The following is a 56958-nucleotide window of genomic DNA, read 5'->3' as shown; positions in this document are numbered from 1 at the left end:
TCCGCTTTTGTCGACGGTGAGCTGTTCGGCGAAGAGCATCTGAACAAGTTTATTTCCGAGCTGGATCACGAAGATCGTGCATCCTGGTCGCATTACCACCTGATCGGCGACGCCCTGCGTTCGGACGAGCTGGCGGTGAACCCGGCGGCCAGCAGTGCGTTCCTCGCCGGCTTTGCTGCGCGTTTCGAGCAGGAGCCGCACGTGCTGGCTCCCGCTGCGATGCCGGTTGCGCGCCGTTTGCTGGCGCTGCGCCGCCGCGTCGTGCCGGCGTTTGCGGTTGCCGCTGCGGCCGCCACGCTGACGTGGATCGTCGTGCCGCAATTGCAGGGCGTGCCGGGTGTGGCCCAGGTCGCGTCCGTCCAGTCGCACGCTGATTCCGTGCAACGGGTGGCCATGGCCTCCGTGCCGACGGCGTCGGCCCAGCCTGTCCAGGACGGTAACATCATCCGCGACGCCAGCCTCGACCAGTATCTGGAAGCTCATCAGCAGTTCGCGCAACAACCGGTCATGCCCGGTTCGATGCCGCTGATTCGTACCTCCGCCATGACCACGCAAGGCCAATAGTCTGATGCAGACACTGCGGTTGAATAAAACGACTATCTGGGGGCGGCTGCCGGCATTCCTGTTCTGCGCAGCCGTATTGTTGTCCGCCACGCCGCGTGTCTTTGCGCAATCTGACGATCCGCTCGTCGTCCGCCGCACTGCGGCGGACTTGCTCAACCGGATTCACCAGGCTGCTCAACAGCAGAATTACGAGGGTGCGTTCGTCTATCAGCGGGGCAATTTCGTCCAGACGTCACGGATCGTGCATTACGCCACCCGTAACGACGGCGAGTTCGAGCAGCTCGAAAGCCTGGACGGCAAGCCGCGCAAGATGTTGCGCCATAACGACGAAATGTACACGTTCATCCCCGAACGGCATCTGTGCGTCGTCGAGAAGCGCCAAAACAAAGATTCCTTCCCGGCATTGCTAGCGGCGACCAGCGACCAGGTGTTGTCGGTGTACGAGCCGAAGCTGCTGGGTGCCGACCGCGTCGCGGGTATCGACAGCCAGGTCGTCGAACTCGATCCGAAAGACGCGTATCGCTTTGCCTACAAGCTGTGGGCAGACAAAAAGACCGGTTTGCTGCTGCGTGCCCAGACGCTCGACCCGAGCGGCCAGGTGCTCGAGCAGTTGTCGTTCTCGCAGATCAGCATTGGCGTTCCGGCGGACAAGACCGCGATCGTCAACGGCATCCATAACACGGCGGGCTGGACGGTCGTGCGGCCGCCGGTCGAGGCGGTGGACATGGAAGCGCAAGGCTGGCAGATCGAGCCCACCGTGCCGGGTTTCCACAAGATTCGCGAGCTGCGTCGTCCAATGGCGGCGCGCGACCCCGGCGAGCCGGCCATCCCGGTCGATCAGGCCGTGTTTTCGGATGGTCTGGCGGCGATTTCGGTGTTCGTCGAGCCGGTTGAAAACAACACGCGCAAGGAAGGCGCGGGCAGTAGCGGGGCGACGCACGTGCTGGTTAAGCGTCAAGGTGACTTCTGGATTACTCTGCTAGGGGAAGTGCCCCAAGCCACATTGCAGCAATTTGCGTCTGCCATAGAATATAAGGCTCCCAAGTAATCCCTCGAATCCCTCGGCTGGCTACGATATGACGATTTTCACGGTGCGCAAATTCCTCGCAGCCGCGGTGGTGGCAGTTTGTCTGCCGCTGGTGTCGCATGCGGCGTCGGCGGCTCCTGCAGCCAATCTTCCCGACTTCACCGATCTCGTCGACAAAGTCGGCCCGGCGGTCGTCAATATCCGCACGACCACCCGCGTATCGAGCGGCGGCAGCACCCATGGCATGCCGCCGGGGCTCGACGACGGCGATATGTCCGAGTTTTTCCGGCGCTTTTTCGGCATTCCCTTGCCGCAGCAGCCCGGCTCGCCGCGTGGCGGTGGCGGTGGCGGCAGTGACAACGGCGATAACGGCAGCAGCGGTGGTGGCAGCGGTAGCGGCGGCAGCCAGGACGCGCCGGACAACTCCGATTCCGAGCAGAGCAGCGGCGTGGGCTCGGGCTTCATCCTGTCGCAGGATGGCTACGTGATGACCAACGCCCACGTGGTCGACGACGCCGACAATATCTACGTTACGCTCACCGACAAGCGCGAATTCAAGGCCAAGCTGATTGGCGTGGACGATCGCACCGACGTCGCGGTCGTGAAGATCAACGCGTCGAATCTGCCGGCGGTCACGATTGGCGATTCGACCAAGGTGCGCGTGGGCGAATGGGTGGTCGCAATCGGCTCGCCGTTCGGCCTGGAAAACACGGTCACTGCTGGCATCGTCAGCGCCAAGGGGCGTGATACCGGCGACTACTTACCGTTCATCCAGACCGACGTGCCGGTCAACCCGGGCAATTCCGGCGGTCCGCTGATCAACATGCAAGGCGAGGTGATCGGCATCAACTCGCAGATCTATAGCCGCACCGGCGGTTTCATGGGCATTTCGTTCGCGATCCCAATCGACGAAGCAATGCGCGTGGCCGACCAGTTGAAGAGCACAGGTAAAGTCACGCGCGGCCGGATTGCGGTGGCGATCGGCGAAGTGACCAAGGACGTGGCCGATTCGCTCGGTCTGCCGACGGCGCAAGGCGCGCTCGTCAGCAGCGTCGAGCCGGGCGGTCCGGCCGACAAGGCAGGCGTGCAGCCGGGCGACATCATCCTGAAGTTCAACGGTCATTCCGTCGACACGGCAACCGATTTGCCGCGCATGGTGGGCGATACGAAGCCGGGCACCAAGGCGACCATCACCGTCTGGCGCAAGGGGCAAACGCGCGAGCTGCCGGTCACGATTGCCGAGATGCAGCCGGACAAGTCCGCCAAGACCGACGAGAAGCAGGCGCCGGCGCCCAAGCAGCGTGCCACCAACTCGCTGGGCATTGCGGTCAGCGACATCCCGTCCGACCAGCAGAAGACGCTCAAGGTGAAGGGCGGCGTGCAGGTCGATCAGGTGGACGGACCCGCCGCCCGTGTCGGTCTGCAAAAGGGTGACATCATTCTGCGCGTGGGCGACACGGATATCGCCAACGCCAAGCAGTTCGACGAAGTGACTGCGCATCTCGATCCGCAGAAGATGGTCGCGCTGCTCGTGCGTCGTGGCGAGAACACGCAGTTCGTGCCGCTGCGTCCGCGTTCCAGCTCGGCGCAGAAGTGACGATGGCCGCGGCACCGCTCACGCTCTATGGGCGCGCGTGGTGCCACCTCTGCGAAGACATGCGCGCCGCACTCGGGCCGTTGCTGGCCGAGTTCGGTGCTCAGGTCGAAGTTGTCGATATCGACGCCGATCCCGCACTCGAAGCACGTTATAACGAGTTAGTGCCGGTTTTGGTGTGCGAGGGCGTCGAGTTGTGCCACTATCATCTCGACGAAGGGCGGGTTCGCGCGGCGCTGAGCGCACGTGCTGTGCAGACCCGCTAGCGCATCGAAAGTCTCAGGGCCCGACACATGTCTGAGCCCCGGTATAAGTCCCGGTCTCAGCCCACTTTCCATGCTCTCCTGCAAGATATGCCGGGCGGAAGCCTTTTTCGGCTAAAATAGACAGGTTTTTCACCTACTTACAAGGCGTGCTCCGCAATCGTCCGAGCGCGCCTTTTTCGCTTGATCGGTACTGAATGGATCATATTCGTAATTTCTCGATCATTGCGCACATCGACCATGGCAAGTCGACGCTCGCCGATCGCATCATCCAGATTTGCGGCGGCCTGTCCGACCGCGAAATGGAAGCCCAGGTGCTCGACTCGATGGATCTCGAGCGCGAGCGCGGCATCACCATCAAGGCACAGACGGCTGCGTTGACCTATCGCGCGCGCGATGGGCAGATCTATAACCTCAACATGATCGACACGCCGGGGCACGTCGACTTCTCGTACGAAGTCAGCCGTTCGCTGTCGGCGTGCGAAGGCGCGCTGCTGGTGGTCGACGCGAGTCAGGGCGTCGAAGCCCAGACCGTGGCGAACTGCTATACGGCTATCGAGCTCGGCGTCGACGTGATTCCGGTGCTCAACAAGATCGATTTGCCGGCGGCAAACCCCGAAAACGCGATTTCCGAAATCGAAGACGTGATCGGCATCGACGCAACCGACGCGACGCATTGCAGCGCGAAGACCGGCCTTGGCGTCGAAGACGTGCTGGAAGCGCTGATCGCAAAAGTGCCGCCGCCCAAGGGCGATCCGCAAGCGCCGCTGCAGGCGCTGATCATCGATTCGTGGTTCGACAACTACGTCGGCGTGGTGATGCTGGTGCGTATCGTCAACGGCACGCTGCGTCCGAAAGACAAGATCCGCATGATGGCGACCGACGCGCAATACCCGGTCGAGCACATCGGCGTGTTCACGCCGAAGTCGAAGAATCTGGAAGTGTTGTCGGCCGGGCAGGTGGGCTTCATCATCGCCGGCATCAAGGAGTTGGCCGCTGCGAAGGTGGGCGACACCGTCACGCTGGTGAACCGTCCGGCCGCCGAGCCGCTGCCTGGTTTCAAGGAAGTGAAGCCGCAGGTGTTCGCCGGTCTCTATCCGGTCGAAGCGAACCAGTACGATGCGCTGCGTGACTCGCTGGAAAAGCTGAAGCTCAACGACGCTTCGCTGCACTACGAACCGGAAGTCTCGCAGGCGCTTGGCTTCGGCTTCCGCTGCGGCTTCCTCGGCCTCCTGCACATGGAGATCGTGCAGGAGCGTCTGGAGCGCGAGTTCGACATGGACCTGATCACCACGGCGCCGACCGTGGTGTACGAAGTCCTGCAACGCGACGGCACGACCATCATGGTCGAGAACCCGGCCAAGATGCCCGATCCGTCGAAGATCGAGGAAGTGCGCGAGCCGATCGTCACCGTGAACCTGTACATGCCGCAAGACTATGTGGGTGCGGTGATCACGCTGTGTACGCAAAAGCGCGGCAACCAGATCAACATGCAGTACCACGGCCGCCAGGTCCAGCTCACCTATGAAATTCCGATGGGCGAAGTCGTGCTCGACTTCTTCGACCGTCTGAAGTCCATGTCGCGCGGCTATGCGTCGATGGACTACGAGTTCAAGGAATACCGCGCGGCGGACGTCGTCAAGGTCGACATGCTGATCAACGGCGACAAGGTCGATGCGCTGTCGGTGATCGTCCACCGCTCGCAGAGCCAGTACCGCGGCCGTGAAGTGGCGGCGAAGATGCGCGAACTGATTCCGCGTCAGATGTACGACGTGGCGATTCAGGCGACCATCGGCGCGAATATTATCGCCCGCGAAAACATCAAGGCTTTGCGTAAGAATGTGCTGGCAAAATGCTACGGCGGCGACATTTCGCGTAAGAAGAAGCTGTTGGAAAAGCAGAAGGCAGGCAAGAAGCGAATGAAGCAGGTCGGGTCTGTCGAGATTCCGCAAGAGGCTTTCCTCGCGATTCTGCGTGTCGAAGACAAATAAGACGAAGAACGGAACCCTATGAATTTTGCGCTGATTCTTTTTGTGCTCGTGATCATTACGGGCGTCGCATGGGTCGCAGATAAACTGGTTTTCATGCCGCAACGGCGGCGCGCGGCGGACGAGGCGGTAGCCGAGTTCGACCGCCAGCAGGAACGCGTCGGCGAGCGCTTCGCCGACGAAAACGCCCCGCAGACGCGGGCACGCCTGCGTGACGAAAAGCTGCGCCAACCGTGGTGGCTCGAGTACTCGGCGAGCTTTTTCCCGGTGATTCTGGTGGTCTTCGTGGTGCGCTCGTTCGTGGTCGAGCCGTTCAAGATTCCGTCGGGTTCGATGGTGCCGACGCTGCTGGTGGGCGACTTCATCCTCGTCAACAAGTACGAATACGGCATCCGTCTGCCGATCACCAACACCAAGATTACCGAAGGTCGTCCGCTTCAGCGTGGCGACGTGGTGGTGTTCCGTTACCCGAAAGACGAATCGGTCGACTACATCAAGCGTGTGATCGGCCTGCCGGGCGACGTGGTCGCTTATCAGGACAAGCAACTGACGATCAACGGCAAGCCTGTGCCTGAAACGCCGCTGCCTGACTACTTCGACGAAGAGCGCATTGGTTATGCGAAGCAGTTCGAAGAAGACCTCGACGGCCGCAAGAACGCGATTCTGAACAACCCGGCGGTGCCGCCGTTCATCGTCGGCGCGGAAGATTATCCGTACCGCGATAACTGCACGTACAACGCACGCGGTGTGATCTGCAAGGTGCCGCCCGGCAATTATTTCATGATGGGCGACAACCGCGATAACAGCGCAGACAGCCGTTACTGGGGTTTTGCGCCGGACCAGAATATCGTCGGCCGCGCGTTCTTTATCTGGATGAATTTCAGCAATCTGAAACGCATTGGGGCGTTCCACTGATCGTCACTGCACTTACCGCACAACGCGCCGCGCCGATCTCGCTGATCGAGCACGGCGTGTTACTACGCTACTTTAAGAACGTGCGGTAAGGTCGCTTCACTACGCTTTTTCCGTTGGCCGCCCCGCGTTTTCGCCGGGGCAGGCGCCCGCGTTATACTCTGCACATGCCCCTATCTCCGTTGGAAAGCCGTCTGCGCTACGAATTTCGCAATGCGGAATTGTTGCGCCAGGCTTTAACTCACCGCAGTCACAGTGCCACGCATAACGAACGGCTGGAATTTCTCGGCGACTCCGTTCTGAACTGCGCGGTGGCTGCGCTATTGTTCCAACGTTTCGGCAAGCTGGACGAGGGCGACCTGTCGCGCGTCCGCGCCAATCTGGTCAAACAGCAGTCGCTGTACGAAATTGCTCAGGCCCTGAATATTTCGGACGGCCTGCGGCTGGGCGAGGGCGAACTGCGCAGCGGCGGTTTCCGCCGCCCGTCGATCCTCGCTGATACGCTCGAAGCGATTCTGGGCGCCATCTTCCTGGACGGCGGCTTCGAAGCCGCCCAGACGGTCATCAAGCGGCTCTACGTGCCGATTCTGGACCATATCGATCCCCGCACGCTGGGCAAGGACTCGAAGACGCTGCTGCAGGAGTACCTGCAGGGTCACAAGATCGCGCTGCCGACCTACACCGTGGTGGCGACTCATGGTGCGGCGCACAATCAACAGTTTGAAGTCGAGTGCACGGTTCCGAAGCTGGAAGTGAAGGTGTCCGGTTCGGGCGCCAGCCGCCGTGCGGCCGAGCAGGCAGCGGCCAAGAAGGCGCTCGACGAGGTGATGGCCGCGGCGCCCGCCGTGGTGGCCAAGCCGAAGCGCTCGAAGGGCGCGCGGGCGGCGAAAAACGCCGAGCTGGAGATCGTTCCAGGCGTGACCGGCGTGCAAACCGCGCTGGATCTGCGTGCGCCCGACCGCAAAACCGAACGCCATGCGCGTGGCGAGCCCAAGGTGGCCACGGTTGCCGAAGCCGTTGCCGAGCGCGCGGCGTCCAGCGCGACGCCAGCTCCCGCGGCCGCACCGCTCGCGGTGATTCGTGCTGCCCACGTGGAATACAGCAACCCAGCCGGGCCGGACAAAGGGGACAAGGCGGCGGACAAAGCGGCGGACAAAGAAAAAGCGGAACGGGCGGAGAAGGCCGAGCGCGCCGACAAGCACGACAAAGCCGATGCCCCCTCACGCAGCACCGACAAACCCGCTGCACCCCGTAGCCGCGAACTCGCGCCCGGCGTAGCGGCGCCTGCCGAACTCGAACCCGGTGTTGCCGACGCGGTACAAACGCGCGTCGCCGATGCGGGCCATTGATTGACTGGATGCGCGTTTCGTCGCGCGTCCATACGAACTTGCCGTAGCCTGAATATGAACGCTTCCACTCCCACTGGTTTTCGCTGCGGCATGGTCGCGATCGTCGGCCGCCCTAACGTCGGCAAGTCCACGCTGATGAATGCGCTGGTCGGCCAGAAAGTCAGCATCACGTCGCGCAAGGCGCAGACCACGCGCCATCGCATCACCGGCATTCACACGCTGGAAGACGCGCAGTACATCTTCGTCGACACGCCCGGTTTCCAGACCAAGCACAGCGGCGCACTGAACCGCTCGCTCAATCGCGCGGTCACCTCGACGCTGACCTCGGTCGACGCGATCCTGTTCGTGATCGAAGCGGGCCGTTTCGGGCCGGACGACCAGAAGGTGCTCGACCTGATCCCGCCGTCGGTCCCCACGCTGCTGATCGCCAACAAGCTCGACCGCGTCTCGGATAAGGACTCGCTGTTTCCGTTCATGCAGCAGGTGAGCGCGCTGCGCCAGTTCGACGAGATCGTGCCCTTGTCCGCCAAGAACGTGGATGACATCAAGCGTCTGATGGCAACGGTCAAGCCGTTCCTGCCGGAAGGCGCGCCGATCTACGGCGAAGACGACCTGACCGATCGCAGCGAGCGCTTCCTCGCCGCCGAAATCCTGCGCGAGAAAGTCTTCCGCTGGACTGGCGACGAACTGCCGTACACCAGTACCGTGCTGATCGACAAGTTCGAAACGGAAGGGCGCCTGCGCCGCATTTTCGCGACCATCATGGTGGAGCGCGACACGCACAAGGCGATGATCATCGGCCAGAAGGGCGCCAAGCTGAAGCAGATCAGCACCGAAGCGCGTCTCGACATGGAAAAGCTGTTCGACGGCCCGGTGTATCTGGAAACCTTCATCAAGGTGAAGAGTGGCTGGGCCGACAACGAAGCCGGACTCCGCGCGTATGGGTACGAATGACGCATGGATGACGCTGGAACCCGACGCTGAACCGGACGACACCGAGCCGGACGCGTCGGCGCGCGAGCCGTCGAAGGCTCGTGCATCGAAGAAATCGACTTCTGCCTCGTCCGGGTCTTCTACCCGTAATTCATCGCGTCAATCTGCCGGCGATGGTCCGGACGCTTCTGCTAGCGGTGAACCGCGCGCAGCGCCGGCACGCCGTTCGCCGCGCAGCTCCGGTTCCCAGTACAAGGTCACCGAACAGCCGGCCTTCGTGCTGCATAGCTACCCGCATCGCGAAACCAGTCTGATCATCGACGTGCTGACGCGCGATCACGGGCGCCTCGCCTTGGTTGCCAAGGGCGCCAAGCGCCCGCACTCCGCCTTGCGCGGCGTGCTGCAAACCTTCCAGCCGCTCGCGCTGTCGTGGTCCGGCAAATCTGAAGTGCGTACGCTGACCGGTGCCGAATGGGTAGGCGGCATGCTGCCGCTTGCCGGCGACGCATTGCTGTGCGGCTTCTACGTCAACGAACTGCTGGTCAAATTCTGCGGACGCGAAGATCCGCATCCGCCACTGTTCCAGCACTATGTGGTCACGCTGGCGCGCCTCGCGCACGATGAGCCCGCCGTGCAGGTGCTGCGCTCGTTCGAGCGCGTGCTGCTGCGCGAAACCGGCTATGCGATGGCGCTTAACCGCACGGTAGCGCGCAAGACGGTGGTGGCGGAGGGCCGCTACGTGTTCGATCCCGAACGCGGCGTGCGCGAAGCCTCGGACGATCTGCCCGCGCAATGGCCCGTGATTGCTGGCCAGACCTTGCTCGATATGGAAGCGGACGATTACCATCGTGCGCAGACGGTAGCGCAAAGCAAGACGCTGATGCGCTTTTTGCTCAACACTTACCTTGGCGGCACGCCGCTCGCGACGCGCCAGATCCTGATCGACCTGCAGAACCTATGAGCTTCTTTCTTACGTCGCCTAATGTGATCGACCTGGGCGTGAATATCGATCACGTCGCTACCGTGCGCAATGCGCGCGGCACCTCCTATCCGGACCCGATCCGCGCGGCGCTCGACGCCGAAGCGGCCGGCGCCGACGCGATCACGCTGCACCTGCGCGAGGACCGCCGCCATATCGTCGACGCCGACGTGCGCAAGCTGCGTCCGTTGCTGAAGACGCGCATGAATCTCGAATGCGCGGTGACCCAGGAGATGCTCGACATCGCCTGTGAAGTGCAGCCGCACGATGTTTGCCTCGTGCCGGAAAAGCGCGAAGAGTTGACCACGGAGGGCGGGCTCGACGTGGCCGGCCAGTTCGAAGCCGTGCGCGCCGCCTGCAAGCAACTGGCCGAAGCGAACTCGCGCGTCTCGCTCTTCATCGATCCGGATGAAACGCAGATTCGCGCTGCCCATGAAGCGGGTGCGCCGGTAATCGAGTTGCATACCGGCCGTTACGCTGAAGCGCACGATCCGGCGGAGCAGCAGCGCGAATACGAACGCGTCGTGCGCAGCGTCGAGTTCGGCCGCTCGCTCGGCATCAAGGTCAATGCCGGTCATGGCCTGCATTACACCAATGTGCAGCAGATTGCGGCGATCGACGGCATCGTCGAACTGAATATCGGCCACGCGATCGTCGCGCATGCGATCTTCGCCGGCTGGGACAACGCGGTGCGCGAGATGAAGGCGATCATGGTCGCCGCGCGTCTCGCCGCACGGGCTTAACGGCTTCCCGCGCATGGCAATCTACGGCATCGGCACAGATATCGTTCAGGTCAGTCGCGTGGCGGCAGTGATGGAGCGCACCAACGGGCGCTTCGCGGAGAAAGTGCTCGGCCCCGATGAACTGCGGGTCTATCACGCGCGCCACGCCCGCTCGGCGGCGCGCGGTCTCGCCTTTCTCGCCACCCGTTTTTCGGCGAAAGAAGCCTTCTCGAAAGCGATTGGCCTCGGCATGCATTGGCCGATGACCTGGCGCGCGCTGCAAACGCTCAACGAGGCGAGCGGCAAGCCGATGGTGGTCGCCTCCGGCGAACTGGCCGAGTGGCTCGAAGCACGCGGCATCACGGCCAATGTGACGATCAGCGATGAGCGCGATTATGCGGTGTCGTTTGTGATCGCCGAGACAGCGGACCCCGTTGCGCCGGCTACTCCTGCTGCAAATCCCTGACTCATCCCGGCGCGGCGTCGGCAAGCCGCGTCTTCTCTTTTTTCTAGCGGAATTCGATGAAAACCAATCCCGGACCGGTGATGCTCGACGTGGTCGGCAAGACGCTGACCGCCGACGACAAGCGCCGCCTCGCGCATCCGATGACCGGTGGCGTGATCCTGTTTGCGCGCCACTACGAGAGCCGCGCCCAACTCGCCGCGCTGACCGATGCGATCCGCGCCGAGCGCGACGATCTGTTGATCGCCGTCGATCACGAGGGCGGCCGCGTGCAGCGCTTCCGCACCGATGGCTTCACGGTGCTGCCGGCGATGGGCAAGCTAGGCGCGCTCTGGGATTCCGACGTGCTGCATGCGACCAAGATCACCACCGCGGTGGGCTATATCCTTGCCGCCGAATTGCGGGCCTGCGGTGTCGACATGAGCTTTACGCCGGTGCTCGACCTGAACTACGGCCAGTCGCAGGTGATTGGCGACCGTGCGTTCCATCGCGATCCGCGCGTCGTCGCCATGCTGGCGAAGAGTCTGAATCACGGCCTCGCGCTGGCGGGCATGGCGAACTGCGGCAAGCATTTCCCTGGCCACGGCTTCGCGCACGCCGACTCGCACGTCGCGGTGCCGGTGGACGACCGTCCGCTCGAGGCGATTCTGCGTGACGATGTGGCGCCGTATGACTGGCTCGGCTTGTCGCTTGCTTCGGTGATTCCGGCGCACGTGATCTATCCGCAGGTCGATGCGAAGCCGGCGGGTTTTTCGCGTGTCTGGCTGCAAGAGGTGCTGCGCGGCAAGCTGCGTTTCCCGGGCGCCATCTTCAGCGACGATCTCTCGATGGAAGCCGCACGCCAAGGCGGCACGCTCACCGAAGCGGCCACCGCGGCCTTGCAGGCGGGGTGCGATATGGTGCTGATCTGCAATCAGCCAGAGGAAGCGGAGAAGGTGCTCGACGCGCTGCGCTTCACGCCGTCGAAGGAATCGCAGGCGCGCATCAAGCGCATGCGCCCGCGCGGCAAGGCGCTCAAGTGGAGCAAGCTGATCGCCGAGCCGGAATATCTGCAGGCGCAGGCCCTGTTGCGCAGCGCTTTTGCGTGAGTGGTGGCGTCACGCCGCGCAAGCTTAGTAGGTACGCCGCGCGCAGCGAGCACCTAAAAGCATGAAGGCGGCACAGTCGTGCCGCCTTCATGCCAACTGCGTACCGGCCTTGCAGTAGCAGATCAGTTCAGACGCATCCGCTGCAACTTGTTGTACAGCGTCTTCGGACTGATCCCGAGCAGCGACGCGGCACGATGCCGCGTCCCGCCGACCGCATCGAGCGTCGCGCGAATCAGCATTTCTTCCACATCCGCGAGCGGCGTGCCGACCGTGACCTGCACCCGGCTGCCATTCAGATCGCGTACGCCCGCCGAACCGGCTTCGTCGGCGCGCAGCGTTTCGAGCACGTCGCCAGATGCCTGATAGGCGCGCCTGACGCGGTCCTGCAGTTCGCGCACGTTGCCGGGCCATTCATAGGAAAGGCACTCGCGCAGGAAGTTCGGCCCGATCTGCTTGGTTGCATCGACCACGCCGCGGGCGTTGCCCTCGCGATTCAACTCGTCGACCAACGCTTGCGCAAAGAGCGCAGCATCGTCGCCGCGCTCGCGCAGCGGAGGCAGGGTGACCGCCGCAGCTTCGAGACGCAGCGCGAGATCTTCATCCAGGCTGCCGTCCGCTACTGCCGCGCGCGGCGACTTGCGGGTCGATGCGATCAGCCGGAAATCGGTGACCACTTGATGGGTGCCGCCGACGCGCATGAAAGTTTGCGAGTCGAGCGCGTGCAACAGCGCTTCCTGCTGCGGACGCGGCAGTTCGGCGATTTCGTCGATAAACAGCGTGCCGCCGCTTGCCTGCTCGAACAGACCCTGCTCGCGCTGCTCAGCGCCCGCGAAGGCACCGCGCTCGTGACCGAACAGCACGCTATCGAGCGAGCGTTGCGCGGCGAGGTTCGGCGCCGTACGGCAATCGAACGTGATGAAGGGCCCTTTGCGGCGCCGGCTCATCTCATGCAGCGTGCGGGCGGTGACTTCCTTGCCGGTGCCCGCTTCGCCGCTGATCAGCACGGCCGCTTCGGTCGGCGCAGTGTGTTCGATCATGTCGTACACATGCTGGATAGCACCGCTCCTGCCGAGCATGGGGCCGAACCGGCCGAGCTGGCGCAACGTGGCGCGCAGCGTCTGGACTTCTTCGGTCAGCTCGTAGGGGCGCGGAATACGTGCGAGCAGACTGCGCAGGCGCGGAATGTTGACGGGCTTGAGCAGGTAATCCCAGATGCCGTGGCGCAGGCCTTCGATGGCGCTTTCGACCGTGGCGTTGCCGGTCATGACGATCACGGGCAGTGCGCCGCCCGGCGGTTGCGCGGGCAGATTCTGCAGCAGGTCGAGACCGCTGCCGTCGGGCAGGTTCAGGTCGACCAGCACGACGTCGGGAATGAAACGCGTCAGCGCAGCCCGCGCCTCGGCGAGCGTCGTCGCGGTGTCGACGGAAAAGCCGTCGGCGGCGAGGATCGCGGACAGGCCTGAGAGGCTATTGGGATCATCTTCGACAATCAGGGCATGTGGCATGGCTAGCGCTATTTTCCAGGTTGAATGAGCCCCGGCCCCGCCGCCGGTTCACGGCGACAGGCAGGGGTGCGATGGCTCGCCGCTATTCCTTGCGGAATACAGCGCGGCGCGTGGTCAGTCGCGGTTCGCATCGAAAAAGCGGTGCACTTCACGCACCGCTTCCTCACGGGTTTTACCGTAGCGCTCCTGAATCAGTCCGGCGAGTTTGTCGGCGCGGCCCTCGGCCTTCGTCAACTCGTCGTCTGTCAGTTCGCCCCACGCGGCTTTTGCCTTGCCGATGATCTGCTTCCACTTGCCTTCAGCAATGTCGTTGTTCATGGCGCATCTCCATAATGAGAAAGAAGTAAAGCCTCAACAGGCTTGTGCTTCTTGAAGCAGGGAGCGTGCCACCAATAACTACTTAAGCTTATCAATGGTTTGTGGCGCGTGGAGGGTCTCGCTATGCATGATGATTGGCAAAATCGAAAACCCTACCGGTAAAGTTTTCCTCAACCATACACGGTCATGGAAAAAAGAAAAAGCGCCCAACGGGGCGCTTTTTAATCTGGCCGCCTTTCCCGCGTTGCCGCGGGGCGGGGGCGGGCAGTTCCGGCGCTTATGCGCGGCTGCGGTACTCGTGGGTACGCGTGTCGATTTCGATCTTGTCGCCGATGTTGCAGAACAGCGGCACTTGCAGTTCGAAGCCGGTGTTCAGCTTGGCGTTCTTCAGCACCTTGCCCGACGACGTATCGCCCTTGACAGCCGGTTCCGTGTAGATGATTTCGCGGACCAGCGTGGTGGGCAGTTCGACCGAGATGGCCTTCTCGTTGTAGAACACGACTTCGCAAGCCATGCCGTCTTCGAGGTAGTGCAGGGCGTCGCCCATCATTTCGGCTTCGACTTCGAACTGGTTGTAGTCGGCGTCCATGAACACGTACATCGGGTCAGCGAAGTACGAGTAGGTCACTTCCTTGCGGTCCAACAGAACGACGTCGAACTTGTCGTCGGCCTTGTACACCGTTTCCATGCCTGCGCCGGTCAGCAGGTTCTTGAACTTCATCTTGACGACGGCGGAGTTACGGCCCGACTTGTTGTATTCGGCCTTTTGCACGACCATCGCGTCGCTGCCGATCATCACGACGTTGCCGGTGCGGAGTTCCTGTGCGGTCTTCATAAAACTGTCCTGTACGAAATAAGTAGCTTCAACTGTGCTCAACGGCATACGGCGCAAGCGGGCTCGGCGCTTATCACACCTCGGCGCCTGAGTGCCCGCGGCCCGTCACCTTCCGATAACTGAGTTTTACCCGGAGCGGGCGCGTACACGAGTGGCGCCGATGCGCGAGGACGATTCGCCATGATTGAAGGTGCGCAGTGATACACCATTCGTGCGAGGTTCGCCGCCGCCATCGTGCCGCGCTTGCGTCGTCGGCCGTTGGATAACCGCTTATTTTAACTGACTTTTTGCGAATTCGGCCAGATTTCCGGCGAGGTCGCCGAGCGCCGCCAGTTCCTGACCCCAATCGACTGCGCGCTGCTCGAAAGCCGCACGGTGATGCTGGAAATCCGCCCAGTCCGGCTGGCCGACGCCGTTCCAGGCGTGCCAGAAGCGCGCCAGCGCGGCGCGCGCGGCGGCCGGCAGGGGCGCGGCATAGTGGGCGAGGGCGGCGTCCAGCTTGGGCAGATGGGCGTCGTCGGCTTGCGGATAGATATGCCAGACAAATGGGCGTGCTGCCCATTGGGCACGCACGAACGAGTCCTCGCCGCGCACGAAGTTGAGGTGGCTTGCCCACAGTAGCGCGTCGTAGCCGGGCTGGTCGGTGAAGGCGAGCGCGTGGGCGCGCAGGCTGCCACGCTCGGCGTGCGAACCGGCTGGAAAAGCCGGCAGGCCGAAAAAGTGTGCGATCGCGCCGGAAATCCGGCCTTCGGGCACCAGTAGTTCGATTGGTGTCGGACTATCGCGCCACTGTTCCAGCAGGCTGTCGACGGCGGGATTCTCGTACACAAAGAGCGAGATCACCGTGGCGTCCGGGTGCGGCGCGGGTTGGCCGGTGGCGTGGCGCCACCATGCCTCGCGCATTTGCTGCGACGCCTCGAAGGCGGCGCGCGCGGCGTCCAGATGGCGTTCCTTGAGCACGCCGCCGGTGCCGGCGCCGAGTCCCGGGAAAAAGAAGGTCTTGGTCAGCGGATAACGCGGGTGTGGCGATTGGCGCAGATGGAAGTCCGCCACCCAGTCTTCGGCGCTCAGGTATTCGAGGTTCAGCCAGACCGGCGCACGCTCGCGGCGTGCCATCGCGGCCACGTAGACGTGCGGCAGTTCGCAGCCGAACGCCTCGATCACGACGTCCGCCACTTCCAGCGTGTCGCCCACATGCGCCGGTTCGCGCCAGTGCTCGATGACGATGCCGCTCACCGCCTGACGGCTGCGCTCGACCTCCAGCGCGGGGCAGAGCTTCTTGAACGCATGCAGGTCGTCGACGAAGATGCGCACCTGCCAGCCGTGTTCGCTGGTCAGTTGGCGCGCGAGGCGCCAGCACACGCCGATATCGCCGAAGTTGTCGATCACGGCGCAGAACAGGTCGCAGGCGATCGCGCCATATACCGGCATCTGCGTGAGCGCGGTGACGGAGTGCGTGGCTTGCGAGGGGGCGGCGGATGGGGCGGGAGGGCGCGCGGGGGACATGGTGGCCGGCATCCGGGTCTCGGACACGTGCGGAATGTTCTAAACTGGCGATTCTAAAGCACTCACCCCACTCTCCGCGTGAATCCTGGCGCGGTGCTCAGCCCGATTCTGCATGACCTATTCAGACGCTTCCGAAGCTTCCGAAACTCCCGAGGCATTCGAACCCAAGAAGGTGCTCGCCCAGCTGCCGCATCTGCCCGGCGTCTATCGCTATTACGACGCGCAGGGTGCGGTGCTGTATGTGGGCAAGGCGCGCGACCTGAAAAAGCGTGTCTCGAGCTACTTCACCAAGACGCTGCTGTCGCCACGCATTGCGATGATGGTGACGCGGATCGCGCGCATCGAAACCACGGTCACGCGTTCCGAGGCCGAAGCGTTGCTGCTCGAAAACAACCTGATCAAGGCGCTGGCGCCGCGCTACAACATCCTGTTTCGCGACGACAAGTCGTACCCGTATCTGAAGCTGACCGGCCATACGTTCCCGCGCATGGCGTACTACCGTGGCTCGGTAGACCGCAAGAACCAGTACTTCGGACCGTTCCCGAGCGCGTGGGCGGTGCGCGAGAGCATCCAGATCCTGCAGCGCGTATTCCAGTTGCGCACCTGCGAAGACTCGGTGTTCAACAACCGCACGCGGCCTTGCCTGCTGCATCAGATCGGGCGCTGCACGGCGCCGTGCGTGGGGGCGATCAGCGAGGAAGACTACGGGCGTGATGTCGCCAACGCATCGCGTTTCCTGCTAGGGCGGCAAAGCGAAGTGATGAAGGAGCTCGAGGAGAAGATGCATGCGTTTGCGGCCGAGCTGAAGTTCGAGCAGGCCGCGGCGGTGCGCAACCAGATGAGCTCGCTTTCGACGGTGCTGCATCAGCAGGCGATCGAAGTGGGCAGCGACAGCGACGTTGACATTCTCGCGGTGGTGGCTCTTGGCGGGCGTGTGTGCGTGAATCTGGCGATGGTGCGCGGCGGGCGGCATCTGGGGGACAAGGCCTATTTCCCGGCCCATGTGGAAAGCGCGCTGACGATCGACGAGGGCGGTCTGGAAGACGAGGATGCCGATGCGCAGGGAGCGCTGAAGACTGTTGTCGCGCAAGGGTTGCGGGCGGCGGAGGAGGCTTCGTTGGCGAGCGTAGCGGCGAAGCTCGTAAGGGATGCGAGAGGCGCCGCTGGTGTGGCGGGCGCCGATGATGATGCAGACGCCACCTCGGACGCACTGGCGTTCGCACAGGCGCTGCCGCCTGAGATGGACGACACAGCGGACGAAGCCGCGGACGACGCAGAAGATGATGCGCAAGGCGAGGCCGACGACACCGGCGACGAAGCCGCTGAGGATGCCGATAGTGTCGCGTCGGGCGAAGCTGCCGGTAGCGCTGACGCCGCCGCCTTAAAGCGCTCCGGCAAGCCGCCGCGCCGTCGCGTGACAGGCATCGAATCCGAGGTGCTCGAAGCCTTCATCGCACAGCACTACCTGGGCAACCGCGTCCCGCCGGTGCTGGTGGTTAGCCACGCGCCGTCGAACCGCGAACTGGTCGATTCGCTGATCGAACAGGCGGCCCACAAGGTCACCTTGCTGCGTCAACCTCAGGGCCAAAAGCGCGCATGGCTGGCGATGGCCGAACAGAACGCGCGACTCGCGCTGGCGCGTCTATTGTCCGAGCAGGGCTCGCAGCAATCGCGCACGCGCGTGCTTGCCGATACGCTCGGCCTCGAATGCGATGATCTCGCGCACTTGCGGATCGAATGCTTCGACATCAGCCATACGATGGGCGAGGCGACCCAAGCGTCATGCGTGGTGTATCACCATCACAAGATGCAGTCCTCGGAGTACCGGCGCTACAACATCACCGGCATCACGCCAGGCGACGATTACGCGGCCATGCGCCAGGTGCTCACGCGCCGCTACGAGAAGATGGTGGCGCAGGCCGCCGCGAACGCCGCCTCGGATGTCACAGATGATGCGCTCGAGCAAGCCGCCGACCCGGCGGCCGATCCCGCACTCGCGGCCGCCGCCGCCGACACTGCCGAGCCGGCCCCCGGCGGCATCTTGCCGAACATCGTGTTGATCGACGGCGGCAAGGGGCAGGTCGAGATCGCACGCCAGGTGTTCACTGAAGTGGGTCTCGATTGCGGGATGTTGGTAGGGGTCGCGAAGGGCGAAGGGCGCAAGGTCGGCCTCGAAACGCTGATCTTCGCGGACGGTCGCGCGCCACTTGAGCTCGGCAAGGAAAGCGCGGCCTTGATGCTGGTCGCGCAGATCCGCGACGAGGCGCACCGCTTCGCGATTACCGGCATGCGCGCGAAACGCGGCAAGACGCGCCAGACCTCGCGCCTCGAAGAGCTCGAAGGCGTCGGCGCGAAACGCCGTCAGCGCCTGCTCGCACGCTTTGGCGGGTTGCGTGGGGTGGTGGCGGCAAGCATCGAGGACCTGGCCAGCGTCGAAGGGATTTCGCAGTCGCTCGCCGAGCAGATCTATCGGCAGTTGCACTGATTGCGCGAAACGCGGCGCGGCCCATGTCGGGCGTGCCGTATGCGGTTAAACCCCAGTGTGCTCGTTTGACGCCTGTTTACGGGCGGTTTGCGGCCTGTTTGCCGCGTGTTTGCTTGTGGCAGGCCTTATGACACGGCACAATTGCAACTCCCTTGTCAGACGCTGCGCCTGCCCATGCCGTTTAATTTTCCGATTTTCCTGACGTGGCTGCGGATTGTTCTGATTCCGCTTGTCGTCGGCGTGTTTTATTTGCCCGACATGATGATGAGCCCCGCGCACCGCAATCTGGCGGCCGCGACAATTTTCATCCTGGCTGCATTGACCGACTGGTTTGATGGCTACCTGGCTCGCCGTTGGAACCAGACCTCGGCGTTTGGCGCGTTTCTCGATCCGGTGGCCGACAAGCTGATGGTGACTGCTGCGCTGCTGGTGCTGGTGCAACTGACGCGGCTCGACTCGGCCATTGCGCTGGTGATCGTGGGCCGCGAGATCGCGATCTCGGCGCTGCGCGAATGGATGGCCCAGATCGGCGCCTCGAAGAGCGTCGCTGTGAATTCACTGGGCAAGTTCAAGACCGCATGCCAGATGGTCGCGATTCCGATGCTGCTGTTCTACGGCCCGTTGCCGCTCGCTCCGGGCGTGGCGATCGACACGCGCGTATGGGGCATGTGGCTGGTCGTGCTGGCCGCCTTCCTGACGATCTGGTCGATGCTCTACTACATGAAGCTCGCGTGGCCGCAGATCCGTGAACGGGGCGGGATCGTGTGAGCGAAAACTGTTCCGTAAAAGACCTGCATGAAAGGGGTTGACACGTTTCAGCGCTTTATACATAATCTCGTTTCTCCGATGCACGCAGTTCTGAGCGCCGGAGCGCAGTACAGGTAGTAGCTAGCAGTAGAAGCAGCAAAACGCGGGAGTAGCTCAGTTGGTAGAGCGCAACCTTGCCAAGGTTGAGGTCGCGAGTTCGAGACTCGTCTCCCGCTCCAGATTTTTGAAGCAGCGTTTTGTGTGGTGTAGAAGTTGGCAGTAGAGCAGTAGCAGAACGTTGTTAGCAGGACCATGCGGGAGTAGCTCAGTTGGTAGAGCGCAACCTTGCCAAGGTTGAGGTCGCGAGTTCGAGACTCGTCTCCCGCTCCAGACATTCGGGGAAGCAAAGCTTCCCTTTTTGTTTGGTGGACCGACCGGCCATCGAACAAATCTGCGAGCCGTTGTATGCGCAACTTGTTGCGACGGTTTCAGCAGTCCGCTTACGGCGCGATAGCAAAGCGGTTATGCAGCGGCCTGCAAAGCCGTTTAGGCCGGTTCGACTCCGGCTCGCGCCTCCAGAAGTTAAAGAAAAAGCCCCGACTTGTCGGGGCTTTTCTTTTTTCGGCGACACTTCCATATATGGAAATGTGCCCTCTAAAGTGGTGGAAAGCTTTTTGTAACCACTCAAGAAAAGCGCAAAACCACTCGCGTATCGGCTCATTGGCCGTTTGCGTGCGTTTCGTTCGAGGCTATGTCCACAAAAAGAATGCGTCCATCAGGGACGTAGGAAGACATCATCCGGCGCAAAGGCATTCTGCCAAAGCCACTTTCCTTGACGTTCGATACCGAGCAAGAGGGAGGCGCCTACGTTAAACGACTAGAGCAGATGCGCGACGCTGGCATCTTGCCAGAGCATCTCGTTGCGAGACGTAGCGACCTAGTCACGGTCGGCGATGCTATCCGCTCGTGCATGACAAAGGTTTCGCTACCTTCGTCGGATGCTTCGTTACTCAACGCATTGCTTGAACGTTTGGGAGATCAGCCGCTCACCGGTCTCGACTACCAATGGGCGGAGAACTGGGTCAAGAGCATGAAGCGAAGAGACGTTATGGCTCCGTCGACGATTTGCCATTACGTCGGTGCACTTGCTCGATACTTCGATTGGGTCGTCAGATCCGGTACGCCGCTATTGGCTACAAATCCCCTCCGTCTGCTTCCGAAACGTTACGCTATCCAGGGTGCGGCACGGTCTTACTACCTGCAGAAAAGCTGCTTTGGCGGCAAGCTGGAAGGGCAGACGTTCGGGACGGCGACGACCACGCCGCCTGGACTTAACCTGTTGCGCCTCGAGGAGGAACTGTCGGCGGCCCACCTGCGTCTGGCGAACACCTTCGTCGAGCGCCTGGGCTGGGCAGCATGCATCGAGCGGTACGACCGGCCGCATACGCTGTTCTACCTCGACCCTCCGTATTTTGAAACGGAGGGCTACGGCGTGCCGTTTCCGTACACGGAGTACGAAAAAATGGCCGACCGGCTGCGCTCGATCAAGGGGCGCGCGATCGTGAGCCTGAATGATCACCCGGCGATTCGTGAGGCATTCAACGGTTTTCACATCGAGACGGTCGACATCCGGTACACCGTTGGCGGTAGTGGCGACCGTGCAGCCGCGCGCAAGGAACTGATCATTTTCAGTTGGGACGATACGGCACAACCTGCCGGTTTGTTCTGATCCGGGTACCAGGATTCTCCTGAAGATTTGTTATCCTTTCGACGCCGATCTGGTTTTCCTGCCGCACGTTGAGGTGTCGAAGTGGAGCACGTCAGACAATTTACCAGGTACGATCCAGGCTCTACAGTGGCCGCCTTGCTGCGTGTGGCGATCGAGAAGACGATCGCCACAGACGATCCGCTTTATGGGCGCTTGCCGCCCCCTGTCCGTTACCGGGCCACCGGGGCGATCGAGGCGTGGAAACGGGTCATGGAAGCGGGGCGGGACAGAGGGGATGCCGATTTTCACGCGGCGTTGCCGACGTTCCCGCTCACGAGGCTTTATAACGAGTTTCCACGCTTTGTCGGAGGGTGGGGGCGTTCAGATCCATCAGAACTCAGTGACGAGGATATGGCGCTCACGCACCGTAGCCTGATCTGGCAGATTTATCACGCCAGCCAGGGTGCGATGTACGAACCTACAGTTGCGTTACATCGTCTGCTTGACAGTGCCTGGATCGCCGACGACGTTCCGGTCAGCATGATCGAGTTGCCGGCTCCTGCGATATGCATCGTTCCCAACCCGGAGTGGCCAGGCTGCAAGCAGGGCATCCGCACTATCGTACTGTTTAGTCGCCAGGGGGAGGCCGATAGATCGCACTATAAGTCCTTGACGATGGCTACGTGGCAGGAATTCAAAGATGGCGGTATGCGCGTCAAGTATCTCGAATACCCGTGGGTGGACTCGGGTAAGACCATTCAGCAGGTGCTGGAAGATCAGGCCGACACTCCCATGTCGGAGGATGAAGTAGAGGCGGATCGGCAGCACTGGCGTCTTGTTTTCGATTACGCCGTGAAGCTGCTCCTGTACCTGAAGATTCCCGGCGCGCAGGTTTATGCTGATCGTGCGTACAGCAACGCTTCGGGAGAATTTAAAGGCTTGGGGCAGCGCAAGCGCAAGGAACGACTTGCGCAGATCGAGCATCTTTACGATCGGCATATCGTAGGACCTGCTGTTCTGGACTGGGAGCAGGCTGATCACATCAGGGTAGACGCCGAGCTGGTACATCATGAGAAGCGCGGTCATTGGCGACGGCCACATTTCAAGATGCAGCCTCACGGTCCGCATTCGTCGCTGCGTAAGCTGGTCTTTATCGGCCCGACCATTGTTCGCCCTGACCGGATCGGACTGTAAATGACCGGTGCCATGCCGGATGCATCCGTGGGCGTGAAGGTCTGCTGATCCTGAATGAGCCGGCCCACCGGAATGCAGAGACCGCGCAATCGGTGGCCGCGCCGGTACTCTCTTTCCCAGGTTACTTTGCGCCAGGGAGCCTCAATATTACGAGCCTGATCATGATGGAAGAATTGCTCCCGCACTACGAACGGGAACTGGCGCGGCTGCGCCGCGCGATGCGCACCTTTGCAACAGATTTCCCCAAAGTTGCCGCACGCCTGGCGATAGCGGGGGAACACTCAGAAGATCCACACGTTGACCGGATGCTCCAGTCTTTCGCGCTGCTTGGCGCTCGCCTTGACGTGAAGCTCGAGGACGACTACCCGGAGTTCACCGAAGCGATGCTGGAAGTGCTGCTTCCGCAGTACCTGCGGCCATTTCCTTCGTGCTCGATCGTGCAGTTCGACATCCGGTCTCTGATCAACAGGCTGTCCGCCCCCAGGACGCTTCCGAGAGGCCAGCAGCTCACGTCGCACGGGAGCGGGTACAGCTTCCGCTCGGCATACGATGTGGTACTTGCCCCGCTTGAAATTGCGGACGCCCGGTATGCACTGACGGCGTTTGCCCCCATGGGCGTGTCTTTGCCGCCAGACGCGACCGGCGTGATGTCGATCACATTTGCCTTCGCGACGGAAAACACCAGCACCGCCTCGTTGCCGGACAGCACCCGGATTCACCTGAGCGGTCAGCGCGAGATTGTCGCTGCGCTCATTGATGGCTTGTTGCTGCGTGCGACCGCCGCTTTTGTCGAGCCGGACGGCCGGGGCCAATGGAAACCCTTGCGGCAGTTACCGGTTTCTGTAGCGGGTTTTGACGACGTCGACGCACTGCTCGACCGATCTCACGATGCGGGGGATGCGTTGGGTCCGCTGATGGAGTATTTCGCTTTCCCTGACAAGTTCGATTTTGTCGACATCGATCTCGCTGCACTCAGGCAGGCAGCTGGCCCATGCCGACGCCTTACACTTCATCTGGCGATTACCGGCGTGCATGCGGATTCGCGGGCCGGACAACGGATGGCGAAACTCAGCGCAGAAAACCTGAAGCTATTCTGTACCCCGGTGGTCAATCTGTTCCAGTGCGAGGCAGCGCCGATCGAAACGAAAGAGGGCGTGTCGCTATATCCCATCGAGCCGCAGGCGAAGCACATCGCTCTCACGGAGGTCTGGTCGGTCGACGCGGTGCGGCTGGTGAAACCAGCGTCCGACGGCGAAACGGTCATTCACCCTTTCCTCTCAATGCGGCATGGTAGCTCGCGCCACCTGCCCGGCCCGTACTGGGCAGTCCGGTGCGATGACAGGGCCGCGCAGGTGACACCCGGATACGAGACAGAACTGGCACTCGTTCGCCTGGACGGACAGCCTGCAACGACCGCCCCGATGGCGTTGGCCATTGACCTTACCTGCACGAACCGCGATCTGCCTCGCACGCTGGAGGTAGGAGTATCTGATGGCGATCTGGAGCTTGCCGGCTCAGGCCTGAAATGTCCGATCGTGCTGTTGCGGCGTCCGACCGCAAGTGCGCGAGCGCCCCGCCGCAATGGCGCCTTGTGGCGGATCATCGCCCACATGACGCCGCAGACAGTCCGGCTGGGGAAAGAGGGAATTGAGGAACTGAAGCAGCTATTTCGCCAGTTTGCGGCCTTGTCGGCATCGCAGGCGCGACACATTGAAGGCATCGCATCCCTGCGTCATCGCACTACGATGCAGTGGATTGTCGGGAAGCCGTCCTCCGCGTTTGCACGCGGTATCGAGGTGACGATGACGCTCGACGAGCAGGCATTTGCCGGCAGCAGCCTGCGCATTTTTGCCGAGGTGATGGATCGTTTTCTCGCTGTTTACGCGTCAACAAACAACTTCGTGCAGCTTGTCATTCTCTCGGCTAACACAGGCGTTGAACTCAGGCGCTGTGCGCCCCGGCAGGGAGTTCAAACGATACTTTGATAGCCAACTATTACCAGGTCAACCTTTCCGGATTGAGCTGCGGTCCGGTAAAAACTGGATTTTTGAAACGGGCGATTATCCAATCTGCATTTCCTGATCCGGATATGTGATTCAAAAACTGTTAAACCACCAGTGCCACTTTAATACTCCTCATTACTTTTGATATAGTAACCGCCGTCCTTTCCTGCACAGACAAAAATTTGCCTGGCGTATTTGTCGCTCATTTGCATACGTCTGCCTGACCACTTGACGGGGTTAATCATGAGTTTCGCATCAACCGGAAACGGCTCCGGTGGTAGTCCTGTCGGTTCGTCCGGATCGGGCAGTCCACTGAGCGATTTCGGCTCGATTGCCAGTATTGCCAGTCAGGTCGGCTCCCTTGCTGGGATGCCGGGCGCAGGTCTGGTTGGCGGAGCTGCACGCGCTGTTCAACTGGCGCAGACGGGCATGTCGCTGCTCGGCAAAACCCCGGCTTCGATTGCTGATTCGATCAACAGCGTTTCTGGCGTACGGCCGCGTCTGACGCAGCAGAACCGATTCATCAGCATCGAAACCACGCTCGGTCCCGACGTCCTGCTCGTCAGTGCTCTGGTTGCGGACGAACACGTCAGCCAGTTGCCAGAAATCCATCTCGATCTCCTGTCGCATCAGGGCGATATCCCGACCGATAAAATCGTGGGTCAGCGCGTAAAAATCACGCTCGATCCTCAGGGCGCGAATGCGAGCAGTATGACGACAATTGTCGCAGCCGACAACGAAAGCAAGCGGTATTTTCACGGCTACGTCGCTTCGTTTGGTCGCGTCGGAAATTCCGGCACCGTCACACGCTACGAAATGAGCGTCGTGCCGTGGTTCTGGTTTCTCACCCGTTCCACCGACTGTCGTATATTCCAGAACGAAACCGCGCAGGACATTCTGACGTCCATCTTCCAGGAACTGGGATTTTCGGATTTCGAGTTCGACATCCGGGTCAAGCGCCCCGCGCTCAAGTACATGGTGATGTACCGGGAGTCCTACTACAACTTCTGCGCGAGGCTGATGGAGCAGGAGGGCCTGTTCTGGAGTTTCCGTTATGAGAAGGACAGACATGTTCTGGTGATCGGCGACACCAACTTCCTGTTCCGGCCGATCGACGGCCTGAAGACCATCCCCTACTATGCGGACAGCTCGGCGAGTGAGTTGAACGGTATCGACCGCCTGGACGAAGCATTCCGGTTTCGCGTGGGCAAGATCACCTATCGGGATTTCAACCACGAGGAGCCGTCGTCGCGGCTGATGCACGTTGAAGCACCAACAAGCACGCTGAAGAATCCCAACATCGGGACCACGGAGCGCTACGAGTATCACTCACTCTACGACCATGGCGACGACGGCCAGCGTTACGCCCGCTACACGATGGAAGCTGAAGAGGCGCAGGCACATGAGCTTAACGGCAGTGGCTTCGCAGGTGGAATGACCACCCTCGGTCGCTTCACGCTGGTCAATCACCCTTTGCCGGCACTGAACAACAAGGATTTCGTGATCCTGCATGTGCGGCACCAGGCGGTGAACGACTACACACGCCACGCCGCCGAGATGCCCTACCGCAACAGCTTTACCTGCCTGTCGTACGATGTGCCGTTCCGCGCGGAGCGGCACACGCCCAAGCCTTACATGCAGGGCACACAGTCGGCGATCGTGGTGGGCCCAAAGGGGGAGGAGATATTCACGGATGGTAGCTGCGTGAAGCTGCATTTCATGTGGGACCGGCGTGGCAAGCTCGATGGCTCGGATTCGATGTGGGTGCGTGTGTCACAGCCTTGGGCGGGTGACGGCTGGGGCGGTTCCGCCATACCCCGGATCGGTCAGGAGGTGATCGTAGCCTTCAATGAAGGCGATCCTGATAACCCTGTCATCGTCGGGCGCGTGTTCAATGGCGAACAGGGCAACCCGTACCATGGCACAAATGGCCAGACGATGGGGATCAAGAGTCAGACGCACAAGGGGCAAGGCTCGAACGAGCTACGCTTCTCGGACGTGAACGGTGCCCAAGAAGTTTATCTGCATGCGCAGAAGGACATGAACACCGTTATCAAGGATAACGAGACGCATGTGGTCGAAGCGGGCAATCGTACGATTACCGTGCACAAGGGCGACGAGATCAAGAATGTTTCGACGGGGAATCTGAACGAAACGATCGCAAAGAGCCGCTCGACGACGGCCAATATCGTCGACACCAAGGCGATCGCCAGCGACGCTGGGCCGGGCAAACAGAGCCATCAGGCTACCGATGAAATCGAGCACCGCGTCGGCGCAAGCATCGTCACGATGAAGCCCGACAGCATCAAGCTCTCGCACGGCGCTTCGAGCGTTCTGATTAACCAGAACGGGATCTTCATCGACGGTCCGGTCATTCACCTGAATCAGGGGCTATACGTGACGCCGGAGCAGGCCGTCGCGATCCAGTGGGCGAATCAGCAGGCGATCATTGCGGCGGGACTCGCGAGCGCAGATCCAAAGGTTCAGGCGGCCGCCCGGGACCTGCAGCGGACCGTGAAGGCGCAGCAGATGGCCAAGCTTGCCGATGCGGTCTATCACCCGGGAACCGCGCCGCCGGGCTGGAAAAACATCTCCAATGACCCCGAGGCGCTCAAGAAGCTAGGTTTGAAGCCGGGCGACTTCCAGGTAGCCGGAACCAACTTCGGCTCACAGGCTTATGCACCAGACCCGGCAGTGTTCGGCGACAGCATGAAGCCGACCGTTGCGTTCAAGGGTACAGAAAGCCTGAAGCCGTGGGGTGACGATATGGAGAATAACTTTGAACAGGGTGCTGGAATGGACTCGCCTTATTATTCCCAAGCGGTAAGCATCGGCAAGCAGATACGAGATTCCGGCAACGCGGCCAATATTGATCTGACCGGCCACTCGCTGGGTGGCGGACTCGCTTCGGCGGCCTCCGAGACGAGCGGTTCAACGGCGACGATCTTCAACGCATCGGGTTTGAACCCAGAAACGCTCCCGCTGTATGGCGCAACGCAACAGCCGTCAAGCATTACGAACTATCGCGTCGATGGAGATATTCTGACTGGCATGCAGGAAGGCAAACTGGGGCCGATCAGCGACGCCACCTCGGCGGTGATGCCGCCGGCCGTCGGGCAGCAGGTTGATATACCAGGGACGAGCACGTTTACATTCGACCGCCACAAGATGCCTGACGTGTTCTACGGGATGAATTCAACGGTCGCGGACCAGCAGTCGTCTTTGCTTTCACAACTGGGCGGACAGTAATGCGATACAGACATATTGCCGTTGCCGGAGCGCTTGTCGCAGCGGTCGGTCTGACCTCCCCCTTCTGGTGGCCCGCTGAGGCTCAAGGAACACACATGTCAGGATTCAAACGCTATCCGCCCGAAGACTTTTTCTCGGGCCAGCAACTTTCGCTCGCGCAGGCGGTGCATGACGGTGACCTCTCCCGGGTCAGAGATCTGGCGCCGAAAACCGATCTCGCGACGCCGGGTAACAAGAACACGACGCTACTTTCATTCGCAATGCAGGAAGCTGTCCCCGTAAAGCAGGACGCAAATAACACCCGGTTCCAGATCATCAGCGAGCTGGTTAAAGATGGTGCCAAGCCAGAACAGACCTTCGGTCAGAACGGCAACATCGCATTTATGTCGGCGCGGGCGGATACACCGAATTTCCTTAAGGCGTTGCTGGCCGGGGGCATGAGTGCGGATATGCGCTACGACGGCGATACCCCCCTGATTTTTGCTACTACGCAAGACAACCTTCTTCCGCAACTACGGGTGCTGGTGGAGCATAAGGCAAATGTCAACCAGCGTGATTCCCTCGGCGAGACCGCATTGTTTGGCGCAACGCGACTGCGCCAGTGGGAGGCTGTGGATTATTTGCTTGCGCACGGCGCTGATCCGACGATCGTCAACGAGAACGGCCTGCAATACGCCAAAACGCTCTACAACGAGTTGAAGGTTACCCCCAAGGATTCGCCGCAACTCGAACGCATTGACGCGGTCGCAAAGCGCATCGTGGCCGCTGGTGGTCAGTGGCCACCGGCTTGAGCGCCTTGCCTTTGACGTGACCTTCGGCGCCCGATTGCCAACTCCTGATGCGAACTTCCATCCCACGGCGCAGTTTGGCGCTCCGCGCACCTTGACTCTGGAGTCTCACTATGTCCGAATACCAGATGAATGATGCGGTAATCGACTTGCCCGCACAGTTCATCGACAAGACGATGCACGTATTTACCGTTGACAAGGATGGTGGTAGTCCGTTCACGTTTGTCGTCTCGCGCGCACCCATGGAGCGTGATGACACCGTTGACACCTTTGCAACGCGCCTTGTCTCGGAGATGCGTAAGACCCTACCGCGTTTCGAACTGAAGGGAATACAGAATCGCGAGGTCGATGGCGAGACCGCACGCGAGCTTGATTATCAGTGGGTGTCCGACGGCACGCTGCTTCATCAGCGGCAGACGGTCGTCATGTCTGCTGCGCGGGGAGAAAAACCTGTGGTCATCGCCTTTATCGGGACGTGTCCTAAAGGGTTTACGCAGGAATGGACGAAGGAATATGCGAGCATGGTCAGCAGTGTTGTGCTGAAGCGTCCGGACACCCCCGCGTTTGTTGCGACTCCGATTTCCGCTTCGGCGATTGGCGTCGTATTCGTCCTAAACGAGAAAAGTGGGGCGTTATATACGCTGCCGGGAATGACCGAGCTGTTCCGCCACGATGTGACGGAAATGTTCGATGGCATATCGTTCTATGGCGCGACCGGCGACCCGCTCTCGCTTGATCTCGCTCCTGCTGGTCAACCCGGATGGCGCGCGCCGGACGGCCGGATTTTCCTGCTGTGGAGCGTCGATCCACTGGCGCGTCCGCCGCTTGCAGATCGCCTCGCCGATCTGAAATCCGTCAAGGGCATGAGTGGGCTATCGAGTGTGGACGACGTGCGGGACTATCTGGCGAGTGTCGCGAATGCGCACTGATCGGTATCTGGGAGAGTACGCGTGAATGCATTGCTCGCTGCGGCACGGCTAGGTGATCCGGTCGCGCATACGGCGTCGAAAGGCTGGATGATTGCCGGCCTTATTGGTGGCGCAATACTCGGCGCCGCGATCGCTGTGGCAACCGGCGGCGCTGCGCTTGTGGTAGTCGCTGCGATCGCCGCAGGTGCCTCCGCCGGCGGTGGGTTGGGCGAGTTGCTAGGTACTATGTCTTGGGCGCCGAGACATGTCACGGGAAGTCTTCTAACAGGCTCGCCCAACGTGTTCATCAACAGCCGCGCCGCGGTGCGCGCGCATCTGAGTCAGGGCATATGCCATGACCATTCGGGACAGCAGCTTGTCGCGCAAGGGTCGTCAACTGTATTCATCAATAGCTGGCCAGCGAGCCGCGAAGGCGACAAGCTCACCTGTAGCGCGATCATCAACGACGGTGCACCGAACGTCTTTATAGGTGGATCGACAGCGACCACGGATAACATTAGCCCGGAAGTTCCTGGCTGGGTTAACTGGGCGATGCTCGGAGTTGGATTTGCTGCGGCAGTGATTCTCGCCGGGCCGCTTGTTGCAGTATTGGGAACTGTTGGCGGTTTTGCTGGCGGTGAGGCAGGATCGTGGCTGGGCGGAAAGTATTTCGGTGAGGGCTCCGATGGCCAGAAGTGGGCGATGCTCGGTGGCAGTCTTGTTGGTGGGTTCGCCGGTGCCAAGGGTGGATCGGAACTCGCCGGGCGACTGGTAGACCCCACGTCGGCCGAGACCGCGTTTCTTCGGGGTGGGGTTCCCGAGGCAGAGGCGCGGCAGGACGCCATATCTGGTATTACGTCGAAGATGGGCGAGGACTTCAAGAACAGTCCGCTTCGTGCAGAATACGAAGGTAGGGTTGCAGGCCTGTCGGACTATGAGACAACGCTAAGGGAGCAGGATTTGAGCGATCGTGATGTTGCACAGGCAATGCATCAGGCGCGTCGCGACCTCGGTGTCGAGTATAAGGACGCCACTCCTGATCCGTTACGAGACTACATCTACGATGTCAACACAGAGCGCTATGGCGATCCACTCGGTCCAAGCTTTGAGGATCTCGAGGAAAAGTACAACGGTGACTATGACAAGATTATCAGTGCCGCGAAGAGACCCAATCCCGACGTCAATAAGTTGCTGGGGGGATTCTCTGACTGGCTTGGCAAGCAGCCATCTTCGACGCTGGCGAAATATAGCCAGTCGGGAGGCTAATTCATGAAGATTCTTGCCATCAGGAACTATGACCGGGCAAGCGATATCCTTCGTTATGCCGCCGGCCAAGGGCCGCTGGAGCATGTCGCGCGCACGGCGGAGCAACAGATTGACCGCGGCTATTTCACGGTAGTTCATGGGCATCATTACGGAGTTTATGCAACGCCGACAGGACCAGTTGCTTTCATGGATGACGTTACCTGGCCGGTGCGGAAGGTGAATTCGTCGTCGGAACTGGATCCGGTGCCGCCCGGGCGTCGTCGTTTTCGTCTTATCATCGATGGTGCGATCGCATACGAGGTTGTCTTCTCACCTGAGAACGCCGTAGTCGATAACTGGTCCGACGACGACACCATAAGCGACTTCTTTTCTTGGCTACACAACAGCGTTACGACAGATCCCAAGGGTCGGTTCTTCGACTTTTACACGCTGACGAACACGTAATAACCTTGTGAGGCATACGGAAAACATTGATATCCTTTAGTCGGTACGGCTCTTTTGATGATGGTATGAGGACCGAAACCCGAATCAGAGGTTGGGGTGTATTTCGCCGTCACCGGTACGGCGGGGTGGTTAAATGGACTGGTCAATGGGCCTAAGTGGTTGAACTGAATAAAAATCCAGCGGCCTGCAAAGCCGTTTAGGCCGGTTCGACTCCGGCTCGCGCCTCCAGAAGTTAAAGAAAAGCCCCGACTTGTCGGGGCTTTTTCTTTTTTTGGCGTCGTTCCACGCCCGAACTGTCGGGCCCCACCTCACAGGATCCCTTCAAGGCATATTGGCCCTCGGCATGAACACGCCTGATCGCTGGAGACTGGGTTATTAGTCCAAGGTCACCATCGAGCTATTGGCGTCTCAGTCCCAACAAACGACGGGGAATAACCTATGAAAAAGGGCATTGATCGCCACCTGTCTCATGAGCCCCGCTTTAGCCATTCCTGGTGCTGCCTACGCGCAAAACCCTGCCGCGCCGACAACCAGCGCCACCGTTCCAGTTAGCGTCGACAACTTCGTCCGAGCCGAGTCCGACCTGTACGTCGGCCTTCCCGACTGGGACATAGCGAGCCAGAAGAAGGTGCGGGATGTTCGTCTTGTTCTTGCTTCGACCATACCCGACTTCAAGAAAGCGTTCGGCACCCAAGCTGAGGTGGACCCGGTGCGGCACCTCGTCGGAACTGCCGCTGCCTGGGGCGGCAATCCGGATAAAGATGCGACCTATCTCAACGTCACGCCTGCCAGCAACGATGGAAAGAGTGTCTATCGGCTCAGCGTCAAGAATGTGCCGATGGATGCAGGACGTCCGCGAGCCCATTCTCTCAGCCGCCGTCTTGCCAGCAGGCAGACGGTGCGCGCCGCAGTAGCCTTCTCCGTGCACCTTATTTAGCACCATCTGAATGCTGGGTTCACCAGCGTTTGGACGGGTGTGTCTAGCGAGCGTGAACTCGCAGCGCGTGCGTGCACGTCCGTGCGCCTGCTTGCACCATCGGTGTGAGAAGAGGAATTTATATGTTTAGTTATCCTTGGTTGTATTTCTTTGCGTAACAAAATTGTGTTATTCCTTTCGAGGAGATCTCTCATGTTTGAAATCGACAAGAACTACACCCGCGAGTACATCCACGCTTTCTGCGGTGGCAGTAAGGACGCTTTTCTGCCGACCAGGAATGGCAAGGTGGTAGCGGCCTGCCTGCGGCCCGATCTCAACCCGCACGCGCCTGAGGTCATCATCTGTAGCGGCGGCGCTGCAGCGCGTGCCGCCGGAAGAACGCTCGCAAGGCGGGCGGGGGCGATCCCTGTTTTCATCAAGCTCAAGACGGACTTGTTTCGCTACGTTGGTCAGTTCGCTGTAAGCGAATCACTGACTGCGCCGCTTGATTGTGCGCCTTATGCTCACCAGAGCGGTTTCACCGGTGGCCAGGTTTCGCGCGTCATAAAGAGGAACCGCTGCTAGCTTGCGGAGCCGGCACCGCCGCGCCACGTGCCGGAGTAGCTCGTGCTTGTTCTGCAATACCGAATTGCACATCACTCGCTTTCCGCAGGAAGCAGGCCCTGCGATAGTCCAGCCATCGCCCTAGCCCCGGTCAACGGGACCTGGAAGCTTGGGCATTTTCGGGTGGACATTAACGTGAGAGTGCAACCGATGAAGATTGACCACGATAGCGCGACGAGATGCGGCCTCCTGTACAAAATGGTGGCAGGACTGACCTTGTTCGGCGCGGGCGTTGTTTTGTCGATCTCCGCGAGCGGGCAAACCTCGTCGCCGACCGGCGCGCTTCCACTTTCATTGGCAATGGATGCCGCGACCGAGACCATCCGGGTTTGTGAGGCGAGGGGGTTTAAAGTTGCTGTCGCTATCGTAGACCCAGATGGAGTGATCAAGATCCAGGCCCGCGGCGACGGAAGCCCCATTCACTCGCAGGGGTTTTCGTTTCGCAAGGCCTACACCATTATGAGCATGGGGCCAATGATCGGTGCAGATACGAATAGCGCGCTGATCAAGATGATCACCGGCTTTTCCCCCAGCCTTCCAGCAACCGCAAGCAGTGGAACGTCGAGTCTTCTGTTCCTGCCGGGCTCTGTTTTGGTGAAGCAAAACGGGCAAGCAATTGCAGCCATCGGGGTGAGTGGTGCTCCAAAAAGCATCGATGACGAGGCTTGTGCGCAGGCCGGCGCCGACAAGATCAAGAGTCGGCTCGCAGGCAACAACCCTGACTAAAGCAGCCCGATCCGGGTCATGCCATCTTAGGCACGCTCCCTAAACTCCCGGAAACATTCAGACAGAAAGTCCAGGCAGACACGGATCTTTGGAACACGATTTCTCGGCGCGAGCGTTACTGCCGCAATGTCGAACTCGGTCGTATCTTCGTAGTCTTCGAGGATCTGCGTCAGCGCTCCATGCGCCACGAGTTCCGCGCCGATGACTTTGTTGATTCGACCAATCCCCAGGTTTGCTCGCGTGAGCGATACGATCGCGGACGTATTGTCCGCAAGAATCCTCCCGGCAACGGGCAAGGTGGAGAATTCGTCGTCGCCGTCAAATGGCCATTGGTTGTGGGCGTTAACTGCCGCATTGGCGATCAGATCATGATGCACCAGATCGTGTGGCGAGCGGGGAATTCCGCGAGCGGCCAGGTAGGCGGGCGACGCATACAATGCCCTCCGATGTGATCCGAGCTTACGCGCCACATGCGTGTCTCGCGGAGGGATGCCTGCTCTCACTGCGATATCGATGCCTTCGGTCGACATATCAACCTGTCTATCGGAGATATGCAAACTCACGTTGAGCTCAGGGTGCCGATCCACCAGGTCGCGCAGCTTCGGGATCAGAACGTATTCGGCAAGGATGCATGCAACGCTAATCCTGACCAGTCCCGATACGTGATTGCTGCGCGATGCCAGATCGTCTGCCAGGCGGGTCGCGTCTTGCGCAATCGTTTTGGCGTGTTCAAGAAAGATGCATCCGTCATCAGTGAGCGACAGTCCATGAGTGCTGCGATGAAACAGGCGCACACCGCATTCAGTCTCCATTCTCGACAAAGCGCGCGATACCTGGCTAGGATGTTCATTGCGTTCCCTCGCTACCGCGGCGACGGACAGAGACTCGGCGAGTCGTACAAAAAGATGAAAATCCTGCAGGGAGAGGTCTGTCACGGGATCGCGCCTTCTGAACGTTTCAAATGACATTCGCGCGCGAAGCCAGAGCATCGGGTTCCCGCCCGCCTTCGGTTGCTACAGGTCTCTGAGGACCGCGCGCAAGCTAGTGAGCCACGCCTCTCGTTGCCGCCACCACCCGATTCCGTCCTTCGCGCTTAGCTTCATACAAGGCCTTGTCGGCTGCCTGGATTAGCTGGGTCGGATCGTCTGCGCCTATGATCGGGATGCGTGCCTCGACTCCCGCACTGATCGTGACGATGCCATCCGGGCTGCCCCGATGCTCGAGTCCCAGATCGCGGATGGCGTGGCGAATCGTGTCCGCGATGGCGATCGCATCCTTGATGCCTGTATCCGGCAGCAGCACGGCAATCTCTTCGCCGCCATAGCGTGCGGCGAGGTCGCGCGGGCGGCGTGCGGCCAGGTTCCGGATCAACTGGCTGATGGTGCGCAGGCACTCATCGCCGGCGGCATGTCCGTAAGTATCGTTGTATTGCTTGAAGCAGTCGACGTCGATCATGATCAACGCGAGGCCGCTCCCTTGACGCATGGCGTGGCTGAATTCGTTGTGCAAGGTGAGGTCGAATTGGCGGCGGTTCGCAAGGCCCGTCAAGCCATCTTGCATTGCGAGCATTTCGAGGGTCCGGTTGAGTCTCCCGAGCGAGTCGTGCGCCTTGATCAGTTCCGCCTCGGTGCGGATGCGCAGCTCGATTTGCCGGACCAGATGCCAGCCGGACAATGCCACTACGACGACCAGGCACAGCACCCCCGCTGAGTGCCAGATGGTGTCGCGCCACCACTCATGCAAAATCTCGTCCTTCGACAATGCCGCGGCCACGAAGACCGGATAGTCCTGCAGATTGCGATAGCTGTTTAAGCGGGTGACCCCGTCCTGCGCCGATTTGATGAAGGCGGTGCCGACCGGACCGCGCGTGAGGTAGGATCGGTACAACTCAGTTTCGCGCATGCTGGCGCCGACCAGTTTCGTATCGTACGGTCGCCGAATCAACATGGTGCCGCTATCGAGCACGAGCGCGACCGCCCCCGCGTTGCCGATCTGCAGCGTATCGTAGAAACGTTTGAAAAAAGCGATATTGACTGTGGCCAGCACCACGCCGCCGAAACTGCCGTCGGCGTTATCGATGCGTCGGGAAACCGGAATCACCCAGTTTCCGCTCGACCGGCTGATGATCGGCACGCCGATGTGCACACCCGCTTCGCGGTGCTGTTTGTGAAAGATGAAGTATTCGCGATCCGCATTGTTGAACCGGTTCAGCGGGGTCGAGGAAGTGCTGACGAGCCAGTTGCCGTTTGCGTCGTAGACGAACAGACCGTCGAGTTGTGGCAATTGCTGTCGGCGCATCAACAGAATGCCACGCAACCGCTTCATGGCGGCCGCGCTGGTTCCGTCGAACTCCACGCGCTCAGCCAGACCGAGCAGTGCCGTGTCCGCTTCCTTGAACGTGTCGTCGGCCTGCTGCGCCATTGCGCGCGAGAGATTCGCGGCAGCAATGTCCATCTCGCCAAGCTGTACCGCGCGGGCGTTCCAGCTGCGCCAGCCGTCGAGTACGATCAGCGACAAGCAGACGATCGTCACGAAAGCTATCGCGCGCCAGATGATGGGCGGTCGATTCGAACTCAAACTGGTCTCCGAGGACAGCGTCGCGGCGCCGCATGGCCAAGTACGTTTTACAATGAGGGGCGCGAATATCGATTACGCATAGACCGGATATCGGCATTCCGACACGCATCTTGACGGCCGTTTCCTTGCAGGATGCTTTCGCAGCCGGGCGGCCGTTCGTCGCCCACGCTACTGGCGCTATAGTGCACGCGTTTCGCAACGCTCACCCGTAGCCCATTGCCTATGAAATACTGTCGGGCATTTCCCGAGCCACCGATCTTCCCTCCATGTACTTTCAGCTCACCGGCACCCAGGTCAGGGTGCTTGGCTCGATGCATCTGTTCTCCGCCGCTACTCCGCGCATGCCTGGCTGGGTATCGCAAGCGTTCGAGTGGGCGCAGACGCTCGTCTTCGAGTCCGATGCTCAAGCTATCTTGCCGTTCCTCAAGCGTGACGGTGGTCAGTCGATCGAGCATGCCTTGGCGCCCGAGGTGTGGAGCCGGCTCGACGCGTCCTGGCCTTCCGCTGGTGCCTTGGCGCCGCTCGGCGATCTGCGGCCATGGGCGGTCATGATGGCGGCGCCGACGCTGTGTCAGCGGGTCGTGGAGGGCGTGGAGCCGCGGCTCGTTCGAGAGTGCGATGCGCAAGCGAAACCCTACCGGTTTCTGGAGACCGCGCAGGAGGTGGTGGCCTCGCTCGAATCGATTCCTTTGCCGACAATCTGTAGCGGGCTGGAAATGCTGCTCGCCGATCTGACCGAGCCCCAACGCACACTCGAACGCATGCAGTCGGCGTGGCTGCAACGCGATCTTCAGGCGGTCTATAGCGTGGCGGCCGAATCGCCGATGTTCAGCCTGCCCGGCATGCGCAATGCAATTCTCGATGCGCGCAATGCCGCCTGGGCGCCGCGTGTGCAGGAGATGCTGGAAACGCCGGTCCGCACCTTGGTGGTGGTTGGCGCGCTGCATTTGCACGGCGCAGGCAATCTGATCGAACGGCTGCAGTGCGCTGCTGAGCCGATTCTTTGCGCCGGGTGACATAGTCGGGTATGTTTCTGCTTTGGCGCTGACGGGGTAGTCGGTGAGCTTGCCGGGCCGTCGCGGGTTACAACGGCGCGTCGCAGAATATAAGTCGAAGTCGATCGATGCACCCGTGTGGTGTTTTCGGATCGAACCATTCAAATCGAAAGAAAACACAGAACAAAATGAAACACACAATCGGGGTTTCAACGAGGCGGCATTCAATCGCGGTGGCTCTTTCCGCCATTCTGGTGGCCGGGTGCGGCGGCGGCAGTGGCAGTTCATCGAGCAACCCGTTGTTCAGCGGCTCGCCCGCGACAAATCTCAGCGCGGTCCAACAGAGCTATGAAAGCGTCGCGCTCGCATCCAATGGCGGATTGCACACGCTACAAGGATCGCTGAGTTTGACGACGTCGTCGACGGGTGCTCTCTCCCTGAGCCCGAGCAGCTACTTTTACAGCATCAATTCGAGCATTCCGCAAAGCGCAGCGAATGGGCCGCAGACCGTCACCGTGACCTACACGTCGGAGGCATCGACGCTGACTATGCCGTCCATCGGCGGCGCGGCCCGTTATCTGATCAACGGCACGATCTACGTCAGGCCCATTCCCGACCAGGCCCAAGTCAGCTACTCGGGGCAGAACGTATCGGAGAACTATTTCGCCACTGACGGCAAGACGGTGGTCGAGTCGTTGCTCGGCACGAGCTATACGGTTGTGCCCTTGTCAGGATTGTTATCCAGCGCGCCGAGCGAGCTGGCGACAAATAGTAATTTCGGAATTCTGACCAATACCTATAACGGCCAGTCGCTCTACAACCAGCAGGCGAGCTGGCAAGCCGGTTCGTCCTACGTGAAGGCAGTCAGGCAGGTGGTGGGCAATACGGTCGGCGTGGGTGACTGTGTCTTACCACAGACGACGGGCGTCAACATCACGCCGTGTTCGGCTACCGTCTCGACGCTCGAGGGTTTTTTCCCTTACGCAAGCGCGTCGGACGGCACGACCTATCAGATCACCGACGGCCAGATCATGACTTTGGCGGGAGTACGTGCCTGGGTCGCGAACACCGCGTTGTCGACGGCGACGCCCGAGTATCGTGTGTTCTACCAGAATAATGGCGCCATCTATACCGGGTACCTGATCAAGGACGGTACGCCGCTCCAGACCCAGTCGGCTGGCAGCACAACGGCGCAAAATTTCTCCATCTTCCTCAACAACGCCGCGCTTCAATCGATCAAATCAGCGATCAATTTTTAAACGCGTTAAGGGGGACGTATCTAGCAAGCCTAGCTTGCTATGCTCGCGCGCGGCATTCGCGGCATAATTCTGCAACCGTCGCCCGCATGGGCGTCCCTCTATTGACGCGCTTCCTCATGAACCAGCCGCAGCCCTCCACCAGCATGCAAGAGCCGTCTTTCGACTGGCGCTGGAAATTCTTCGACGACCTGACTACTGCCGAGGTCTACGCGATGCTAGCCGCGCGTAGCGAGGTATTCGTGATTGAGCAGAACTGTCTCTACGGCGATATCGACGGCCTCGATACGCAGGCGTGGCATCTGTTCGCGTTCGGTCCGGGCGAGGGCAAGCCGAAGCTGGCGGGTTACCTGCGCGTGCTGCTGCCTGACAACACCGATCCCGACATCCGCATCGGCCGTGTGCTGACGACCGCGGCTTTCCGCGGCATGGGGCTCGGTAACAAGATGCTGGAACGCGCGGTGGCGCATATTGCCGAGCAGTGGCCCGGCGTACCGATGCGACTGCATGCTCAGGCGCATCTGCAGGGCTTCTATGGCGCGTTCGGCTTCGTACCGGTCTCCGAGGTGCATGAAGAAGACGGCATTCCGCACGTCTGGATGCGTGCGGCCTGAGATCTCGCGCGGCGTCAGTTGGCCTGCGCGGGCGACTTGACGGCGAACGGCGTATCGAGCGTTTCGCCGTCCGAGAACTGCAGCTTCAGATGCACGGTGTCGCCGGGTGCAACCTTGCGCTGCGCATGCTCCAGCATGATGTGATAGCCGCCCGGGGCGATCGAGACCTGGCCGTGCGCTGGCACCGTCAGCTTGTCGACCATCACCATCTGCTGCGTCGAGCCATTCGACACCGTCTGATGCAGCATCGCGCCCTGATAGTCGTCGCTCGAAATATCTGTGAGGTCGATCGGCTTGTCGCTCGAGTTGACGAGCGTCACGTAGCCGGCGGCCGGCAGGTTGTTCGGCAGCCAGCGGATCCATGCGTGCTGGGTGCTGATGGCCGCGGCGCCAGCCGCCTGGGCGGTGGCGGCGAAGCCGAACGAGAGGGTAATTGCGCAGCCGAGAGCCGCGAGCGTTTTGGTCTTGAGGTTCATGAACGCAAAGTCAGGGAAAGGAGGGGAAGCTGGCAAGAGGCGTGGCCCGAAGCTGCGCATCGTCAGGAATGGTCTTCAATGATACGACGCAGATCGGCGGCGATCACGTCGGGCGAATCGTGATCGGTGGCGAGCAGACGCGCGTGGCCTTGCGCATCGAAGACGTAGACGGCCGAGCTGTGCGTGACTTCGTAGCTGCCGTTCGGGTCGCGCTTCTCCATCTGGTAGGCAACCCGGTAGTGGCGCGCGAGCGTCTCGATCTGCCGGTCGCTGCCGGTCAACCCCACGGCGTGCTCGGCGTCGAAGGCGCCGACGTAGTCGTGCAGCGCCTTGGGGGTATCGCGTGCCGGGTCGACGGTAATGAACAGGATGCGCACCTTTTGCGCTTGCGGGCCGAGCTTGGCGAGCACCTGCATCAGGCGCGCCATGGTTTCGGGGCAGACATCCGGGCAGTGCGTGTAGCCGAAGTAGACGAGCGCGGTGTCGCCCTTGAAGGCCTCGCCGGTAACCGGCTTGCCGTCATCGCGAACGAGCGAGAAGTCGAGATCGGGCAGATGGCCGGTGACATTCGTCAGATGCCACGGCTCTTCCTTGTGCGTACATCCGGCGAGCAGACCCAGCGCCATCGCGGCGCAGAACGCGAGCAACCGCGGCAGCGCGGCCTGTCGGAGGCGCTGCTCGACGCGCATTGGGCCTCGCACGCTCTGCGACGCGGTATCCGGTTGCACCCTTTGATGTGAAATTCTGGGGAACAAAGCAGGCATCCATGACTCGATTTAAGAGGGCGCGCGGGCGACGGCGTGCATACGATGGCGCCAGTACCGCTTGCGGGCGCTCAATGGCGCGCAACGGCCCTTAATGGTTCGCGCCCGGACCCGCCAACGTGGCTGGGACTGTATCGCAAATTGCTGCGCACCGTCATACGCCACCCCTGAACGCCGGCATGAGCGGGCAATTTGACGCACAACCGTGAAAGCCGTCTGAAGCCGTAGTGTGCGGATTTTGAACGGAATTTTTGCGCAGCGCAGGCGGATTCCCATGCTGGCGTTGCACTCAGGCTTACTTTCCCGAAAAATAGCGGGATGCGCGGTAAGATGCGCACACTTTTGCGGCTGCGAGCGGCTGAAAGGCAAGATAAACAGATGCAAGCACTTCCGGCTGTTCTGTCTCCCAGCGAGACGGCATTTTTCTTCGATTTCGACGGCACGCTTGTCGAACTGGCCCCCACACCCGACGGTGTGCTGGTGCAACCCGAGGTCATCACGCTGCTCACCGAGCTGCGCCGCCTGACTAACGGCGCGGTGGCGATCGTGTCGGGCCGCGGCATCGACAGCATCGATGCGTTCCTCGGCATGCCCGATTTGCCCATCGCCGGGCTGCATGGCGCAGAGCGCCGCGATGCGAACGGCGACACCCAACGGATCGGCTTTCACGACGAGCGCCTGTTGCGCATGGAGCAGGTGCTGGCCGAGGTGGTCAACGCGCACCCCGGCATGCTGCTTGAAATCAAGGGCGCGGCGCTCGCGCTGCACTACCGCAATGCGCCGGAGCGCGAGCCGGTGGCGCGCACGGTCACCGAGCGGCTGGTGGCCGACTATCCCGGCGCCTACGTCCTGCAGCCCGGCAAGATGGTCTACGAGATCAAACCGAAAGATGTCGACAAGGGGCGCGCCGTGCGGGCCTTCCTGGACGAGCCGCCGTTCACCGGCCGCCGGCCGGTGTTCGCCGGCGACGACCTCACGGACGAAAAGGGCTTCGCGGTCGTCAACGAGCGTGGCGGCGTGTCGATCAAGGTCGGGCCCGGCGATACCATTGCGCGCTCGCGGCTCGAGTCGGTCGGCGCCTTGCTGGCCTGGCTCGACGGCGTCGTCACCGTAGCACGCGGCGCATGATACGCGCTGCGTCCCGCTTCATTCCGAACGTTCTTCTGCACGGAAACCGCGCTTCATGAGTCGACTGATTATCGTATCGAACCGGGTCGCGCCGATCTCGGAAGGTGGCCCGGCGGCCGGCGGTCTGGCAGTCGGCGTCTACGATGCGCTGAAGGAAACCGGCGGCATGTGGTTCGGCTGGAGCGGCGAGGTGCTCGCCTCCGGGCAGCCGCAGATCAGCGTGGAAGAGCGCGGTCCCGTGACGTTCGCCACCATCCCGCTGATGCGGCGCGACTACGACCAGTACTACCGCGGCTTTTCGAACGCCACCTTGTGGCCGGCGTTCCATTACCGCGCCGACCTGCTGCAGTACGACCGGCACGACTTCGGCGGCTATTGTCGTGTCAATACCTGGCTTGCCCAGCAGCTTGTGCCCTTGCTCCGCCAAGATGACGTGATCTGGGTGCACGACTATCACCTGATTCCGTTCGCGCAGGCCTTGCGTGCGGCTGGCGTGAAGAACCGTATCGGCTTCTTTCTGCATATCCCGTTTCCGGCCTCGCAGGTGCTGCTGGCGGTGCCGCCGCATCGCGAACTGGTCGAGGCGCTGTGCTCGTTCGACCTGCTCGGTTTCCAGACTGCCCCCGACCTGCGGGCGTTTTGCGACTACATCGTCAACGAGGCGAACGGCGCGGTTCAGACGCCCGCTGAGGGGCCGAGCGTCGTGCAGGCGTTCGGGCGGACCTTGAAGGCGTCGGCGTACCCGATCGGCGTTTATCCGGATGAGATTGCGGAACTCGCTAAGGCGGGCGAGCGCGGCAAGCCGGTGCGCACCATGAAGGCCACGCTGCATTCGCGCAAGCTGATCATGAGCGTCGACCGGCTCGACTATTCGAAAGGGCTGGTGGAACGGTTTCGAGCCTTCGAGCGGCTGCTCGAACATGCGCCGGCGCAGCGCAACAAGGTGTCGTTCCTGCAGATCGCGCCGCCGACGCGAGCTGACCTGAACGCGTATCAGGACATCCGCTTGCAGCTCGAGGGCGAGTCGGGCCGCATCAACGGCCGTTTCGCCGAACTCGACTGGGCGCCGATTCTCTACATCCACCGTCAATATGAACGGCCGGTGCTGGCGGCACTGTTTCGCACGGCGCACGTCGGCTTCGTGACGCCGTTGCGCGACGGCATGAACCTCGTCGCCAAGGAGTACGTGTCGGCCCAGGACCCCGAAGATCCGGGCGTGCTGGTGCTGTCGCGCTTCGCGGGCGCGGCGCAGGAGCTGGATGGCGCGCTGATCGTCAACCCGGTCGATATCGACGGAATGGCCGAGGCGCTGGCGAAAGGCTTGTCGATGCCGCTCGCCGAGCGTCAGTCCCGCTACCAGGACATGATGGCGCGGCTGCGCGAGAACAATGTGTCGGTGTGGCGCGATAACTTCATGCGCGATCTGCAGGCGGCGGGTGCGCTCGCCGAGGACGACGACGCGGCGCTCGCGGCCCGCGAGCCGCTGGCAGGTTGACGACGTAAGAGTAAGGCTGAGGCGGGTCGGCTCGGTTCGCTCGCAGCCCCTTGTCTCCCGAAGATGAAAAAAGCCGCTTCCATGAGCGGCTTTTCGTATTGAAGCTGGCCTTCGCGGCTCACTGGTCACAGCGGCCTCAAGGGGAGAGGCTGCCGCCAGATTCAAACCACGTGCTGTTCGTCGACCTTCTTGCCGCCGGCGTGCAGCGTGGCGCCCTTGCCGTACTGCTTCGACAGCAGGTCGCGATAAAGCCCCGGCCGGTTGCGCAGTTCTTCGGGCGAGCCGTCGTCGACCACCTTGCCCGCGCTCATCACGATGATGCGGTCGAAACTGTTCAGCGTCGACAGACGGTGGGCGATCGCCACCACGGTGCGGCCCACCATCAGCCGGTCGAGCGCTTTCTGGATCGCTTCTTCGGAGGCGCTGTCGAGTGCCGAGGTGGCTTCGTCGAGCAGCAGGATCGGCGCGTTCTTCAGGATGGCGCGTGCAATCGCGATGCGCTGGCGCTGGCCGCCCGAGAGCTTCACGCCGCGGTCGCCCACGATGGTGTCGTAGCCTTCCGGCATCGCTTCGATAAAGTCGGCGCAGCGCGCTTCGCGAGCCGCCGCCAGCACTTCTTCGCGGCTCGCCTCAGGGCGGCCGTAGGCGATGTTCTCGTAGACGGTGCGGTGGAACAGCGCGATGTCCTGCGGCACGACCGCAATCGCATGGCGCAGGCTGTCCTGCGTGATCGAGGCGACGTCTTGCCCGTCGATCTTGATCTGGCCGCCTTGCGTCTCATAGAAGCGCTGCAGCAGCGACAACACGGTCGACTTGCCCGCGCCCGACTTGCCGATCAACCCGACGCGCTGGCCGGCCGGAATGTGCAACTCGAAGTGATCGAGAATCGGCCGGCGGCGCGGGTAGGCAAACGTCACGCTTTCGAAGTCGATGCGTCCGCCTTGCGGTACAAGCTCAACGGCGTCCGAGCGGTCAGGCATGCCGTGCGGCTCGAGCAGCGTGCGCACTGCTTCGGCGAGCCGCGCAACGTGCTGGGTCACGTCGACGAGCGCGACGGCGAGATCTCGGGTGCCGTGCAGGATGGTGAAGCCGAGCGAGCTGACCAGCACGATGTCGCCAGAGGTCGCCCGGCCGTTATCCCACAGCCACAGCGCCCAGCCGAGGAGGCCGGCCGACAGCATCGCCGTAATGATCGCGTGCAGCAGGCGCAGCTTTTCCAGGTAGAGCAGGCTTTGCTGGCGCGCGTCCATTTCCGCTTTGACGGTCGCGCCGAAGCGCGCCTGCTCGCGAAAGGTCATACCGAAGGCGCGTACGAGCCCCATGTTGCTGATCACGTCGACCAGTTCGCCGTCAACCGACGCAGCCTTGGTGGCGAAGTGGTGGTGACGCGCGGAACCGCGCCCGGCCAGCTTGTAGAGCACCACCGAGAGGATTGCCGAGCAGACCATCAGGCCGCCCGCCATCAGCGGGTTGACGGCCGTGATCATGACAATCGCGCCGAGCACGGCGATACACGGCGGCAGCACGTTCCAGGAGGTGGTGTTCTCGGCGGTGTAGACCGCATTCGAGGTGGCGGTGATGCGGCTTGCCAGCATGCCGGGCTGCTTTTCGGCGTAGTAAGTGGGCGAGTGGCCGCTCAGGTACTGGAACAAATCACGGCGCAGATCGCCGGTGACGGCGACGAAGGTGTGCGCGGCGACCCAGCCGGCGACCCGCCACAGCAGGTTGTCGGCGGCGATCAGGCCGACCAGGATGGCGAACGCCCCCCACAGCGGGCCGGGATGGTGCCGGCCTTCGCCGAGCACGTCGATCAGATGCTTGATGGCGTATTGAGAGGCGAGCGCACAACCCACAGCCGCGAACACGCTGCACAGGACGATCGCATGGGCGAGCGGGTGGCGGCGGATATAGCGAAAAAGAAACGCAAGCGGCCTGTGCGCATAGCTCGCAAGCTTTGCGTTGTGGACGTTACGCTGGGCGATGGTGAGATGTTCCAATTGATCGTGTGGTCGGTGTGTTTCAGGTTATGTCATGCAACGGCATGGGCCACGGGACGCATCGCCACAAAAGGCAGATGCTCGCATTGTAAACACGCAAAAGGCATTCCGCCGTGTTTGTGAACGGCAACGGGACGCGACTGATTTCGCGATGGGCATCCGCAACACCTATTTGCTCGACCGCGCCTCGCAGCCGTGGTTCATGCAGATTGCGGAATAATTTCGGGATATAATTACAAAAGCCATTCAGCGCGCAGCGGCGCGCCGAAGAGCGGCACACATGGAAGCATTGACGGAACAATTTGCAAAATGCAGCTTGCGGGCCACGCGTCAAGGCCAGACCCTACTGTAGAACTGTCTTATAAAACAAGGGTTTGCAAAATGTTTCCGCTTTGTAACAACGTAAAGTGTTTGAAATGTTTCGCGCCGCGCGGCGCTTCCGGCACCCATAATGCGTGCTCGGTCGTACCACGAAATACTCTGGCGGATTGTCAACGAGTCTGACGCCTGTGCGTTTACGGCACATGTACAGCCTGGTGACGATGATCAGTCTGGGCATCCTTACCAAGCGATCCATCGCAGGATTTCTCGAACGAAACAGGCCTGAGCCGGCGTCAACCGGCCCGACTGGCCAGGCGAGCAAAGCGAGTCGCTTTTAACAAACCGCAGTACTTTTGCCTGATTTTTTACGAGGAGTTCTCTCTATGCGAATCGCTCAAATCGCTCCGTTGCACGAGGCGGTTCCCCCCAAGCTGTACGGTGGAACGGAACGGGTTGTGTCTTACCTGACCGAGGCACTGGTCGAACAGGGACACGATGTGACGCTCTTCGCGAGCGGCGATTCGCAAACCTCGGCGAAGCTCGAAGCGTTCTGGCCGCAGGCGCTGCGCCTCGACCCGACGATCCGCGACGTGATGGCTCCGCACATGCTGCTGCTGGAAGAAGTGCGCCGCCGCGCGGACGAATTCGATGTGCTGCACTTCCACATCGACTACTACCCGTTCTCGCTGTTCGCACGCCAGCCGGTGCCGTTCCTGACCACGCTGCACGGCCGTCTCGACCTGCCCGAACTGCAACCCATCTTCAACACCTTCAGCGACGTGCCGGTGGTGTCCATCTCGGACAACCAGCGTATGCCGCTGCAACAGGCCAACTGGCTGTCCACCGTGTATCACGGTTTGCCGGAAAACCTGCTCAAGCCGATTCCGGACGTCAAGCCGGGCTATCTGGCGTTCCTCGGCCGTATCTCGCCGGAGAAGCGTCTCGACACGGCCATCCGCATCGCCGAGCAAGCCGGCATGAAGATCAAGGTCGCCGCCAAGCTCGACAAGGCTGACCGCGCGTACTACGAAGAAGTCATCAAGCCGCTGATGTCGCTGCCGCACGTCGAATACATCGGCGAAATCAGCGAAGCGGAGAAGACCGAATTCCTGGGCAACGCCCACGCGCTGCTGTTCCCGATCGACTGGCCGGAGCCCTTCGGTCTGGTGATGATCGAAGCCATGGCCTGCGGTACGCCGGTCATCGCGTTCAAGCGCGGTTCGGTGCCGGAAGTGATCGAGAACGGCGTGTCGGGTTTCGTCGTCGAAGACGAAATCAGCGCGGTTGCTGCTGTCAACCGTCTGCATACGCTGCCGCGCGCAACGGTGCGCAAGGCGTTTGAAGCACGTTTCTCGTCGAAGGTGATGGCGCAGAACTACGTCGCATCGTATGAAGAACTGCTGCGCCAGAAGCGCCGCCCGGTGCTGCGCGAAGTCAACGCGAGCTAACAGTTCGAAAGCTGTACCGCTCTTGCGCCGCCCGTTGGGTGGCGCTATGAACGCCAACAACGCCCCGCCTGTGCCAAGCATGCGGGGCGTTGTTGCATGCGCGCCGCGCATTTGGCCGGGAATCTGCTGAAAGTGGCATTTTGGGGGGAGGGAACCGTGAGCCGTCTCGGTAATATCCCTATAATGGCCCTGCCGCAAATTTGGCTGCGGCGTCGTCACCGACAGGAGGATGCCTTGGCGAGAACGAAAGAGACGCGTGCGAATACGGCGCCCGGCGCCGGAACGATTTTCGCGCTGCGGGCCATCGGTCTCGTGATTCTGGCTCGGTGGCTGTTTTCGATGTCGCAGATGGACATCGTCTCGTCATTGGCCGCGATGGCTTCGTCGCCGTGGGCCTGCATCAACCTTGTCTTTCTGTTTCTGCTGATCTTTCTGCCGGGCGCGCGTGCCCAGGCCGAGCGTCCATTTCACCCGCTGCCGCAATGGCTGCGTCAGGCGCTGCGTCTGTTCGCTTTCCTCGGCTTCCTGTTCGCGGCGTTCTCGGTTGGCGCCTTCGTCTGGAGTGCCGGCGGTCGGCGCGCGCTGCATGCGGTGGCTGCGACCAACGGCTGGCTGGTGGCGGCACCGGCTTTGTATGCCGCGGTACTGTGGATCTGCCGTCCGCGTGCGCTGTGGCGTACCAATGTCGCGGCGCGCCGCTTTGCGATAGGCCGCTATGCGATTGCCGTCGATGTGGCGACGCGCACGGTGGTGGTGTGGGTGGAAAGCCGCAAGCTCGGTCAGTATGACGCGCGCGAGCTCTCGGTGCGCTGGCCGGACGGGCAGGGTGGTGCGGTTGCTGCGCCGGTGGCAGTGCCTGCTGCGGTGCTCGACGCGAGTGGGGCGGCGGCGCCGGCGACGCTGACCACGGCTTCCATCTCCGCTTCGGCAGTGCCGGGGGCCGCAGCCCAGAGTGGCTGGCTGCACCGGCGTCCCAAGGTAGAGTTGTTGTGGGACTCGCCCGCGGCTGCCGGGCACAACCATCAGACGGTGTTTCGCGCGCCGCTCGTGACGGAGGGTGACCGGGTCGCGGCTCGGGCGCTCGATACCTCGCTGCGCCAAGCCTGACCCGGATCTCGTAAGCGGCCTAATCATCGGGGCTGCTTAGCGATGCGCAAAGAGCGCTTGCCCGCTCACGCGCCCAACGCGGCTACCTGACTCCGAAACCGCACCCGCTACACCGCCGTAAGCGTTGCCGCCGGCACCGTAGGCGGCCTGTTCGGCCGCGACAGTCTGCGCGCTCTGGCCACGTTGCGACGCCGGAGCGCCGACGATCGGGTTATATGAGGGCGCCGGGCCGTAGCCGCTGCTGGCGAATGCGGGGGCTGCTACTGCTGCGGTAGCCGTGACGAGAAGAGCTGCGATGAGATTGCGGTTCATGATATTTACTCCAATGCGAGTTAGATGTTTCGTGAGTCCGGCGCGCATCCGGTGGGGAGACGGCGGCGCAGTCCAGGTTTGACGACTGCACCGCGGCCGGATTTAGAGGGTTTTCTCAGGGTCTTTCCAGGCGCTTACTTCAGGCGCTTACTTCAGGCGCGATTGCAACTCGTTGGCGAGCTGTTTGATCGCAGCTTTCGTCGCCGGGTCTTCGGCGAGCGCGTTGAGCAAACCGAAGTCGTGGATCGTGCCGTTGTAGCGCACCGTGGTCGCTTCATCGCCCGCTGCGTCGAGCTTGCGGCCGTACGCCTCTCCTTCGTCGCGCAACACATCGAACTGGGCGACCTGAATCAGCGCCGGCGGCAGGCCTTTCAACTGATCCAGCGAAGCACGCAAGGGCGACGCGTAAATCTCGTTACGTTGTTTCGGATCCTTGGTGTACGCGTCCCAGAACCACTTCATCATCGGACGGGTCAGGAAGTGGCCTTCCGGATGGGCGTTGTACGAACCGTCGTTGAAATCGTTGTCCGTCACGGGCCACATCAAACCTTGAAAGCGGATCGCGGGGCCTTGCTTGTCTTTGGCCATCAACGCCACGACCGCCGCCATGTTGCCGCCCACGCTATTGCCGACCACCGCGAGACGGCTGCCGTCGACACCGATCTCACTGCCATGTGCCGCGACCCACTTGGTTGCTGCGTACGCCTGGTTGATTGCCACCGGATAGCGCGCTTCGGGCGACGGCGTGTAGTTGACGAACACCGCCACCGCACCGGATTGCACGACGAGGTCGCGCACCAGACGCTCGTGAGTCGGGAAGTCGCCAAGGATCCAGCCGCCGCCGTGGAAGAACATGAAGACCGGCGATGTACCCGTCACCCCCTGCGGCCGCACGATCGTGATCGGCACGCTGATACCGTCTTGCTCGATCGTCTTGTTCGACACGTCGATACCCGACAGGTCGACCTTGACGCCGCTCTGTGCGCCGGCCAGCACCTGGCGCGCTTGCGCCGGGGTCAACGTGTTGATTGCCGGTCCAGTGCCGCTGTTAAGCGCGTGGAGGAACTGGCTTGTCACCTGGTCGGGCGTGGCGGGGGCAGCCGGCGTAGCAGCGGTTGCGAAGCTTGTGCTGGCGGCGAGAGCAACGGCGAGCAGCAGGGGCTTGAAGGTCTTCATGATGGCTTCCGGTCTATGTGGTTAGTTGGTTGTGTTGTGGGTTAGGCGATCGTCAACGTGACGTCGATGTTGCCGCGCGTCGCGTTCGAGTACGGGCACACGATGTGGGCCTTCTCGACCAGCGTTTGCGCTGCCTCACGCGCCATGCCGGGCAGCGAAATCTTCAGTTCGACTTCGATGCCGAAGCCGTTCGGGATCGCGCCGATGCCGACACTGCCGTCAATCGAGACGTCCGCCGGGATGGCGATCTTGTCGCGTGCGGCGACGAACTTCATGGCGCCGAGGAAACACGCGCTGTAGCCGGCGGCGAACAGTTGTTCCGGGTTGGCGCCTTCGCCACCCGCACCGCCCAGTTCTTTCGGCGTGGTCAGCTTGAACTCGAGGTTGCCTGCGGGCACCACGGCACGGCCGTCACGGCCGCCGGTTGCGTGGGCATGAGCGCGGTAGAGAACTTTTTCGAGGGACATGATGAAACTCCTTTAAAGAGGTTGAGTTGCTTAAGTTTTGCTATCTACTACTAGATAGATTTGCCGGTACAACAATGGGTGTTTCTATTTCACTTCTGCTGCCAATCTATCTACTCAAAGATAGATTGGCGAGCCAAATAAAGAGGTGGCGTACCACCTCTCGTTCGACTGCGTTTATCGCGCAATCCTCACCGAAGCTTCGACATCTTCGAGTCGAGCCTTGGTGTGAAACAACCTGCTCGCCAACACGCTGCCCTGAAAGGCCGCGTAGAGCGCGCGAGCCGCGTTTTCCGGCTTGCCGTTCACCGCCAGCGTTTTTTCCTGCGCACCTTGCGTCAGAACCTTCGCCAGCCAGGTTTCGTTGGCCTTGAAAAACGCCTGCACCGCTTGCCGGATGTTGTCGGGCAGTGACTCGATGTCCGCAGCCAGCATGCCGCACAAGCAGATCTGGTTGCCGTCGCCGAGGGTCCTGCCGAACAGCTTCGCGTACTTGCTGAGCTTTGCGTCGGCCGGCAACGAAGTGTCGATACCATGGAGGGCGTTCAGTACCTCTTTGCTGTACTCGTTGACCGCTTCCAGCACCAGATCGTCTTTCGACGGAAAGTAGTAGTGGATGCTCGAGGTCTTTACGCCGACCAGGCCTGACAGATCACGGTAACTAAAACCGTTGTAGCCGCGCAGCATGATGAGTGTGACTGCGTGGTCCAGAATCTGTTCGCGAACTGTCGTTGTCGTTTCCATGGACTGAACTGTATCTACTGGTAGATAGATTGTCAAGCAGGAGATGAAAAATAGTTTGTGAAGGGGCGGGGGCCATACGGCCCCCGCCCCTCCCGGCCGCTTACTCGTCCACCAGCATTTCCGAGTCGTCGACCTGCTTCGCGCCGGCGCCAGGCGCCGTACGCCTCGCCACGTCCGGATCGGACAGGCCTTTGATCAACTCCAGCGCCTGGCGCTCGAACAGCCTGCGGTACAAGCCTTTCTCGAGCTGGATCAGCGCTTCGTGGCTGCCTTCCTCGATGACCTTGCCCTTATCGAGCACCAGCAGCCGGTCCAGCGCCCGCACAGTCGACAGCCGGTGCGCGACGACGAGCGTCGTGCGTCCTACCATCAGCCGTTCCATCGCTTGCTGGATCAGCACCTCACTTTCGCTGTCGAGGCTCGAGGTGGCCTCGTCCAGAATCAGGATCGGCGCGTCCGCGAGGAACGCCCGCGCAATCGCCACACGCTGACGCTCGCCGCCCGAGAGCTTGACGCCGCGCTCGCCCACCAGCGTGTCGTAGCCGTTCGGCAGCGTCACGATGAAGTCATGGGCGCTGGCGAGCTTCGCGGCCCGTTCGATCTCGGCGCGAGTCGCGCCGGGACGGGCGTAGGCGATGTTCTCGGCCAGCGTGCGGTGAAACAGCACCGGCTCCTGCTGGACAATGGCGATCTGGCTGCGCAACGACGCCTGGCTGACCAGAGCGATGTCTTGCCCGTCGATCGTGATGCGGCCACCGTTGACGTCGTAGAGCCGCTGGATCAGCTTGATGAACGTCGTCTTGCCCGAACCAGAATGTCCCACCAGACCCACGCGTTCCCCCGGCGCAATGCGCACCGAGAAGTTGTCGTACAGCGGCGTCGCAAGCGAGCCATAGTGGAACGTGACTTGCTCGAAGCGGATCTCGCCCTTGTCGATCTTGATCGGCCGGGCACCCGGTTTGTCCTCGATACCGAGGTGCTGCTTCTCGAGCGCCACCAGTTCTTCCATATCGTTGACCGAGCGCTGCAGGTTGCGGATATGCATGCCCACTTCGCGCAGATAGCCCTGCAACATGAAGAACATCGTCAACGCGAACGTGATGTCGCCCACGCTGGCCTGGCCGCGAGCCCACAGGAACAGCGCTGCACCGAGGATCGATGCCTGGATCAACACCAGCATGCCGCCTTGCACGCCACCATTGAGCGTGCCGCGCACCCAGGTGCGTTTGGTGCGATGACGCCACTTCGCGATGATGCGGGCGAGCAAGACTTCTTCGCGTGCTTCGGCGCCAAATGCCTTGACGACGGCATTGCAACTCACCGCATCGGCCAGCACGCCGCCCATTTTGGTATCCCACATGTTGGCGAGACGCGCGGCAGGCGCGACGAAGCCGAGCGACAGCATGGCCGTCACCGCGATATAGAGCACGGAGCCGAGACCCACGACCGCGCCCATCAACGGCCAGCGCACGCCCAGCAGTACGGTGGAACCCACCAGCATGACGAGCGACGGAAACAGCGCGATCAGCAGCGTGTCGTTGAGGATGTCGAGCGCCCACATGCCGCGCGTAATCTTGCGCACCGTCGAGCCGGCAAAGCTGTTGGCGTGCCAGTCGGTCGAAAAACGCTGCACCCGGTGAAAGGCATTGCTGGCGATCTTGCTCATCATCGTGAGCGTCAGCACGATGATGTTCATGTAGACGCCCTGACGCAGCAGGGTACCGCCGAGACCGAGTCCGGCCAGGATGGCGAACGCAGTTACGGCAGCGTGCCAGGCCGCCGGGTTGCCTGCGGAGCCTGAAGCAATGGCGTCGACGAGATGCCCCGCAAACATCGGCGTGAGCACGTCGGCCAATGCCGAAAACAGCACGAGGCCGGTGATGGCGAAGATGCGCCAAGGTTGTTCGCGCCAGTGTCGAACGGTGAAGCCGAGGACGTCCTTAAAGGCTTGTCCGCGAAAGTCGAGTTTTTTTGTAGTCATTGGTCACGGCCTGGGGACGTAGAGACCCCGGGATTCCATTCAGGAGCAATAGGAATAGACAGCCGAAGCGGGCCAGAAAGACCTGGCGAGCTAGTGTGAGACCGTCTGGAAAATGCGCAGGCTTGCCGAAATGGCGGACCTGCGTTGGCGACTGGTTACGGTCGCGAGGCCACGTTAAGGGTGGCAATGTGCACGCTGAACAACATGTGATGCCTCCCTTTAGTGTTGAGTGAAGTGAAGAAGATGTCGATCGGAGCTGATGTCCGAAGTTCGAATATATAGCGGCTTTATCGCGATAGCAAGCGCGCGATGTGAGGATGTGGTTGAATTGGTACGACGAATGGGGGAGAGTGTTTTAGGGCGGTGGACGGAAAATGCGAATTGGTTCATCGCGGTTTTCCAGTCGTGCGCTGCATAGCTTCAGTTAGCGGAATATCTAGAAGGTTTTTAGATTTGATAATGTCCATCATCAGACATAGAGATGGAGGTATCCGATGGCCGCCGTCAACCTGCCCCTGTCCGGTCCCGTCACCCAGGCAATTAGCCCATTCATGCCTTACTTCCCGATGCTCGGCAGCCAGGTCGGCTCCTACACGGTCAATCTGGGCAACTCGTCCAATCCGGCCGTCGAGAAAGCCGCGCTGGACGTGGCGAGCTACGGCAAGCAGCTCGGTCGAATCGAGGATGTACTTCTGCTGTTGCTGCAGCACCTGAGCATCGAGGGGAGGGACACGAAAGAAAAGGAGGCGATCGCTGCACTCCAGAAAATGGAGGTGGCAACTGACGTGCTCCCGAAGCTGCGGAGAATGCTCGAGGACATCGCGGACGAGAAAAAGCGGCATGCCCACGGATGAATCTGAAGTCCCGGAGGAGCACCAAACAAAAAGGCCCTGAGACTTTCGTCTGAGGGCCTTTTCTCTTGCGGGTCACGCGAATCTGGTGGGTGGTACAGGGATTGAACCTGTGACCCCTGCCGTGTGAAGGCAGTGCTCTACCGCTGAGCTAACCACCCGAAGAGATTGAGATTATGTCAGAGGATCTTCGACTCGTAAAGTACTTTTTAAGCACTTTGCTCATCGGCGGTCGCGACGGGTTGAAGACGCCACACGCTCGTCCCCTTGACCGCCTTGTCGAGGCCATCGAGCACGGCCTGATGGGCGGCGATTTCCTCCTCGCTGGCAACGATCACCGGCAGTTCGATCGAGCTAAGCGCGACCCGCGGCGCATGCTCGCCACCGCCCGCTGACGATTCACCCAGCATGTCGATAACCAGGCTCTCTTGCCCACGCGTCATCGCCAGGTAGACCTCAGCGAGCAACTCCGAGTCGAGCAACGCGCCGTGCAGCGTGCGGTGCGCATTGCTGATGCCGAAGCGGTCGCACAGCGCATCCAGCGAATTGCGCTTGCCGGGGAACATCGCCTTGGCGCGCACGAGCGTATCGATTACCTCGCCGCACTGCGAGCTAAACGACGGCAAGCCGAGCAAGGCAAATTCAGCATCGAGAAAGCCGATATCGAACGGCGCGTTATGGATGATCAGATCCGCGCCCTGGATAAAGTCGCGCAGCGCGTTGGCGATCTCCGCGAACTTCGGCTTGTCGCTCAAAAACTCGGTGGTCAGGCCGTGGACTGCCAATGCGCCCGGATCGCTGTCGCGTTCCGGGTTGATATAGAAGTGCAGGTTGTTGCCCGTGAGCCGGCGGTTCACCAGCTCGACGCAGCCGATTTCGATAATGCGGTCGCCGGTGCGCGCATTCAGGCCGGTGGTTTCGGTATCGAGGATGAGTTGACGCATGTCGGATTAGGCCGCTCTAAAAATTGGCTAAGAAAAACAGAAAAGGCAGAAGCGCGCAGCAGGCAGGGGCGAAAGCAACCAGCCTCGCGAGGAGCGCACGCAAGCAAGCCTGTGCCTCACATCTCCGCCAGCGAAGCGACTCCGCGATTAGCCAGCGCATCCGCACGTTCATTCTCCGGATGTCCTGCGTGACCCTTCACCCAGCGCCACTCGATCTCATGCTGCTGAACGGCCGAATCGAGCCGCTTCCACAGATCGGCGTTTTTCACCGGCGTCTTCGCCGCGGTCATCCAGTTTTTCTTCTTCCAGCCGTGGATCCATTCGCTGATTCCTTTCTGGACGTATTGCGAGTCGGTGTGCACCACGGCCTTGCAAGGCCGCTTCAACGCTTCGAGCGCGGCGATCACCGCCATCAGCTCCATGCGGTTGTTGGTCGTGTTCGCTTCGCCGCCGAACATTTCTTTTTCCTGCGCGCCGAAGCGCAGCAGTGCGCCCCAGCCGCCGGGGCCTGGATTGCCCTTGCAGGCGCCGTCGGTATAAATGTCGATGAGGTCGGAAGTCATTTTCTCTGATTGCGTGTGTTCGGGGTGGCGGCAGGGGCGAGGCCCGCAGCAAGCACGGGCTTTTTCACCTTCACTGGGCCGATCAGACGCATGCCGCGCACGCGCTTGATTGCCTTCACCATGTAGGTGGCGCCGAAGATCGGCCACCAGCGGTCGCCGGCAGCTTCCATGAAGCTATAGCGCGCGAGCCACTGATCGCTGACGAGGGGCGGACGATAGCAGCCGAAGCGTCCCCGTTCAAGGTCGAAGCCGAGCAGTTTAATCCAGTCCTTCAAACGGGTGAATGCAATCAGGTCGTGTGCAGCCGGCACGAACGGCCGCCCCGTTACCTTGCCGACCGATTGCCGGGCGCCCCACAGCGATAGCGAATTGAAGCCGAGAATGATCAGCTGGCCTTCCGGCATCAGCACCCGCTCGGCCTCACGCAGCAACCGGTGCGGGTCGCTCGTGAACTCGAGCGTATGCGGCATCACAATGAGGTCGACGCTTTGTGCCTCGAACGGCAGGTCCAGCAGGTCGCACCAGACCACGCTGCGGCCCGGCGGCGCATGTTTTTCGGGCGCGGCGGCGCCCGACGCGCGCGGGAATTCATAAGGCGCGCTCGCGCCGCTGGCGGCGTCGAGCACGAGGCCCCGGCACGGCATGCGGTTCTCGCGCAGCGCATCGAGCTGCGGCAGGCCGAGCTGCAGCGCGTGGTAGCCGAACACGTCCGACACCACGCGGTCGAGCTGCGCCTGTTCCCATTCCAGCACGTAACGTCCGGGTGGCGAATCGGTCCAGGCGGGCCAGTCTATAATCGTTCGGTCAGACATATTAAAGATTGCGTCGCCTATGAATGCGCTCGAGTACGTCCCCGTCCCGGCGTTTGAAGACAATTACATCTGGCTCGTGTCGGACGGTCGCCATGCGGTGGCCGTCGATCCGGGTGAGGCCGCTCCGGTTCGCGCCTATCTGGCGAAACGGGGCTGGCGGTTGAGCGCTATTTTACTCACGCACCATCACCAAGACCACGTCGGCGGGGTGGCCGATCTGCTGAATGGCCAGGATGTGCCCGTCTATGGGCCGGCCGGCGAGGCGATCGAGCATCTGACTTACCGTTTGAAAAGCGGCGACCGGGTGAGCATCGCCGAGCCGGCGCTCGAACTGAGCGTGCTCGACGTGCCCGGCCATACGCGTGGCCATATTGCCTACTTCCAGGCGGCCGATCCGGCCGGCACCCCACACGTATTTTGTGGCGACACGCTGTTCGCGTGCGGCTGTGGCCGGCTGTTCGAGGGCACGCCGGCGCAGATGCTGGCGTCGCTGGACGAACTTGCGGCGCTGCCTGGCGCGACCCAGGTGCACTGTGCGCACGAGTACACGCTGTCGAACATCCGCTTCGCACTTGCCTGCGAGCCGGGCAACGCGGATCTGCAGGCGTGGTGCGCCGAAGCGAGCGAGCTGCGCGAGCGCGGCGTGCCCACTCTGCCCACGACTATCGCCCACGAGCGGGCGGTGAACCCGTTTTTAAGGGCCGATAGCCCGGCGATCCACACGACGCTTGTCGAACAGTTGCATGAAACGGTGCCCGATCGTTTGACCGCGTTCACACTGTTGCGTGAATGGAAGAATAGGTTCCGCTGACCCACCGCTTCATGGGGTCATGTTCACCTTGAATTTCGGAAAAATCTGCCAAGCCTAAGATTTACCTAGGTTTTTCGTATATTTCCGATTGACGTAAACGTTTCGCTTTCGTACTATCGGCTGCAAATTCCAGTCCTGTGGAAGCCGAGACGTTCATGAGATTTATCTTTAGTGCGTTGTTGGTCCTCATGCTCGCCGCGTGCGCGAGCCAGGGGCCGACGACGAATAGCAATAGCACCGCTTCCAATCCTGCCAGCCAGCAAGCCGTAGCCGACGCCCTTCGCAATACCGCCTCTGCCAAAGAAACGATCAATGTCGATCAAGGCTCTGTCGATCAGTTGACGAGCCCGGACGCCGATCTGTGGGCGCGGATTCGCCGTGGTTTCCAGATTCCTGACATGCAAAGCGACCTCGTCGACATGCAGGCCAACTGGTACGCGCAGCGCCCCGATTACGTCGCCCGGATGACCGAGCGTTCGCAGAAGTACCTGTACCACATCGTCGAAGAGCTCGAAGAGCGCCATATGCCGACCGAGCTGGCGTTGCTGCCGTTCATCGAGTCCGCCTATAACCCGCAGGCGCTGTCGGTGGCGAAGGCGGCCGGCATGTGGCAGTTCGTGCCGGATACGGGCCGGACCTATAACCTCAAGCAGAATATGTGGCAGGACGAGCGCCGTGACGTGCTCGCCTCCACCAGCGCCGCGCTGGACTACCTCTCGCGTCTGCACGACATGTTCGGCGACTGGCAGCTGGCGCTCGCCGCCTACAACTGGGGTGAGGGCAACGTGCAGCGCGCCATTGCGCGCAACGAAGCGGCGGGCCTGCCGACGGACTACCAGAGCCTGCGCATGCCGAACGAGACGCGCAACTACGTCCCGAAGCTGCAGGCGGTGAAGAACATCGTGATGAACCCGCAGGCCTTTGGCCTGACGCTGCCGTCCATTCCGAACCACCCGTATTTCGTGACGGTCACCACCGCGCACGATATCGACGTCGACGTCGCAGCCAAGCTCGCCAA

At 61.5% G+C, this 56958-nt stretch carries 52 protein-coding genes and 5 tRNA genes (2 of these 57 cut by a window edge); 39 read left to right on the top strand and 18 right to left on the bottom strand.

The genetic code is table 11. The annotated features are described in order from the left end of the window. The 12 genes from BLQ92_RS11365 to nagZ all read left to right on the top strand — a co-directional run. Window positions 1–564: the 3' portion of a sigma-E factor negative regulatory protein gene (locus BLQ92_RS11365; protein ID WP_090684388.1), read on the top strand. The gene continues 51 nt to the left of window position 1, outside the view; only the last 564 of its 615 coding nucleotides appear in the window; its start codon lies off the left edge, out of view; its stop codon occupies window positions 562–564. Window positions 565–568: 4 nt separating this feature from the next. Continuing rightward, a complete protein-coding gene (locus tag BLQ92_RS11360; protein ID WP_090684386.1) occupies window positions 569–1612 on the top strand; it encodes a MucB/RseB C-terminal domain-containing protein in 1044 nt (347 codons plus the stop codon). 28 nt (window positions 1613–1640) lie between these two features. After that, window positions 1641–3188 carry a DegQ family serine endoprotease gene (locus BLQ92_RS11355; protein WP_090684384.1) on the top strand — a complete coding sequence of 516 codons (1548 nt, stop codon included), beginning with the start codon at window positions 1641–1643 and terminating at the stop codon, window positions 3186–3188. A gap of 2 nt (window positions 3189–3190) precedes the next feature. Beyond that, on the top strand, window positions 3191–3451 hold the full coding sequence (locus BLQ92_RS11350) for a glutaredoxin family protein (RefSeq protein ID WP_090684382.1): 261 nt from the start codon (window positions 3191–3193) through the stop codon (window positions 3449–3451). Between the two features lie 194 nt (window positions 3452–3645). Further along, on the top strand, window positions 3646–5439 hold the full coding sequence (lepA, locus tag BLQ92_RS11345) for a translation elongation factor 4 (protein WP_090684380.1): 1794 nt from the start codon (window positions 3646–3648) through the stop codon (window positions 5437–5439). 18 nt (window positions 5440–5457) lie between these two features. Then, a complete protein-coding gene (lepB, locus tag BLQ92_RS11340) occupies window positions 5458–6351 on the top strand; it encodes a signal peptidase I (RefSeq protein WP_090684377.1) in 894 nt (297 codons plus the stop codon). Between the two features lie 164 nt (window positions 6352–6515). Continuing rightward, entirely contained in the window at window positions 6516–7697 is a 1182-nt protein-coding gene (gene rnc, locus BLQ92_RS11335) for a ribonuclease III (RefSeq protein ID WP_090684375.1), read from the top strand. 54 nt (window positions 7698–7751) lie between these two features. Next, on the top strand, window positions 7752–8651 hold the full coding sequence (gene era / locus BLQ92_RS11330; RefSeq protein ID WP_090684374.1) for a GTPase Era: 900 nt from the start codon (window positions 7752–7754) through the stop codon (window positions 8649–8651). Beyond that, entirely contained in the window at window positions 8638–9591 is a 954-nt protein-coding gene (gene recO, locus BLQ92_RS11325) for a DNA repair protein RecO (protein WP_090684372.1), read from the top strand. Before era ends, recO begins: the two co-directional genes overlap by 14 nt. Continuing rightward, window positions 9588–10352: a pyridoxine 5'-phosphate synthase gene (pdxJ, locus tag BLQ92_RS11320; RefSeq protein WP_090684370.1), complete on the top strand. Its 765-nt coding sequence runs from the start codon at window positions 9588–9590 to the stop codon at window positions 10350–10352. The genes recO and pdxJ overlap by 4 nt, the downstream gene beginning before the upstream one ends. 13 nt (window positions 10353–10365) lie before the next feature. Beyond that, the gene (gene acpS / locus BLQ92_RS11315; protein WP_090684368.1) at window positions 10366–10797 is read left to right on the top strand and encodes a holo-ACP synthase; all 432 of its coding nucleotides are present in this window, start codon (window positions 10366–10368) and stop codon (window positions 10795–10797) included. A gap of 56 nt (window positions 10798–10853) precedes the next feature. Further along, the gene (gene nagZ / locus BLQ92_RS11310; protein ID WP_090684366.1) at window positions 10854–11882 is read left to right on the top strand and encodes a beta-N-acetylhexosaminidase; all 1029 of its coding nucleotides are present in this window, start codon (window positions 10854–10856) and stop codon (window positions 11880–11882) included. A gap of 122 nt (window positions 11883–12004) precedes the next feature. On the opposite strand, the gene BLQ92_RS11305 is transcribed toward nagZ, so the two are convergent. The 4 genes from BLQ92_RS11305 to earP all read right to left on the bottom strand — a co-directional run bounded on the left by BLQ92_RS11305 (window position 12005) and on the right by earP (window position 16058). Next, entirely contained in the window at window positions 12005–13387 is a 1383-nt protein-coding gene (locus tag BLQ92_RS11305) for a sigma-54-dependent transcriptional regulator (protein WP_090684365.1), read from the bottom strand. A gap of 114 nt (window positions 13388–13501) precedes the next feature. Further along, on the bottom strand, window positions 13502–13705 hold the full coding sequence (locus tag BLQ92_RS11300; RefSeq protein WP_090684363.1) for a CsbD family protein: 204 nt from the start codon (window positions 13703–13705) through the stop codon (window positions 13502–13504). Between the two features lie 277 nt (window positions 13706–13982). Further along, complete coding sequence (efp, locus tag BLQ92_RS11295; RefSeq protein WP_090684360.1) at window positions 13983–14540, bottom strand: elongation factor P; 558 nt, start codon at window positions 14538–14540, stop codon at window positions 13983–13985. 270 nt (window positions 14541–14810) lie between these two features. Continuing rightward, entirely contained in the window at window positions 14811–16058 is a 1248-nt protein-coding gene (earP, locus tag BLQ92_RS11290) for an elongation factor P maturation arginine rhamnosyltransferase EarP (protein WP_176860736.1), read from the bottom strand. A 100-nt stretch (window positions 16059–16158) separates the two neighbouring features. On the opposite strand from earP, the gene uvrC reads away from it, so the two are divergent. The 17 genes from uvrC (at window position 16159) to BLQ92_RS11210 (ending at window position 33104) form a co-directional block, all read left to right on the top strand. Beyond that, entirely contained in the window at window positions 16159–18531 is a 2373-nt protein-coding gene (gene uvrC, locus BLQ92_RS11285; protein WP_090684356.1) for an excinuclease ABC subunit UvrC, read from the top strand. Window positions 18532–18705: 174 nt separating this feature from the next. Further along, window positions 18706–19299 (top strand): CDP-diacylglycerol--glycerol-3-phosphate 3-phosphatidyltransferase, encoded by a 594-nt coding sequence (pgsA, locus tag BLQ92_RS11280; protein WP_090684354.1) that lies wholly within the window; start codon window positions 18706–18708, stop codon window positions 19297–19299. Between the two features lie 142 nt (window positions 19300–19441). Next, window positions 19442–19517 (top strand) — tRNA-Gly (locus tag BLQ92_RS11275). A gap of 75 nt (window positions 19518–19592) precedes the next feature. Further along, window positions 19593–19668: transfer RNA gene (locus BLQ92_RS11270), tRNA-Gly, on the top strand. A gap of 114 nt (window positions 19669–19782) precedes the next feature. Beyond that, window positions 19783–19856: transfer RNA gene (locus BLQ92_RS11265), tRNA-Cys, on the top strand. A 254-nt stretch (window positions 19857–20110) separates the two neighbouring features. Beyond that, window positions 20111–21007: a DNA adenine methylase gene (locus tag BLQ92_RS41260; RefSeq protein ID WP_341806743.1), complete on the top strand. Its 897-nt coding sequence runs from the start codon at window positions 20111–20113 to the stop codon at window positions 21005–21007. A gap of 126 nt (window positions 21008–21133) precedes the next feature. Continuing rightward, window positions 21134–22180, top strand: a complete 1047-nt coding sequence (locus tag BLQ92_RS11255; protein ID WP_244106183.1) for an AcrVA2 family anti-CRISPR protein — start codon at window positions 21134–21136, stop codon at window positions 22178–22180. Between the two features lie 161 nt (window positions 22181–22341). After that, window positions 22342–24165, top strand: a complete 1824-nt coding sequence (gene tssF / locus BLQ92_RS11250; protein ID WP_090684350.1) for a type VI secretion system baseplate subunit TssF — start codon at window positions 22342–22344, stop codon at window positions 24163–24165. 261 nt (window positions 24166–24426) lie between these two features. Continuing rightward, on the top strand, window positions 24427–27432 hold the full coding sequence (locus BLQ92_RS11245) for a type VI secretion system tip protein TssI/VgrG (RefSeq protein ID WP_090684348.1): 3006 nt from the start codon (window positions 24427–24429) through the stop codon (window positions 27430–27432). 95 nt (window positions 27433–27527) lie between these two features. Next, on the top strand, window positions 27528–28223 hold the full coding sequence (locus tag BLQ92_RS11240) for an ankyrin repeat domain-containing protein (RefSeq protein WP_244106184.1): 696 nt from the start codon (window positions 27528–27530) through the stop codon (window positions 28221–28223). Window positions 28224–28333: 110 nt separating this feature from the next. Further along, the gene (locus tag BLQ92_RS11235) at window positions 28334–29149 is read left to right on the top strand and encodes a DcrB-related protein (protein ID WP_090684344.1); all 816 of its coding nucleotides are present in this window, start codon (window positions 28334–28336) and stop codon (window positions 29147–29149) included. 21 nt (window positions 29150–29170) lie between these two features. Next, window positions 29171–30394 (top strand): PAAR domain-containing protein, encoded by a 1224-nt coding sequence (locus tag BLQ92_RS11230; RefSeq protein ID WP_208449353.1) that lies wholly within the window; start codon window positions 29171–29173, stop codon window positions 30392–30394. Between the two features lie 3 nt (window positions 30395–30397). Continuing rightward, window positions 30398–30838, top strand: coding sequence for a hypothetical protein (locus BLQ92_RS11225; protein WP_090684340.1), 441 nt, complete (start codon window positions 30398–30400; stop codon window positions 30836–30838). Between the two features lie 119 nt (window positions 30839–30957). Then, a tRNA-Cys gene (locus BLQ92_RS39930) sits at window positions 30958–31066 on the top strand. A gap of 223 nt (window positions 31067–31289) precedes the next feature. Further along, window positions 31290–31775, top strand: coding sequence for a hypothetical protein (locus BLQ92_RS40625; protein WP_244106185.1), 486 nt, complete (start codon window positions 31290–31292; stop codon window positions 31773–31775). A 192-nt stretch (window positions 31776–31967) separates the two neighbouring features. Continuing rightward, window positions 31968–32339 (top strand): DUF6697 family protein, encoded by a 372-nt coding sequence (locus BLQ92_RS11215; RefSeq protein WP_090684338.1) that lies wholly within the window; start codon window positions 31968–31970, stop codon window positions 32337–32339. Between the two features lie 189 nt (window positions 32340–32528). Next, complete coding sequence (locus BLQ92_RS11210) at window positions 32529–33104, top strand: GlcG/HbpS family heme-binding protein (RefSeq protein ID WP_143016561.1); 576 nt, start codon at window positions 32529–32531, stop codon at window positions 33102–33104. Between the two features lie 26 nt (window positions 33105–33130). Here the strand turns inward: BLQ92_RS11210 and BLQ92_RS11205 are convergent, their stop codons facing one another. After that, window positions 33131–34039 (bottom strand): LysR family transcriptional regulator, encoded by a 909-nt coding sequence (locus BLQ92_RS11205; RefSeq protein ID WP_175772283.1) that lies wholly within the window; start codon window positions 34037–34039, stop codon window positions 33131–33133. 106 nt (window positions 34040–34145) lie between these two features. Beyond that, window positions 34146–35681 carry a sensor domain-containing diguanylate cyclase gene (locus BLQ92_RS11200; protein WP_244106186.1) on the bottom strand — a complete coding sequence of 512 codons (1536 nt, stop codon included), beginning with the start codon at window positions 35679–35681 and terminating at the stop codon, window positions 34146–34148. A 266-nt stretch (window positions 35682–35947) separates the two neighbouring features. Between BLQ92_RS11200 and BLQ92_RS11195 the strand changes: the two genes are divergently transcribed. The 3 genes from BLQ92_RS11195 (at window position 35948) to BLQ92_RS11185 (ending at window position 38546) form a co-directional block, all read left to right on the top strand. Beyond that, window positions 35948–36697 (top strand): TraB/GumN family protein, encoded by a 750-nt coding sequence (locus tag BLQ92_RS11195; protein ID WP_090684332.1) that lies wholly within the window; start codon window positions 35948–35950, stop codon window positions 36695–36697. Between the two features lie 386 nt (window positions 36698–37083). Next, entirely contained in the window at window positions 37084–37935 is an 852-nt protein-coding gene (locus tag BLQ92_RS11190) for a hypothetical protein (RefSeq protein WP_244106187.1), read from the top strand. Window positions 37936–38051: 116 nt separating this feature from the next. Continuing rightward, window positions 38052–38546 (top strand): GNAT family N-acetyltransferase, encoded by a 495-nt coding sequence (locus BLQ92_RS11185; protein WP_090684328.1) that lies wholly within the window; start codon window positions 38052–38054, stop codon window positions 38544–38546. A 14-nt stretch (window positions 38547–38560) separates the two neighbouring features. On the opposite strand, the gene BLQ92_RS11180 is transcribed toward BLQ92_RS11185, so the two are convergent. Together BLQ92_RS11180 and BLQ92_RS11175 are read right to left on the bottom strand one after the other, a co-directional pair. After that, complete coding sequence (locus BLQ92_RS11180; RefSeq protein ID WP_090684327.1) at window positions 38561–39022, bottom strand: copper chaperone PCu(A)C; 462 nt, start codon at window positions 39020–39022, stop codon at window positions 38561–38563. A gap of 62 nt (window positions 39023–39084) precedes the next feature. Beyond that, window positions 39085–39648, bottom strand: coding sequence for an SCO family protein (locus BLQ92_RS11175; protein ID WP_244106197.1), 564 nt, complete (start codon window positions 39646–39648; stop codon window positions 39085–39087). 516 nt (window positions 39649–40164) lie between these two features. Here BLQ92_RS11175 and otsB point away from each other — a divergent pair. Both otsB and otsA read left to right on the top strand, forming a co-directional pair. Further along, window positions 40165–40914: a trehalose-phosphatase gene (gene otsB / locus BLQ92_RS11170; RefSeq protein WP_090684325.1), complete on the top strand. Its 750-nt coding sequence runs from the start codon at window positions 40165–40167 to the stop codon at window positions 40912–40914. Window positions 40915–40969: 55 nt separating this feature from the next. Next, window positions 40970–42409 carry an alpha,alpha-trehalose-phosphate synthase (UDP-forming) gene (gene otsA, locus BLQ92_RS11165; RefSeq protein WP_090684324.1) on the top strand — a complete coding sequence of 480 codons (1440 nt, stop codon included), beginning with the start codon at window positions 40970–40972 and terminating at the stop codon, window positions 42407–42409. Window positions 42410–42570: 161 nt separating this feature from the next. Here otsA and BLQ92_RS11160 read toward each other — a convergent pair whose 3' ends face one another. Further along, on the bottom strand, window positions 42571–44406 hold the full coding sequence (locus BLQ92_RS11160; protein ID WP_090684323.1) for an ABC transporter ATP-binding protein: 1836 nt from the start codon (window positions 44404–44406) through the stop codon (window positions 42571–42573). 704 nt (window positions 44407–45110) lie between these two features. Here BLQ92_RS11160 and BLQ92_RS11150 point away from each other — a divergent pair. Further along, the gene (locus tag BLQ92_RS11150) at window positions 45111–46175 is read left to right on the top strand and encodes a glycosyltransferase family 4 protein (protein ID WP_090684321.1); all 1065 of its coding nucleotides are present in this window, start codon (window positions 45111–45113) and stop codon (window positions 46173–46175) included. 234 nt (window positions 46176–46409) lie between these two features. After that, window positions 46410–47282 carry a hypothetical protein gene (locus BLQ92_RS11145; RefSeq protein ID WP_090684320.1) on the top strand — a complete coding sequence of 291 codons (873 nt, stop codon included), beginning with the start codon at window positions 46410–46412 and terminating at the stop codon, window positions 47280–47282. A 36-nt stretch (window positions 47283–47318) separates the two neighbouring features. On the opposite strand, the gene BLQ92_RS11140 is transcribed toward BLQ92_RS11145, so the two are convergent. From BLQ92_RS11140 to BLQ92_RS11120, 5 genes are all read right to left on the bottom strand, one after another. Continuing rightward, window positions 47319–47594 carry a hypothetical protein gene (locus tag BLQ92_RS11140; protein ID WP_090684319.1) on the bottom strand — a complete coding sequence of 92 codons (276 nt, stop codon included), beginning with the start codon at window positions 47592–47594 and terminating at the stop codon, window positions 47319–47321. A gap of 147 nt (window positions 47595–47741) precedes the next feature. After that, window positions 47742–48770 carry an alpha/beta hydrolase gene (locus BLQ92_RS11135; protein ID WP_090684318.1) on the bottom strand — a complete coding sequence of 343 codons (1029 nt, stop codon included), beginning with the start codon at window positions 48768–48770 and terminating at the stop codon, window positions 47742–47744. A gap of 41 nt (window positions 48771–48811) precedes the next feature. Further along, the gene (locus BLQ92_RS11130) at window positions 48812–49237 is read right to left on the bottom strand and encodes an organic hydroperoxide resistance protein (RefSeq protein ID WP_090684317.1); all 426 of its coding nucleotides are present in this window, start codon (window positions 49235–49237) and stop codon (window positions 48812–48814) included. 174 nt (window positions 49238–49411) lie between these two features. Further along, on the bottom strand, window positions 49412–49978 hold the full coding sequence (locus BLQ92_RS11125; protein WP_090684316.1) for a TetR/AcrR family transcriptional regulator: 567 nt from the start codon (window positions 49976–49978) through the stop codon (window positions 49412–49414). Window positions 49979–50078: 100 nt separating this feature from the next. Beyond that, window positions 50079–51959: an ABC transporter ATP-binding protein gene (locus tag BLQ92_RS11120; RefSeq protein WP_090684315.1), complete on the bottom strand. Its 1881-nt coding sequence runs from the start codon at window positions 51957–51959 to the stop codon at window positions 50079–50081. A gap of 494 nt (window positions 51960–52453) precedes the next feature. On the opposite strand from BLQ92_RS11120, the gene BLQ92_RS11115 reads away from it, so the two are divergent. Further along, window positions 52454–52813, top strand: a complete 360-nt coding sequence (locus BLQ92_RS11115; protein WP_090684314.1) for a hypothetical protein — start codon at window positions 52454–52456, stop codon at window positions 52811–52813. Between the two features lie 83 nt (window positions 52814–52896). Here BLQ92_RS11115 and BLQ92_RS11110 read toward each other — a convergent pair. The 4 genes from BLQ92_RS11110 to BLQ92_RS11095 all read right to left on the bottom strand — a co-directional run bounded on the left by BLQ92_RS11110 (window position 52897) and on the right by BLQ92_RS11095 (window position 55129). Then, window positions 52897–52971: transfer RNA gene (locus BLQ92_RS11110), tRNA-Val, on the bottom strand. Window positions 52972–53019: 48 nt separating this feature from the next. After that, window positions 53020–53754: a DNA polymerase III subunit epsilon gene (gene dnaQ / locus BLQ92_RS11105; RefSeq protein WP_090684313.1), complete on the bottom strand. Its 735-nt coding sequence runs from the start codon at window positions 53752–53754 to the stop codon at window positions 53020–53022. A 116-nt stretch (window positions 53755–53870) separates the two neighbouring features. Continuing rightward, a complete protein-coding gene (rnhA, locus tag BLQ92_RS11100; RefSeq protein WP_090684312.1) occupies window positions 53871–54317 on the bottom strand; it encodes a ribonuclease HI in 447 nt (148 codons plus the stop codon). After that, window positions 54314–55129 (bottom strand): class I SAM-dependent methyltransferase, encoded by an 816-nt coding sequence (locus BLQ92_RS11095; RefSeq protein ID WP_090684311.1) that lies wholly within the window; start codon window positions 55127–55129, stop codon window positions 54314–54316. Before BLQ92_RS11095 ends, rnhA begins: the two co-directional genes overlap by 4 nt. Before the next feature lie 19 nt (window positions 55130–55148). Here BLQ92_RS11095 and gloB point away from each other — a divergent pair, with 19 nt between their 5' ends. Both gloB and BLQ92_RS11085 read left to right on the top strand, forming a co-directional pair. Next, window positions 55149–55940, top strand: a complete 792-nt coding sequence (gloB, locus tag BLQ92_RS11090) for a hydroxyacylglutathione hydrolase (protein WP_090684310.1) — start codon at window positions 55149–55151, stop codon at window positions 55938–55940. 155 nt (window positions 55941–56095) lie between these two features. Beyond that, window positions 56096–56958, top strand: the 5' portion of a protein-coding gene (locus BLQ92_RS11085; protein WP_090684309.1) for a transglycosylase SLT domain-containing protein. Its footprint extends 838 nt past the window's final position; only the first 863 of its 1701 coding nucleotides appear in the window; the start codon lies at window positions 56096–56098; its stop codon lies off the right edge, out of view.

It is taken from the genome of Paraburkholderia phenazinium, assembly GCF_900100735.1.
Lineage (GTDB): Bacteria > Pseudomonadota > Gammaproteobacteria > Burkholderiales > Burkholderiaceae > Paraburkholderia > Paraburkholderia phenazinia.
Note: the sequence above shows the minus strand (reverse complement) of the source record. Positions and strands in the feature narration are given on the sequence as shown.

What these genes read in the sequence shown, in the direction of transcription:
- pdxJ (WP_090684370.1), top strand. Translation starts at nt 9,588, where the DNA reads ATGAGCTTCTTTCTTACGTCGCCTAATGTGATCGACCTGGGCGTGAAT.
- dnaQ (WP_090684313.1), bottom strand. Translation starts at nt 53,754, where the DNA reads ATGCGTCAACTCATCCTCGATACCGAAACCACCGGCCTGAATGCGCGC.
- BLQ92_RS11350 (WP_090684382.1), top strand. Translation starts at nt 3,191, where the DNA reads ATGGCCGCGGCACCGCTCACGCTCTATGGGCGCGCGTGGTGCCACCTC.
- BLQ92_RS11150 (WP_090684321.1), top strand. Translation starts at nt 45,111, where the DNA reads ATGCGAATCGCTCAAATCGCTCCGTTGCACGAGGCGGTTCCCCCCAAG.
- otsA (WP_090684324.1), top strand. Translation starts at nt 40,970, where the DNA reads ATGAGTCGACTGATTATCGTATCGAACCGGGTCGCGCCGATCTCGGAA.
- BLQ92_RS11115 (WP_090684314.1), top strand. Translation starts at nt 52,454, where the DNA reads ATGGCCGCCGTCAACCTGCCCCTGTCCGGTCCCGTCACCCAGGCAATT.
- BLQ92_RS11360 (WP_090684386.1), top strand. Translation starts at nt 569, where the DNA reads ATGCAGACACTGCGGTTGAATAAAACGACTATCTGGGGGCGGCTGCCG.
- BLQ92_RS11130 (WP_090684317.1), bottom strand. Translation starts at nt 49,237, where the DNA reads ATGTCCCTCGAAAAAGTTCTCTACCGCGCTCATGCCCACGCAACCGGC.
- rnc (WP_090684375.1), top strand. Translation starts at nt 6,516, where the DNA reads ATGCCCCTATCTCCGTTGGAAAGCCGTCTGCGCTACGAATTTCGCAAT.
- nagZ (WP_090684366.1), top strand. Translation starts at nt 10,854, where the DNA reads ATGAAAACCAATCCCGGACCGGTGATGCTCGACGTGGTCGGCAAGACG.
- rnhA (WP_090684312.1), bottom strand. Translation starts at nt 54,317, where the DNA reads ATGACTTCCGACCTCATCGACATTTATACCGACGGCGCCTGCAAGGGC.
- efp (WP_090684360.1), bottom strand. Translation starts at nt 14,540, where the DNA reads ATGAAGACCGCACAGGAACTCCGCACCGGCAACGTCGTGATGATCGGC.
- BLQ92_RS11245 (WP_090684348.1), top strand. Translation starts at nt 24,427, where the DNA reads ATGAGTTTCGCATCAACCGGAAACGGCTCCGGTGGTAGTCCTGTCGGT.
- BLQ92_RS11180 (WP_090684327.1), bottom strand. Translation starts at nt 39,022, where the DNA reads ATGAACCTCAAGACCAAAACGCTCGCGGCTCTCGGCTGCGCAATTACC.
- BLQ92_RS11120 (WP_090684315.1), bottom strand. Translation starts at nt 51,959, where the DNA reads ATGACTACAAAAAAACTCGACTTTCGCGGACAAGCCTTTAAGGACGTC.
- lepB (WP_090684377.1), top strand. Translation starts at nt 5,458, where the DNA reads ATGAATTTTGCGCTGATTCTTTTTGTGCTCGTGATCATTACGGGCGTC.
- BLQ92_RS11210 (WP_143016561.1), top strand. Translation starts at nt 32,529, where the DNA reads ATGAAGATTGACCACGATAGCGCGACGAGATGCGGCCTCCTGTACAAA.
- BLQ92_RS11175 (WP_244106197.1), bottom strand. Translation starts at nt 39,648, where the DNA reads ATGGCGCTGGGTCTGCTCGCCGGATGTACGCACAAGGAAGAGCCGTGG.
- uvrC (WP_090684356.1), top strand. Translation starts at nt 16,159, where the DNA reads ATGACCTATTCAGACGCTTCCGAAGCTTCCGAAACTCCCGAGGCATTC.
- gloB (WP_090684310.1), top strand. Translation starts at nt 55,149, where the DNA reads ATGAATGCGCTCGAGTACGTCCCCGTCCCGGCGTTTGAAGACAATTAC.
- recO (WP_090684372.1), top strand. Translation starts at nt 8,638, where the DNA reads ATGGGTACGAATGACGCATGGATGACGCTGGAACCCGACGCTGAACCG.
- BLQ92_RS11355 (WP_090684384.1), top strand. Translation starts at nt 1,641, where the DNA reads ATGACGATTTTCACGGTGCGCAAATTCCTCGCAGCCGCGGTGGTGGCA.
- era (WP_090684374.1), top strand. Translation starts at nt 7,752, where the DNA reads ATGAACGCTTCCACTCCCACTGGTTTTCGCTGCGGCATGGTCGCGATC.
- BLQ92_RS11125 (WP_090684316.1), bottom strand. Translation starts at nt 49,978, where the DNA reads ATGGAAACGACAACGACAGTTCGCGAACAGATTCTGGACCACGCAGTC.
- BLQ92_RS11305 (WP_090684365.1), bottom strand. Translation starts at nt 13,387, where the DNA reads ATGCCACATGCCCTGATTGTCGAAGATGATCCCAATAGCCTCTCAGGC.
- BLQ92_RS11185 (WP_090684328.1), top strand. Translation starts at nt 38,052, where the DNA reads ATGAACCAGCCGCAGCCCTCCACCAGCATGCAAGAGCCGTCTTTCGAC.
- BLQ92_RS11300 (WP_090684363.1), bottom strand. Translation starts at nt 13,705, where the DNA reads ATGAACAACGACATTGCTGAAGGCAAGTGGAAGCAGATCATCGGCAAG.
- BLQ92_RS11095 (WP_090684311.1), bottom strand. Translation starts at nt 55,129, where the DNA reads ATGTCTGACCGAACGATTATAGACTGGCCCGCCTGGACCGATTCGCCA.
- otsB (WP_090684325.1), top strand. Translation starts at nt 40,165, where the DNA reads ATGCAAGCACTTCCGGCTGTTCTGTCTCCCAGCGAGACGGCATTTTTC.
- earP (WP_176860736.1), bottom strand. Translation starts at nt 16,058, where the DNA reads ATGCCGGCCACCATGTCCCCCGCGCGCCCTCCCGCCCCATCCGCCGCC.
- BLQ92_RS11135 (WP_090684318.1), bottom strand. Translation starts at nt 48,770, where the DNA reads ATGAAGACCTTCAAGCCCCTGCTGCTCGCCGTTGCTCTCGCCGCCAGC.
- BLQ92_RS11225 (WP_090684340.1), top strand. Translation starts at nt 30,398, where the DNA reads ATGAAGATTCTTGCCATCAGGAACTATGACCGGGCAAGCGATATCCTT.
- BLQ92_RS11140 (WP_090684319.1), bottom strand. Translation starts at nt 47,594, where the DNA reads ATGAACCGCAATCTCATCGCAGCTCTTCTCGTCACGGCTACCGCAGCA.
- BLQ92_RS11235 (WP_090684344.1), top strand. Translation starts at nt 28,334, where the DNA reads ATGTCCGAATACCAGATGAATGATGCGGTAATCGACTTGCCCGCACAG.
- pgsA (WP_090684354.1), top strand. Translation starts at nt 18,706, where the DNA reads ATGCCGTTTAATTTTCCGATTTTCCTGACGTGGCTGCGGATTGTTCTG.
- tssF (WP_090684350.1), top strand. Translation starts at nt 22,342, where the DNA reads ATGATGGAAGAATTGCTCCCGCACTACGAACGGGAACTGGCGCGGCTG.
- BLQ92_RS11215 (WP_090684338.1), top strand. Translation starts at nt 31,968, where the DNA reads ATGTTTGAAATCGACAAGAACTACACCCGCGAGTACATCCACGCTTTC.
- BLQ92_RS11240 (WP_244106184.1), top strand. Translation starts at nt 27,528, where the DNA reads ATGTCAGGATTCAAACGCTATCCGCCCGAAGACTTTTTCTCGGGCCAG.
- lepA (WP_090684380.1), top strand. Translation starts at nt 3,646, where the DNA reads ATGGATCATATTCGTAATTTCTCGATCATTGCGCACATCGACCATGGC.
- acpS (WP_090684368.1), top strand. Translation starts at nt 10,366, where the DNA reads ATGGCAATCTACGGCATCGGCACAGATATCGTTCAGGTCAGTCGCGTG.
- BLQ92_RS11195 (WP_090684332.1), top strand. Translation starts at nt 35,948, where the DNA reads ATGTACTTTCAGCTCACCGGCACCCAGGTCAGGGTGCTTGGCTCGATG.